At 59.6% G+C, this 57671-nt stretch carries 53 protein-coding genes and 1 tRNA gene (1 of these 54 running past the window's edge); 22 read left to right on the top strand and 32 right to left on the bottom strand.

All coding sequences use genetic code 11. The features are described from left to right. Window positions 1-475 carry the 3' portion of a M48 family metallopeptidase gene (locus Q669_RS07765; protein WP_022991844.1) on the top strand. Its footprint begins 245 nt before the window's first position, so 475 of the gene's 720 nt are visible here — the last part of the coding sequence; its start codon lies beyond the left edge, outside the window; its stop codon occupies window positions 473-475. Between the two features lie 67 nt (window positions 476-542). Here Q669_RS07765 and Q669_RS07760 read toward each other — a convergent pair whose 3' ends face one another. From Q669_RS07760 to Q669_RS07750, 3 genes are all read right to left on the bottom strand, one after another. After that, complete coding sequence (locus tag Q669_RS07760; RefSeq protein ID WP_022991843.1) at window positions 543-761, bottom strand: helix-turn-helix transcriptional regulator; 219 nt, start codon at window positions 759-761, stop codon at window positions 543-545. Window positions 762-872: 111 nt separating this feature from the next. Beyond that, complete coding sequence (locus tag Q669_RS07755; protein WP_022991842.1) at window positions 873-2177, bottom strand: tyrosine-type recombinase/integrase; 1305 nt, start codon at window positions 2175-2177, stop codon at window positions 873-875. A 174-nt stretch (window positions 2178-2351) separates the two neighbouring features. Next, window positions 2352-2425, bottom strand: a tRNA-Gly gene (locus Q669_RS07750). Between the two features lie 72 nt (window positions 2426-2497). On the opposite strand from Q669_RS07750, the gene Q669_RS07745 reads away from it, so the two are divergent. The 3 genes from Q669_RS07745 (at window position 2498) to Q669_RS07735 (ending at window position 5381) form a co-directional block, all read left to right on the top strand. After that, complete coding sequence (locus tag Q669_RS07745; protein WP_022991841.1) at window positions 2498-4210, top strand: potassium/proton antiporter; 1713 nt, start codon at window positions 2498-2500, stop codon at window positions 4208-4210. 119 nt (window positions 4211-4329) lie between these two features. After that, a complete protein-coding gene (locus tag Q669_RS07740) occupies window positions 4330-4887 on the top strand; it encodes a L,D-transpeptidase family protein (protein ID WP_022991840.1) in 558 nt (185 codons plus the stop codon). Window positions 4888-5099: 212 nt separating this feature from the next. Beyond that, on the top strand, window positions 5100-5381 hold the full coding sequence (locus Q669_RS07735) for an Lpp/OprI family alanine-zipper lipoprotein (protein WP_011783700.1): 282 nt from the start codon (window positions 5100-5102) through the stop codon (window positions 5379-5381). Window positions 5382-5447: 66 nt separating this feature from the next. Here the strand turns inward: Q669_RS07735 and Q669_RS07730 are convergent, their stop codons facing one another. The 8 genes from Q669_RS07730 to Q669_RS07695 form a co-directional block, all read right to left on the bottom strand. After that, window positions 5448-6239 carry a slipin family protein gene (locus tag Q669_RS07730; protein WP_014420098.1) on the bottom strand — a complete coding sequence of 264 codons (792 nt, stop codon included), beginning with the start codon at window positions 6237-6239 and terminating at the stop codon, window positions 5448-5450. Window positions 6240-6266: 27 nt separating this feature from the next. Continuing rightward, complete coding sequence (locus Q669_RS07725) at window positions 6267-7733, bottom strand: NfeD family protein (RefSeq protein WP_036149182.1); 1467 nt, start codon at window positions 7731-7733, stop codon at window positions 6267-6269. A gap of 21 nt (window positions 7734-7754) precedes the next feature. Then, entirely contained in the window at window positions 7755-8507 is a 753-nt protein-coding gene (locus tag Q669_RS07720; protein WP_022991838.1) for an SDR family oxidoreductase, read from the bottom strand. 24 nt (window positions 8508-8531) lie between these two features. Further along, window positions 8532-9581, bottom strand: a complete 1050-nt coding sequence (locus Q669_RS07715; RefSeq protein ID WP_022991837.1) for a L,D-transpeptidase family protein — start codon at window positions 9579-9581, stop codon at window positions 8532-8534. Between the two features lie 52 nt (window positions 9582-9633). After that, entirely contained in the window at window positions 9634-10203 is a 570-nt protein-coding gene (locus tag Q669_RS07710; protein ID WP_011783695.1) for a TMEM165/GDT1 family protein, read from the bottom strand. Between the two features lie 229 nt (window positions 10204-10432). Further along, window positions 10433-11824: a DHA2 family efflux MFS transporter permease subunit gene (locus tag Q669_RS07705; RefSeq protein ID WP_022991836.1), complete on the bottom strand. Its 1392-nt coding sequence runs from the start codon at window positions 11822-11824 to the stop codon at window positions 10433-10435. 3 nt (window positions 11825-11827) lie between these two features. Continuing rightward, window positions 11828-12253: a MarR family transcriptional regulator gene (locus Q669_RS07700; protein ID WP_011783693.1), complete on the bottom strand. Its 426-nt coding sequence runs from the start codon at window positions 12251-12253 to the stop codon at window positions 11828-11830. Between the two features lie 162 nt (window positions 12254-12415). Then, window positions 12416-13699 carry an MFS transporter gene (locus Q669_RS07695; RefSeq protein ID WP_022991835.1) on the bottom strand — a complete coding sequence of 428 codons (1284 nt, stop codon included), beginning with the start codon at window positions 13697-13699 and terminating at the stop codon, window positions 12416-12418. Between the two features lie 245 nt (window positions 13700-13944). Here Q669_RS07695 and Q669_RS07690 point away from each other — a divergent pair, with 245 nt between their 5' ends. The 4 genes from Q669_RS07690 (at window position 13945) to Q669_RS07675 (ending at window position 18772) form a co-directional block, all read left to right on the top strand. Then, a complete protein-coding gene (locus tag Q669_RS07690) occupies window positions 13945-14847 on the top strand; it encodes a helix-turn-helix transcriptional regulator (protein WP_036149189.1) in 903 nt (300 codons plus the stop codon). Window positions 14848-14856: 9 nt separating this feature from the next. Next, window positions 14857-16617 (top strand): ExeM/NucH family extracellular endonuclease, encoded by a 1761-nt coding sequence (locus Q669_RS07685; RefSeq protein WP_022991833.1) that lies wholly within the window; start codon window positions 14857-14859, stop codon window positions 16615-16617. Between the two features lie 129 nt (window positions 16618-16746). Then, window positions 16747-17604 (top strand): alpha/beta fold hydrolase, encoded by an 858-nt coding sequence (locus Q669_RS07680; RefSeq protein WP_370258380.1) that lies wholly within the window; start codon window positions 16747-16749, stop codon window positions 17602-17604. 124 nt (window positions 17605-17728) lie between these two features. After that, window positions 17729-18772, top strand: coding sequence for an AraC family transcriptional regulator (locus Q669_RS07675; RefSeq protein WP_022991831.1), 1044 nt, complete (start codon window positions 17729-17731; stop codon window positions 18770-18772). A gap of 1 nt (window position 18773) precedes the next feature. Here Q669_RS07675 and queE read toward each other — a convergent pair whose 3' ends face one another. Together queE and queC are read right to left on the bottom strand one after the other, a co-directional pair. Next, a complete protein-coding gene (queE, locus tag Q669_RS07670) occupies window positions 18774-19430 on the bottom strand; it encodes a 7-carboxy-7-deazaguanine synthase (RefSeq protein ID WP_022991830.1) in 657 nt (218 codons plus the stop codon). Continuing rightward, window positions 19430-20095, bottom strand: coding sequence for a 7-cyano-7-deazaguanine synthase QueC (queC, locus tag Q669_RS07665; protein ID WP_022991829.1), 666 nt, complete (start codon window positions 20093-20095; stop codon window positions 19430-19432). The genes queE and queC overlap by 1 nt, the downstream gene beginning before the upstream one ends. A gap of 152 nt (window positions 20096-20247) precedes the next feature. Here queC and Q669_RS07660 point away from each other — a divergent pair, with 152 nt between their 5' ends. Beyond that, a complete protein-coding gene (locus Q669_RS07660; RefSeq protein ID WP_022991828.1) occupies window positions 20248-20760 on the top strand; it encodes a hypothetical protein in 513 nt (170 codons plus the stop codon). Here the strand turns inward: Q669_RS07660 and Q669_RS07655 are convergent. Then, entirely contained in the window at window positions 20729-20965 is a 237-nt protein-coding gene (locus tag Q669_RS07655) for a hypothetical protein (RefSeq protein WP_014420082.1), read from the bottom strand. The two genes, Q669_RS07660 and Q669_RS07655, sit on opposite strands and share 32 nt — an antisense overlap. A 551-nt stretch (window positions 20966-21516) precedes the next feature. Between Q669_RS07655 and Q669_RS07650 the strand changes: the two genes are divergently transcribed. After that, on the top strand, window positions 21517-21789 hold the full coding sequence (locus Q669_RS07650) for a hypothetical protein (RefSeq protein ID WP_031209774.1): 273 nt from the start codon (window positions 21517-21519) through the stop codon (window positions 21787-21789). Window positions 21790-21823: 34 nt separating this feature from the next. On the opposite strand, the gene Q669_RS07645 is transcribed toward Q669_RS07650, so the two are convergent. From Q669_RS07645 to Q669_RS07635, 3 genes are read right to left on the bottom strand one after another with little or no spacing between them, the layout of a single operon-like run. Next, on the bottom strand, window positions 21824-22237 hold the full coding sequence (locus Q669_RS07645; protein ID WP_011783682.1) for a response regulator: 414 nt from the start codon (window positions 22235-22237) through the stop codon (window positions 21824-21826). 26 nt (window positions 22238-22263) lie between these two features. Beyond that, window positions 22264-22809, bottom strand: coding sequence for a hypothetical protein (locus Q669_RS07640; RefSeq protein WP_022991825.1), 546 nt, complete (start codon window positions 22807-22809; stop codon window positions 22264-22266). Then, window positions 22799-26347: a 7TM diverse intracellular signaling domain-containing protein gene (locus Q669_RS07635; protein ID WP_022991824.1), complete on the bottom strand. Its 3549-nt coding sequence runs from the start codon at window positions 26345-26347 to the stop codon at window positions 22799-22801. The genes Q669_RS07640 and Q669_RS07635 overlap by 11 nt, the downstream gene beginning before the upstream one ends. 101 nt (window positions 26348-26448) lie before the next feature. Here Q669_RS07635 and Q669_RS07630 point away from each other — a divergent pair, with 101 nt between their 5' ends. Beyond that, window positions 26449-27540 carry a hypothetical protein gene (locus Q669_RS07630; protein WP_022991823.1) on the top strand — a complete coding sequence of 364 codons (1092 nt, stop codon included), beginning with the start codon at window positions 26449-26451 and terminating at the stop codon, window positions 27538-27540. 26 nt (window positions 27541-27566) lie between these two features. On the opposite strand, the gene Q669_RS07625 is transcribed toward Q669_RS07630, so the two are convergent. The 3 genes from Q669_RS07625 to Q669_RS07615 all read right to left on the bottom strand — a co-directional run bounded on the left by Q669_RS07625 (window position 27567) and on the right by Q669_RS07615 (window position 30538). Then, the gene (locus tag Q669_RS07625; RefSeq protein WP_022991822.1) at window positions 27567-27794 is read right to left on the bottom strand and encodes a hypothetical protein; all 228 of its coding nucleotides are present in this window, start codon (window positions 27792-27794) and stop codon (window positions 27567-27569) included. A 162-nt stretch (window positions 27795-27956) separates the two neighbouring features. Then, entirely contained in the window at window positions 27957-29243 is a 1287-nt protein-coding gene (locus tag Q669_RS07620; protein ID WP_022991821.1) for an EstA family serine hydrolase, read from the bottom strand. Window positions 29244-29314: 71 nt separating this feature from the next. Then, on the bottom strand, window positions 29315-30538 hold the full coding sequence (locus Q669_RS07615; protein WP_022991820.1) for a sensor domain-containing diguanylate cyclase: 1224 nt from the start codon (window positions 30536-30538) through the stop codon (window positions 29315-29317). 135 nt (window positions 30539-30673) lie between these two features. Here Q669_RS07615 and Q669_RS07610 point away from each other — a divergent pair, with 135 nt between their 5' ends. From Q669_RS07610 to Q669_RS07590, 5 genes are read left to right on the top strand one after another with little or no spacing between them, the layout of a single operon-like run. Next, window positions 30674-31054 (top strand): c-type cytochrome, encoded by a 381-nt coding sequence (locus tag Q669_RS07610; protein ID WP_022991819.1) that lies wholly within the window; start codon window positions 30674-30676, stop codon window positions 31052-31054. A 2-nt stretch (window positions 31055-31056) separates the two neighbouring features. Next, window positions 31057-32466 carry a D-arabinono-1,4-lactone oxidase gene (locus Q669_RS07605; RefSeq protein WP_022991818.1) on the top strand — a complete coding sequence of 470 codons (1410 nt, stop codon included), beginning with the start codon at window positions 31057-31059 and terminating at the stop codon, window positions 32464-32466. Window positions 32467-32468: 2 nt separating this feature from the next. Then, entirely contained in the window at window positions 32469-33773 is a 1305-nt protein-coding gene (locus tag Q669_RS07600; RefSeq protein WP_022991817.1) for a DSD1 family PLP-dependent enzyme, read from the top strand. Window positions 33774-33833: 60 nt separating this feature from the next. Next, on the top strand, window positions 33834-34304 hold the full coding sequence (gene ybaK, locus Q669_RS07595; RefSeq protein WP_022991816.1) for a Cys-tRNA(Pro) deacylase: 471 nt from the start codon (window positions 33834-33836) through the stop codon (window positions 34302-34304). A 4-nt stretch (window positions 34305-34308) separates the two neighbouring features. Next, on the top strand, window positions 34309-35502 hold the full coding sequence (locus Q669_RS07590; RefSeq protein WP_022991815.1) for a cation:proton antiporter: 1194 nt from the start codon (window positions 34309-34311) through the stop codon (window positions 35500-35502). Between the two features lie 75 nt (window positions 35503-35577). Here Q669_RS07590 and Q669_RS07585 read toward each other — a convergent pair whose 3' ends face one another. The 9 genes from Q669_RS07585 to Q669_RS07545 all read right to left on the bottom strand — a co-directional run bounded on the left by Q669_RS07585 (window position 35578) and on the right by Q669_RS07545 (window position 48887). Then, a complete protein-coding gene (locus Q669_RS07585; protein WP_011783670.1) occupies window positions 35578-37821 on the bottom strand; it encodes an NADP-dependent isocitrate dehydrogenase in 2244 nt (747 codons plus the stop codon). Window positions 37822-38286: 465 nt separating this feature from the next. Then, window positions 38287-40275 (bottom strand): acetoacetate--CoA ligase, encoded by a 1989-nt coding sequence (locus Q669_RS07580; RefSeq protein ID WP_022991814.1) that lies wholly within the window; start codon window positions 40273-40275, stop codon window positions 38287-38289. A 16-nt stretch (window positions 40276-40291) separates the two neighbouring features. Then, window positions 40292-41071, bottom strand: a complete 780-nt coding sequence (locus tag Q669_RS07575; RefSeq protein WP_022991813.1) for a 3-hydroxybutyrate dehydrogenase — start codon at window positions 41069-41071, stop codon at window positions 40292-40294. A gap of 56 nt (window positions 41072-41127) precedes the next feature. Beyond that, window positions 41128-42498, bottom strand: coding sequence for a TRAP transporter large permease (locus Q669_RS07570; RefSeq protein WP_022991812.1), 1371 nt, complete (start codon window positions 42496-42498; stop codon window positions 41128-41130). 17 nt (window positions 42499-42515) lie between these two features. After that, complete coding sequence (locus Q669_RS07565; RefSeq protein WP_014420064.1) at window positions 42516-43133, bottom strand: TRAP transporter small permease subunit; 618 nt, start codon at window positions 43131-43133, stop codon at window positions 42516-42518. 78 nt (window positions 43134-43211) lie between these two features. Beyond that, window positions 43212-44297, bottom strand: coding sequence for a TRAP transporter substrate-binding protein (locus tag Q669_RS07560; protein ID WP_014420063.1), 1086 nt, complete (start codon window positions 44295-44297; stop codon window positions 43212-43214). A 322-nt stretch (window positions 44298-44619) separates the two neighbouring features. Further along, complete coding sequence (locus tag Q669_RS07555; RefSeq protein ID WP_022991811.1) at window positions 44620-46032, bottom strand: sigma-54 interaction domain-containing protein; 1413 nt, start codon at window positions 46030-46032, stop codon at window positions 44620-44622. A gap of 136 nt (window positions 46033-46168) precedes the next feature. Further along, window positions 46169-48271 carry a 3-hydroxybutyrate oligomer hydrolase family protein gene (locus tag Q669_RS07550; protein WP_022991810.1) on the bottom strand — a complete coding sequence of 701 codons (2103 nt, stop codon included), beginning with the start codon at window positions 48269-48271 and terminating at the stop codon, window positions 46169-46171. Window positions 48272-48524: 253 nt separating this feature from the next. Then, a complete protein-coding gene (locus tag Q669_RS07545; protein WP_022991809.1) occupies window positions 48525-48887 on the bottom strand; it encodes a DUF6164 family protein in 363 nt (120 codons plus the stop codon). A gap of 87 nt (window positions 48888-48974) precedes the next feature. On the opposite strand from Q669_RS07545, the gene Q669_RS07540 reads away from it, so the two are divergent. Genes Q669_RS07540 through Q669_RS07525 form a run of 4 tightly spaced genes read left to right on the top strand, consistent with a single transcriptional unit; the run spans window position 48975 to window position 53474 of the window. Next, a complete protein-coding gene (locus Q669_RS07540; RefSeq protein WP_022991808.1) occupies window positions 48975-50387 on the top strand; it encodes a DUF2868 domain-containing protein in 1413 nt (470 codons plus the stop codon). Next, complete coding sequence (locus Q669_RS07535) at window positions 50384-51814, top strand: GTPase/DUF3482 domain-containing protein (RefSeq protein ID WP_022991807.1); 1431 nt, start codon at window positions 50384-50386, stop codon at window positions 51812-51814. Before Q669_RS07540 ends, Q669_RS07535 begins: the two co-directional genes overlap by 4 nt. 50 nt (window positions 51815-51864) lie before the next feature. Further along, entirely contained in the window at window positions 51865-52260 is a 396-nt protein-coding gene (locus tag Q669_RS07530) for an ectoine synthase (protein WP_022991806.1), read from the top strand. An 11-nt stretch (window positions 52261-52271) separates the two neighbouring features. Beyond that, window positions 52272-53474 (top strand): CynX/NimT family MFS transporter, encoded by a 1203-nt coding sequence (locus tag Q669_RS07525; RefSeq protein ID WP_022991805.1) that lies wholly within the window; start codon window positions 52272-52274, stop codon window positions 53472-53474. A 30-nt stretch (window positions 53475-53504) separates the two neighbouring features. Here Q669_RS07525 and Q669_RS07520 read toward each other — a convergent pair whose 3' ends face one another. Together Q669_RS07520 and Q669_RS07515 are read right to left on the bottom strand one after the other, a co-directional pair. After that, on the bottom strand, window positions 53505-54680 hold the full coding sequence (locus Q669_RS07520) for a type III PLP-dependent enzyme (protein WP_011783657.1): 1176 nt from the start codon (window positions 54678-54680) through the stop codon (window positions 53505-53507). 169 nt (window positions 54681-54849) lie between these two features. Further along, window positions 54850-55668 carry an ATP-grasp domain-containing protein gene (locus Q669_RS07515; protein ID WP_011783656.1) on the bottom strand — a complete coding sequence of 273 codons (819 nt, stop codon included), beginning with the start codon at window positions 55666-55668 and terminating at the stop codon, window positions 54850-54852. Between the two features lie 153 nt (window positions 55669-55821). Between Q669_RS07515 and Q669_RS07510 the strand changes: the two genes are divergently transcribed. Together Q669_RS07510 and Q669_RS07505 are read left to right on the top strand one after the other, a co-directional pair. Next, complete coding sequence (locus Q669_RS07510; protein WP_022991803.1) at window positions 55822-56187, top strand: DUF6746 family protein; 366 nt, start codon at window positions 55822-55824, stop codon at window positions 56185-56187. A 54-nt stretch (window positions 56188-56241) separates the two neighbouring features. Further along, window positions 56242-57120, top strand: a complete 879-nt coding sequence (locus tag Q669_RS07505; protein WP_022991802.1) for a translation initiation factor eIF-2B — start codon at window positions 56242-56244, stop codon at window positions 57118-57120. On the opposite strand, the gene Q669_RS07500 is transcribed toward Q669_RS07505, so the two are convergent. Beyond that, on the bottom strand, window positions 57074-57671 hold a 598-nt coding region (locus Q669_RS07500; protein WP_036149178.1), incomplete at its 5' end, for an ATP-dependent helicase C-terminal domain-containing protein. The genes Q669_RS07505 and Q669_RS07500 overlap by 47 nt on opposite strands.

The following is a 57671-nucleotide window of genomic DNA, read 5'->3' as shown; positions in this document are numbered from 1 at the left end:
TGGCGAAGCCTTCAGCTATCTGGGGCGCAACTACCGGCTGAAGGTAGAAACAGGCAACTTCGCGCCTGTGAAGCTATTGAACGGGCGCTTGGTGGTCACCGTCCCCAACGGCACCGAACAACCCCACATGGTCCGCAACTCCCTTGTGCGCTGGTACAAACGGCAAGCAGAACAGAAGCTGACCGAGAAAGTTAACCGCTTCGCGCCCGTGGTTGGTGTGGAGCCTGCCGGAGTGGGAATCCGAACCTTCAAATCTCGCTGGGGTAGCTGCACCGCCAAGGGCAAGCTGGAATTTAACTGGCAGATCATGATGGCACCTAACCGGATGGTGGATTACGTGGTGGTTCACGAACTCTGCCACCTGATACGCCATGACCATTCCCCGGAGTTCTGGCGGGAGATGGCGCGGGTCATGCCGGATTACCCTAAACGCAGGGATTGGTTACGAACTCATGCGGCCAAGCTCCTGATGTAGCATTTGCCTGTCGAACTTCGACACTGATACAACCCAAGAGAGGTGTGACTATCCAAAGCGAACTCAATCAACGCTTTTCATCCCGAGCTGTAATCCGGTCAATCAGCCAGCAACGAACCTCCTCATACACATAAAAGGCTGGAGCCTGCTGAGAACTGCCATCCTTGATCGGCCTAGGAAAGGTGGGATCACGCTTCTTCAGCTCATAGAACCCACTGCTGGAGAGATCGAGCATTTCCATCAAGGTTTTCTGGCGGATAAGGATTTTCTGGATTTTCTTGGCCATAGGTGCCGCTCCTGAATTTGTTAAGAACGACACCTATACTATTGCCGGATTCGGTGGCCGTGTGGCGTCTAATTTCAATAAATTTGAAATAAGACCCGGGTGAGCCGATTTTCAAGCAGCAACCTGTTGGCCGGGTTCGACCGGCCGATACCGGATCATTGCCTCGACAACACGCTGCTCAAATTTCTTTTTCTGCTTTTCAGTCAACCCTTTCCTTAGCGCGTCCAGATAATCGGCATACCATTGCATCATCACCCGGCGGGCCTCCAGATACGCGGCTTGGTTATAGACACCGGCAACACCCGGCATCTTGTGAGAGAGCTGGGCTTCAATGTGGTAATGGTGCCAGCCATGCTCATGCAGAAGGGTAGAAGCGGTGTGCCGCGAACCGTGGCCGGTCAATCGCCCCTTATAACCGATGCCCCGTAGCATCTTGTTAATCGAATCTGTGGGCATGGTCGGATTCTTTGGCCCGATACTTGGAAACAGGTACCGGGACCGACCGGTCATTTCTTTGAGTTTTTTCAGCAAAGCCACGAGTTGAACCGGAAGGGGAACAATGTGCTGAGTCCTGTTTTTCATATTCCCCTCGGGCACAACCCACAACGCCAGATCCAGATTTACATGCGTCCACTCCGCCTTGACGACCATCCCAGGACGAGATGCTGTGAAAAGCGTCATTTTCATAGCAATCACGGTCTGTATCCGGGAGGTGGAGGATTCCACGGCTCTCAGAAAATCTGGCAGCTCAGGCTCTAATAAATGAGGGAAAGGAGTTTTTCCACCTCTTCGCTTGGCGATATACCTTAGTTCAGACGCGGGATTGGTCTCGCAGATTCCGCGCCCGATGGCGTAACGGAAGATCTGGTTCAGCGCCTGACGAACCTTCTTGCTTTTATCGAAGCTCTGGCTGAGCTCGATCTTGTGCTGCAGGTCGGCACACTGTTTTGGCGTAATCTGCTTGATCGGAATGTTTCCAAGTTCAGGCAGGATGTCATTGTCCAGATATCCACGCATCTGTTTGGCAGTACTTTTGGCATAACCATCATCGAGTTTCTTGTTGTACCAGTATTCACAAGACTCCGAGAAGGGATGTTCAATTAACGCCTTTTTGGCTGCTTCCTCAGCACGGCGAACTTCCCGAGGGTCCTTCCCGTCCGATACCTGTGCCTGAATGAGATCGGCCTGTTTTCGGGCAAACTTGGCGCTAACAGCCGGGTAACCACCAACACCCAGCCAGCTCCACTTACCATCAGGCCTTTTAAATCTGACCTCCCAGCGCTTAGAGCCATTAGCAGCCACGGTAAAATGCAGCTGGTTCGGCCCATCTTTGACCCTGTAGAGTTTCTCATCAGGCTCCAGGCTCCGCAGGACTGTCTCAGCCAGCGGGGTTCGCTTGATTTCTTTGCGCTTCATTCCGGTTTCCGTTTGTATAGCTTAGTTCGCCATTGAAACTACCATACAAGCCGCTATACACAACGGGCCCCGAGGTACAAGGATATACACGGGCGTATAAAGACATTAAGCTTACTTAAGCGATTGAAAAAACGGAGTTTTAAGGAGGTATCAGGATGTGTGCGGGTATCGGTTTGGAGCGGGCGATGGGAATCGAACCCACGTCGTAGGCTTGGGAAGCCTCTGCTCTACCATTGAGCTACGCCCGCCTGCATAATGATTGCCACAGCAATATAAGCCCGGGCCCTGCGTTCGGGCAAGCCCCTTTGGTCTGGAGTCTGATGGATCCCACACTTACCCTGATCGGCGCCTTGATGCTGGTGATCAGCATCGTTCTCAGCCCGCTTTCCAGCCGAGTCGGCATGCCCGTGCTGCTGATCTTCCTGGTCGTGGGCATGATGATGGGGGAGGACGGCCCGGGTGGCATCGAATTCGACAACTTCGAGCTGGCCTTCCTGATCGCCAATCTGGCGCTGGGTGTGATTCTGCTGGATGGCGGCATGCGTACCCGGGTGGAAACGTTCCGGGTGGGACTGCGGCCGGCGCTGGTGCTGGCCACCCTCGGCGTTGGCCTGACCGCCGGTGGCGCCGCACTGGTTGCCTGGTGGGTGTTCGACCTGCACTGGCTGATGGCGTTGCTGGTCGGCGCCATCATTTCCTCCACTGATGCTGCCGCCGTATTCTCACTGCTCCAGGGCCGGGGCCTGCATCTGAACGAGCGGGTCAGCGCCACGCTGGAAATCGAGTCCGGCAGTAACGACCCCATGGCCATTTTCCTGACTCTGCTGCTGGTTACCCTGATTGGCAGTTACAAAGAGGGGGCATTGGCCAAAGGCCTGATGATGCTGGTACAGCAGTTCGGCATCGGCACTGTGGCCGGCCTCCTTGGTGGCTTTGCCGTGGTTCAGCTGGTCAACCGGATACGACTGACCCCGTCGCTTTACCCGTTGTTGGTAGCCGCTGCCGGCATCGCCGTGTTCTCCGCCACCAATGCCATCGGCGGCAGTGGTTTTCTGGCGATTTACCTCACCGGGGTGGTGATTGGTAACCGGCATGTTCGGATGATGCCGATGATTCTTCAGGTGCATGATGGTCTGGCCTGGCTGGCGCAGCTTTGCCTGTTCCTGATGCTGGGCCTGCTGGTTAATCCATCGGATCTGGTGCCGCTGGCCGGTGGCGGTCTGATTCTGGCACTGGCGCTGATTTTCGTGATCCGGCCGGCCACCGTGCTACTCACGCTTTGGCCTTTCGCGTTCAATCGGCGGGAGTTGGGGTTTATCAGTTGGGTGGGCCTGCGTGGCGCAGTGCCGATCGTGCTCGCCCTGTTTCCGATTATTGCAGACCTCCCGGATGCCCAGCTGGTATTCCATGCCGCCTTCTTTATTGTGCTGGTATCGCTGCTGGTACAGGGCACCACCATGGCACCACTGGCGCGCAAACTGAAACTGGAGGTGCCTGCAGGGGAAGATCCGTACCGCAGGCTACCTCTGGATGTGCCTGCCGCAGGTGATCACGAACTGATGCTGTTTCCGCTGCGCGGCAAGAATTGGGAAAGCCCCCGGGCCCTCGGCCAGCTCAGGCTACCCGACAATACCGCCGTTGCCGGTATCTTCCGGGATCGCAAATGCCTGCAACCGACCCGGGAACTGGAAGTTGCCTCAGGCGATGTGGTGGCCATGTTTGCCACTCCAGCCTTGCTGCCGGATCTTGGCAAGGCCCTTAGCGGCAGGCAGGCGCCGAAGCATCTGGCAGAACGGGCATTCTTTGGGGATTTTGTGCTCAATGGCGATGCCCTGCTGGGGGATGTTGAACAGGTGTACGGCATCGAATTTGACGAGCTGCCGCCCGAACTCTCCCTGGCTGAGTGTTTTGCCAGGCGTACCAAGGGCCACCCGGTGGTTGGTGACAAGGTTGTGCTGGGGCCCGTTACCCTGGTCGCCAGGGCCACCGACGCTGACCGGGTGACCAAAGTAGGCATGAAAATGGATTCCTGAATGGGATCCCGGTCAAGAAAAGCCAAACTCTGTAACAGAACCCCTTATCACCCCGTTACCAGGCTATGGTATAAACGGCATGAACAAAGTTTAACCATTTACCGATTTGTGCGAGTTTCATGATTGTTCGAGTTCTACTGACCATCGCCCTGATTGCCTCCCCTCTGCTGGCGTCAGCCTCTGAGCTTCTGGCCCGGGCCGACACCCGCATGATGCCGAGCCCACCGGAACCGGCGTTAATGGAAGGCCTGCTGGAGATTACCCAGGTACTGGTCAACAAAGGAGAACGTCGCCTTTACCTGCTCAGCGGTGATGAAACCGTACGCCAGTACCGGATCTCCCTCGGCGACAATCCCGTCGGCCACAAGCTGTACGAGGGGGATGAACGCACACCCGAGGGTGACTATGTACTGGACTGGCGCAATGCCAGCAGCGACTTCTATAAATCCATCCACATTTCCTACCCCAGCCCCCGCGACCGGGAACTGGCTGAAGCCTGGGGTCTTGATCCCGGCGGCAGCATCATGATCCATGGCCTGCCCAACAATGCCGGCGACATGGCCTTTGCCTACACCGGGCTGGACTGGACCAATGGCTGCATTGCAGTGAGCAACGAAGCCATGGATGAAATCTGGCAACTGGTCCAGAATGGAACCCCCATCCGCATCGTTCCGTGATTCTTTCTGCTTGGTGACAACGCCATGAAAGCCGGATTAAGTTGTTGTCATAAGCTAAGAAAATTTACGTATCCTTAGTTAACATTTTGTCTCTGAGTGTTTTACACTGTTTAACGACTCCGGTAGTCACTGCCTATCGGGCCTAGCAGAAGGGAGCTGTCTGACCGGCTTCCGGATCACAGGAAATAAAACGACCAATAAGGGGATTTACAATGCGTAAACTGACGATCGCCGGGTTTGCACTGGCTACTGCTCTGACTGCAGGTTGTGCCACTACTGAACAAGCTGCTATCGACGAAGCAAATGCAACTGCCAGCTCCGCTGAGCAGACTGCCAACAACGCCCTGAACACAGCTAACAGCGCCGCCAGCAGTGCACGCACTGCCCAGCAGACTGCTGAAGAAGCTCTGGCTGCAGCCCGTGCAGCCCAGAAAGCTGCTGACGAAGCAAACGAGCGCGCCAAGCGTATGCTCGAGCGTGCCAGCCAGAAGTAAGGCTGTCAGCTAGCAAAAAAGGCCGGTTAATCCGGCCTTTTTTTATGTCTGCAGAACCCTTTGGTATTAGGGTTTCGGCTCTTCCTGCCCAGCCTTGTCCGGCCCCTGGTTCTGAATGAAGGTCTTGACCAGATCCATCGGCAACGGGAACACAATGGTCGAGGAGTTGTTGTTGCTCATGTCCGCCAGCGTTTGCAGATAACGCAATTGCATGGCACCGGAGTTCACAGACATCACCTCAGCCGCTTCCACCAGTTTCTTCGACGCCTGAAGCTCGCCTTCAGCGTGAATGACCTTGGCCCGGCGCTCCCGCTCGGCTTCCGCCTGACGGGCGATGGCGCGGATCATGGATTCGTTCAGATCCACATGTTTGATTTCCACATTCGCCACCTTGATACCCCACTCTTCGGTCTGGGCATCGATGATCTCCTGAATGTCGGCGTTCAGCTTGTCCCGTTCGGATAACATCTCGTCCAGGTCGTGCTTGCCCAGAACAGATCGCAGTGTTGTCTGGGCCAACTGGCTGGTAGCGGCACCATAATCTTCAACCCGGATGATGGCTTTTTCCGGATCCACCACCCGGAAGTACAGCACCGCATTTACCCGCACGGTAACGTTGTCTTTGGATATCACGTCCTGGCTCGGGACATCCAGGGTGATCACCCGAAGGTCAACTCGCACAATCTGCTGGATACCGGGAATGACGATGATCAAGCCCGGGCCTTTCACGCCCTGGAACCGACCCAGAAAAAAGACCACGCCACGCTCGTATTCCGGCAGGATCTTGATTGCTGACCCCAGGATCAGCAGCAGCACCACCGTCGGTGCAATATAGGGAATAATGTCACCGAGATTCATACGGCCTCCTTGATTTGCCGTTGATGTTTAATCTGTGCGCTCTGCCGGTTCGTCGGTGCCGGGCTCCACTAGCAGGGTCAGGCCGTCCATACCATTTACCCGCACTTGCGATCGGGCGGCAATGGCCTCCTGACTCCGGGCGTTCCAGCGTTCGCCGCTGACCCGTACATGGCCCGCGAAGGCATCATACGTGGGGACAAAATCATCCAGTGCCACACCGTGTTCGTGGACCAGCTGCTCACTACCCGAGACCGGGTGGCGCCGCCGAAGGCCGATGAACCGGGTAACCGTCCAGAGAATAAAGCCCCCAGCCACCACCGCCGTGCCACCAATCGTCGGCAGCGAAATGTCCTGATGGCTGCCGTCCATCAAAATGACCGAGCCGGTGACAAACGCCACAATGCCACCGATGCCGAGGATGCCGAAACTGGGCACGAACGCCTCGCCGACAATGAACGCCAGCCCCAACAGGATCAGCGCCAGGCCCGCGTAATTCACCGACAATACCTGGAAGGCGAACAGGGCCAGAATCAGACTGATTGCGCCAATCACCCCAGGCACTACGGCGCCGGGATTGGCCAGTTCGAAAAGAATGCCGTAAAAGCCGATGATCATCAGGAAATAGGCCACATTCGGGTCAGTAATCACCGACAGCAGTTTGGTGCGCCAGTCCGGCTCGGCCCGCACCAATTCCAGTTGCGAGGTTTCCAGCACCCGATCACCGGCGGCCAAGCGCACAGTGCGACCATCAATCTCGCTTAACAACGCCCGGAGGTTTGGTACCACCACGTCCACCACGTTACGCTCCAAGGCTTCGGTAGCCCCGAGATTGACCGCCTCCCGAACCGCCTCTTCCGCCCAGTCGGCATTACGGCCATGGCGCTCGGCCAAGCCGCGGATGTAGCTCACGGCATCTTCCAGTACCTTGCGCTCCATAGCAGTGTCGCCACGACGTTTGTCGGCCGATTCGCTCTGGTCGGTGTCCTCCGAAGATTCTTCAGGGGCGGATTCAGAAGGGGACTCAGGTTTTGTGGAGCCGGGCAGGCCAACCATTTGCACGGGTGTGGCTGAGCCAAGGTTGGTGGCCGGAGCCATGGCGGCAATGTGGCTGCCGTAGAGGATATAGGTACCGGCACTGGCCGCCCGGGCACCCTGGGGTGAAACGTAGGTCGCCACCGGCACATCGGAAGCGAGAATGGTCTTGATGATTTCCCGCATGGAATCCATCAAACCGCCCGGGGTGTCCATTTCAATCACCACCAGGCCGGCGCTTTCCCGCTCCGCCCGGCGAATACCGCGGGTCACATAATCCATGGTGGCCGGGCCAATCGCACCTTCAACCGAAAGCACCAGGGCCTGACGGGGCGATTCCTGTTGCGCAAAGACTTTCAGGGAAAGACTGAACAGGGCCAGCAAGGCTCCGGCTACAAACACCAGCGCCCAGAGCTTTACTCTGGGGGTGAGTGTCGATGTCCTGAAGTGGCTTGCACGCATCTCAACCTCCCACGGGAGTGATCAGAACAGCTTTGCCAGAACCGACTCCGGTAACCGCCTGAGCACAAAACCGATCGGGGCCCAGGGCCAGGCGGGCACAAAATGCTCGGCTTTTCCGGCTTCTATGGCTTTCACCATAGCACGACAGCCGGTTTGTGCGTCGACGATGAACGGTGTGTTTTTCACCTTCTCATTGATTTCAGTGCGAATATAGCCCGGATACAGGGTAGTCACACGGATCGGGGACCGGCGTTTTTTCAACTCGATGCGCAGTCCTTCACAGAGTGCTGCCAACCCGGCCTTGGTGGCGGCATAGGTGGTAACGTTGCCCGGCATACCGCGCACTGCCGTTACCGATGATACGGCCACCAGGTGGCCCTGGTTCTGTTCCCTGAAAATTTCCATCGCCGCTTCAATCTGGGCGAGGGCGGCGACAAAGTTGGTTTCTGCGGTCTGCCGGTTAGCATCAAAGCGCCCGGTTCCGAGTGGCTGGCCCTTACCGATACCGGCATTCACAATAATCCGGTCCAGTGCTCCAAAGTGCGCCTGAAAAGCCCGGAACACCTCCTGCACCTGAACATGATCATTCACGTCGAGTGCCATCACCTGAATCCGGATACCCGGATACTGCTGTTCAAGCTCCGCTTTCAGCACCTCGAGCCGCTCAGTTCTTCGGGCGCAGAGCGCCAGGTTATCTCCGCGGGCGGCAAACTCTCGGGCCATGCCCTCGCCAAGGCCAGAACTGGCGCCGGTGATCAGAATGCTCCTGCTCATTGCGGTGTTCCTTTACCAGGGGGACTAGAAATACAGGGTCTGTTCCGGCTTGCCCTGTTTCTCGGATTCTGCCGGTTCAACCGAATCCTCGGATGCCATCCGGGTCAGCTTCTCGCCGATCATGGTGGGCAGACCATCGGCCTGATCCACCGCCAGCTCAATGGAACGGCGGCGAAGATCCACATCCGGATGCTGCTGGCGGAAGCTCTCTACTTTTTCAAATACCTGAGCCCACAGGCGCTCCCGGTCGCGGGCCGAATAGTCCTCATGGGGCCGATGCACTTCCAGCCACACCTCACCACCGGACATGCCGATCTTGACCGGCTCACGAATCACCTGTACCGGCGTGCCTTTCTCCACCTGATAGACAAACCGTGAAATATCTTCGTTGTACATGCGGAAACAGCCGTGACTGACCGGCATACCAACACCGAACTGTTTGTTGGTGCCGTGAATGAGGTAGCCTTTCTCACTCAGCATCAGGGCATGAGTACCCAGGGGATTGCCCGGGCCGGGCGGGATCATTTTCGGCAGATAGTCTCCCGACGCCTCATATTCGGCACGAATGCTCGCTGGCGGGTACCAGGCCGGGGACTCCAGTGGCATGGTTACTTTGGCATTGGTCAGCGGCGACGGGTTTTCCTCAGTGCCCACACCAACCGGGTACACCTGCACCCCGCCATCCGGTGTGAAGTAATACAGCCGGTATTCAGCCAGATTAATCACGATGCCCTCGCGCTCAACATCGGGCAACACATACATGCGGGGCAGAGTGATCATGGTGCCTTCGCCCGGCAGCCAGGGATCAATACCGGGATTGGCCTTCACCAACTCCAGGTACCCCAGGGCCAACTTGTTACCAATGCCGGCAAAGGTGTCCTCATAGACGGTATTGAACACCTGCAGCTCTCCCGCCAGGTCACCGTCGGGCTGAAAGGTAGGAACCCGCGGGGAGCGGTCCGGCGCCCGTTCTGATGCCTCCGGCCCGTTTGTGTCCCGGGCGGCCTGCACTGAGGAAAACGGCCACAGCAGACTGACACCAATGACAACAAGCAACCAGCTTTTCCACCGCATAAGATTGGGTTCCCGTAACAACATTTCTCACACTCAATGACCGGCGTCCGGCTCAGGAGTTCATTACCGTGGCCCAGACCGTCACCACGGCCAAGGCCACAAACAGAATACTCGCACTGATTCGCGCCATGGCCAGCGGCAGGCGTTCCATCAGCCAGCGACCCGCCATGATAACCGGCACATTGGCCAACAGCATACCCACCGTTGTACCCATGATAACCCAGAACGTGTCGGTATACCGTGCGGCCAGGACCACCGTGGCAATCTGGGTTTTATCACCAATTTCCGCCAGGAAGAACATGATGGTCGTGGCCATGAAGGCACCCATACCCAGGAATTTCGAGTCCTCCGAATCATCCTTGTCTGGAATCAACAGCCACAGGGCAATGGCAACAAAGCTGACGGCCAGGATCCAGGGCAGCCAGGCCTCCGGAATCCATTGCGCAACCCAGGCGCCCAGCCAGGCGGACAGGGCATGGTTAAGCACGGTAGCAATCAGAATCCCGAGGATGATAGGGGTACGTTTGGCGTATCTGGCAACCAGAAAGAGAGACAACAGCTGGGTTTTATCGCCAATTTCAGCGATGGCAACGGCAAGCGTCGAAGCGAGAAAAGCATCCATTCAGCAGAACCTCAGGGCGGAGACAATTCAGACATGAGACAGCCCACCTTCCGCCCATTGGAGGTGATCTGCCTCAGGTCTTGCCAATTCCTGTTCAGGAACACGATGGCCATGCAGATTGAGCTGCAAGTATGTTGACCACCGTCTGCCCGGATCACCGGTGCAGAGGCTACTCCCCCGAAGGTGCGGCCATAGTAATGAATAGCGGCAAACAAGGCAACTCCCGGCCTCAGGCCCGCATTTTCCAGATCGGCACCGCCGCCAGCGCCACGCATACCGCAACCAGCCACCAGGCCGAGGCAAAGGCTGAAACGGTTGGCAGCCCGCCTTCGTGTTCGCCGAACTCAATGGTGAGGGCAACGATATTCACCCCGAGCGCACCCCCCAGCTGACGGGCGAAATTGATCGTACTGGAACCTGCACCCAGCTGTTCCGGCGCGAGCGGGTTCAGAGCGCCCGTCGACAGCGCCGGCAACATAAAGCCTATACCGATTCGGCCCACAACTGCCCACAATGCCAGCCAGACAAACCCGACCAGCGCCCCGGTGACGGCGAACAACACAGCCGAGCAGGCAAACATGGCAATACCAAACAGCACCAGCCCCCGGGCACTGCGTTTGTCGGCAAGCCTGCCAGCCACGGGGAACACCATCCCCAGCACAATACCTGCCGGTAACATCAGCACGCCCGCCTCCGTGGCCGAGAAGCCCAGGGAAGTCTGTACGAATAGGGGGATCAGGTAAGTGGAACCGAACAGCGCCAGGCCCAGTGCCATGGCGCCCAGGGTTGCATACAGAAAAACCGGCTCCCGCAGCAACGCCAGCCGGATAAGCGGATGGGCTGTGCGGCGTTCACGTACGATAAATCCAGTAATCAGACTCGCAGCCAACGCGCCCTGCCAGGCAATACGCACAGAGTCGCCGGGCCAGTCCTGCAGACGGTTAAGCGTTTCCAGGGTGACCGCAACCGCAGCACCCAGCAGAACCATACCGGACAGATCGAACATGTAGGGAGCCGGACGGGACCGTGGTGACGGCAGAAAGCGCAAGGCCATCCACACACCCAGCAGGGTGACCGGAGCCGGAGCAAACATGACCCAGCGCCAGTGGAACTGATCCACCAGAAAACCACCGAGGACCGGACCCAGAGCCGGCGCAAGAATCACACCCATACCATAGATGCCCATGGCGCGGCCGCGCTGGTCAGCCGGAAAAATCCGGAACACCAGATACATGCCCATGGGCTGCATCAACCCGGCCATGGCCCCTTGCCCAATCCGGGCGGCAATCAACAATTCCGGCGTGGGCGCGAAGCCACCGGCAAGGGAAATCAGCGTGAACATGGCCATGGCGGCACTGAGGGTCTTGCGGACACCGAAGCGGTCCAGCAGCCACGCCGAAGCCAGCATGGTGGTGGTCATGGCGGCAATGAAACCGGTCGCCAGCCAGTGAACCTGGCCCTGGCGGATACCGAACTCCACCATGATATCGTGCAGGGCAACGTTGACCACCGTGGCACTGAGCACCGTGGCCATGGTGCCGAGCACCACGGTAAGCACCGCCAGCCAGCGCCAGCGGTCACCATATCGGGCCCGCAGGCCCTCTACGGATTGATCAGCCAAGGCTCACTTCTGCTTCTCGGCGTTTTCCATGATCTTGTGGAAAACCTTGAGCGATGCCTCAATGTCTTTGTCGGAAATGCCGTCAAGCATCTCCTCGCGGAGCGTGGCCGCTCGCTCTGACAACTCATCCATGAACTCGACACCGGCCTTGGTCAGGTGAAGGCGACGGGCGCGACGATCGTTGGGGCATGGGCGGCGCTCAATCAGCCCCTGTTGCTCGAGGCTGTCCAGCAAACGTACCAGGGTCGGGTTTTCAATGGCCATCAGGCTGGCCAGTTCACGCTGGGTCAGGCCTTCACCACCTTGCTGCAGATACACCATGGTGCTCCAACGCGCCTGGGTAACACCCAGATCTTTCAGGCGTTCATCGAGCATTTTGCGCCAGCGGCGGGTTACCCGGGCAACGGCAAACGGAAACTGATCTCTCATGGTTCATTACTCCTGATGGTGATCCGGCATGGGACAAGCAAACGCCACCCCGAAAACCGACAAAAGACTTACCTTATTGGAAATTCACCAATAGTAAGCTAACCATTGAAATAAAAACAGATGTGAAGACAAAAATATAATTGGGGAAAACCGAAAGCTGCGTCAACCGGCCTGACGCAGCTCCTCCTGCATTTCTTCCACTTCCGGTGACTCGTGAAACTCGGTGTTCCGGGGATCCATCTCGGTCAGCACCGGTGAGGTTTCCGGCATGGCCGGAACGAAATGCTCCTGCTCTTCCACCGGAACATCTTCGGTGTGGCTGATGCGGTAGCTGGTAATCACCGCCAACACCAGAAGGAAACCGGCATTGCCATAGAACAGACCGGCCGGACCCAACAGGCTGATCAGCTCTGCCATGGCAATGGGGCCGATGACACTGCCAATACCGTAACTCAGCAGCAAGGTCGCACTGGCCGAGACTATCCGGTTGCTGTCCATACGGTCGTTGGTGATCGCCACGGCAATCGGATAGATAGTGGCCGACAGGCCGGTGAACAGCCCTACCAAAAGCGTGAGTAAGGCCAGGTTGCCGGCGCCAAGCACCGCCACACCGCCCGCGGAAGCCGACGCGGCCACCGCCACCCAGAACATGACCCTGCGCCGGTCAAAACGGTCGCACAGCCGTCCCAGCGGCCAGGCCAGAAGCATGGCCGCCACAATCGCGCTGGCCATAAAGGTAGAGGTGCGCGCCACATCCAGGCCAACCAGCGTGGCGTAAACCGGCCCAAGGGCATAGAAGCCACCGATCATCACCCCACAGATCAGCGCCCCGGCAACGCCCGAAAACGATTCGCGCGCCAGCTTGAACACCGACATGCGGCTGGCCTGTTCAATAACCGGCGCCTCCATCCGGGTCAAAGACAACGGAATCAATGCCAGCGTCAGCAACATGGCCGCCAGCGAGAACGGCAGGAAGTTGGCCGGGTCACCGACATTGACAATCAACTGGCCGCCGGCAGCCGAAAGATAGAAGACAATCTGATAGACCGCGAAGAGTGCGCCGCGATTGGCGTTGGTGGCCCGACTGGAAAACCAGCTCTCAATGACCACCAGCACCCCGGCAATGCTGAAGCCGGACAGCACCCGCAGCACGGCCCAGAACACCATGGAAATAGCCATCGGATACATCAGGGCGGTGACCGCCGCCATGGCTGCGAACACCGCAAAGGCCCGGATATGGCCCACCCGGCCAATAATCTTGTGCACATACAGGGTGCCAAGCACAAACCCGATGGAGTAGCACACCAGCACCCAGCCGATCACGTCTGGCGAGACCTCTTCAATACTCAGGCGAATGCCCAACAGGGTCATCAGAAAGGCGTTGCCACTGACCAGAAGGACAATACTGAGAATCAGCGCTGATAAAGACGCAACCATTCGGGTCATCGGAACTCTGCCTGTCACGATTACAGTGGGTAACAAAAAGAAAAGATAGCAACATTATAGGTTGTCTGCTGGCGAGCATTTAACCAACCTCTTCATGGCCGCGCCACTAGGGAGTTGCCGAGACCCGGAACCCGCACTGGCAGGCCATTTGACAATGTTTTACATTAATGGGTCGTAACAGACCCGATTGGCGGGAGCAGGTAACATATTTGCCATGCAATCTACTGGACCGTGAGCGCCTGGTTATGAAGAAAACGGACTGGCCCATTCGTTGGGATTTACTGCTTCGCTATCGCCTGATCGAGATTATCGCCCTGTGGGAGGGTCGGCTGACCACCAACCATATCTGTCACAGCTTTGGTATCGGTCGACAGCAGGCTTCCAAGGACATCAATACTTATCTTCGTGAACTGGCTCCGGGCAACCTGGTCTACGACCGGCATCTGAAAGGCTATGTCCCGTCTGCCAATTTCAAGCCGGTGGTTACCCGGGGCGCCGTCTCCGAGTATCAGGATCTTCTGGCCCGTCAGCAGAACCTGAGCGATACTTTCTCCGATCTCGAGCTGGGCCTGCCCGGCAACGCCGTCATCCCCGAGGCCGCCCGCCATATAGACCCGGAAGTCATGCGGGCCGTGGTGACCGCTACCCGTTATCATCGCCAGCTGAAGGCGAGCTACGTGTCACTGAGTCGCCCGGAAGCCGCCGAAAGTGTGCTGGAACCCCACGCCCTGGTCTGTTCCGGCAACAGCTGGCACGTTCGGGCCTGGTGCAGCGCCAACCGGGAATTCCGGGATTTTGCCCTGAGTCGCTTCCACGGCCGTATTGAAGCCCTGCGTCAGAAAGCCCGGCACAACGCCCAGCAGGATGACGACTGGCAGCGGCAGGTGACACTGGAGATCACCCCGGACCAGCGCCTGACCGAAGCCCAGCAGAAGATCATCGCCCGCGACTACGGCATGACCAATGGCCTGCTGCACATCGAAACCCGAGCAGCCCTGGCACCCTATGTGCTGTCCCGACTGGGCATCACCTACGAAAACAGCCACCCAGACCCATTGGTTCAGCAGCTCGAACTGGCCAACCCGGACCAGCTCGGTTTTGGCAGCAAACGCGAACGGGCACTCAAGGCGGTGGCCGGTCTCTGCTAGACTGGCCCCGTGACCAGACCGCTCCAGACCTTTACTGCCCTTTTTTACCTGGGGCTCGTGTTATCGGCGACGCCACTCCAGGCGCATGCCGATAACCGCTGTGGAGCTTCCGCCACGCCCATCCATCAGGTACAGGGCAGCGGCAACCAATCCCCACTGATCGGCCAAACCGTGACCGTAGAAGGCATTCTTGTACTGGATGCCCGAAAACCTGGCGGCTTTTCCGGATTCTACCTGCAGCAGGCCGATCACCAGACCGATGACAATCCAGCCACCTCAGAAGCACTGTTTGTCTATACCCGCAAAGCCGCTGGCACCGTGGGTCAGCGGGTGCGGGTTACCGGCACCGTCAAGGAGTTTCACGGCCTGACCGAACTGGCACCGGTGCACAGCCTTTCAGTCTGCGGCCAGGCACCCCTGCCAGCGCCGATCAACGTATCGCTACCCTGGTCGCAACCACCCGAAAGCCTGGAAAACATGCGGGTGCGTTTCGACGAGCCCCTGACGGTCATCGATAATTACAACCTGGCCAGGTACGGCGAGCTGGCATTGGCGGCCAGCGATCAGGTGATTGCCACAGAACAGTTAGCGCCAGGTCCGGCTGCCCGCACACTGGAACAGCAAAACCTGGCGCAACGGATAACCCTGGACGACGGCCTGGGCAAGCAAAACCCGACGCCGGTGCCCTGGCTCTCAGAACGCGATACCGTTCGGGCCGGCGATATCGTGTCAGAACTGGAGGGCGTACTGGATTACCGCTTTGGCCAGTGGCGGGTTCAACCGGGCGCTGTACCACGTTTCCAGGCCCGTAACCCCAGACCACAAGCGCCGACCAAATCAACGGACAGTATCCGGATCATGACCCTGAACCTGCAGAACTACTTCAATGGCGACGGGCAGGGCAAGGGCTTTCCCACGCCACGGGGCGCATCATCGCTCGAGCAGTTTCAGACCCAGAACCGTAAACTCGCCCGAACCATCCAGGACGCGCACCCTGACATCCTTGCCGTGACCGAACTGGAAAATGACGGCTACGGCCCAGACAGTGCGGCGGCTGGCCTGGCCCGGACGCTCGGCGCTGATTGGGCAGTCGTACAGACGCCGGGCCGGGACGGCAACGATGCCATCCGCACTGCCTTGCTCTATCGGGAATCCCGGGTCCGCCCTACTGGCCCGGCTTACAGGCCCGGACCAGGCGAACTTCCAGGCGCGTCCCGCCCGCCACTCGCCCAGGCATTCCGTGCCCGGGGAAGCGAGCTGACGTTCTGGGTGGTGGTACCACATCTGAAATCAAAATCCTGCCGGCATGCAGCGGCCCGAGAGCAGGATCAGGGCGACGGGCAGGGCTGCTACAACCGGCAGCGGACCCTCAGCGCCAACGCTATCGTGATCTGGCTCCAGGCGCTGGCCGGAGATCCCGAAACCACACCCGTACTGATTACTGGCGATCTCAACAGCTATGCCCGCGAGGCGCCGGTCGAACGGTTCCAGGAAGCCGGTTTCACCAGCCTGGTACACCAGTATTACCCTTGCCTGCCAATGCAGTGCGAGCACTATACCTACCGGTACCAAGGCCAGAAAGGTACCCTTGATTACGCTCTTGCCAGCCCGGCACTGATGCCTTGGATTGAGCAGGCGCAAACCTGGAACATCAACGCTGATGAGCCCCGGGCGCTGAGCTACCGTCAGACCCCGGATCAGTCGGGCCCGTGGCGATCGTCTGACCACAATCCCGTGCTGACCGATCTGAACCTCACTCCCACCCGCTGACTTGCTGCACCGCCTCCGGAGTCCGGCAGCCGGGCAATAGCGCACGGCCCGCGCCGCGTTAAACTGACAAGGCATTCACAGTAATGAGGTATGCCCGTGGCATCGATCCCTGTACCCGATCTCTGGCCCATGGCCCGAACCGGACAACGCTGGCTGCTCAGAGCCAAACGCCGGGAAGCCGGTGTGGACGGTCATCGCATGATTTTTCTGGAACGCGGCCGGCCCGGCCCGGGGCGTCCGACCCTGGTGCTTATCCATGGCTTTGCCTCCATGAAGGAGAACTGGGCGCTCTGGATGCAGAAGCTGCCTTCGGACTGGCATCTGCTGATTCCGGACCTGCCGGGGCTGGGCGAAAGCCAGTATCAGCCCGCGGCCAGCTATCGCTACGAACGCCAGGCAGAGCGGCTGAGGGATTGGCTGTCTGAATACCCGGGCGACAACCTGCATCTGGCGGGCAGTTCCATGGGCGGTGCCATTGCCGCAATCCTCGCCCATAAGCTGGACCGGCCACCCCGCTCGGTCACACTGCTCAACAGCGCCGGCATCCCGGAACACCCGGATGTGGATATCAACGCGCCCTTCAAGTCTGATCGCGATGCCATTCTTATTCCTGGCGACTGGGCCGGCGTTTACCGCATGTTCAACAGCGTCGGGAATGGCAAGCCCACGGTACCCGGACTGGCCATGACCGGTCTGCTGGGGCCTGACCTGCTCAAACGGCAAGCGTCGCTGCGGCACATTTTCAACGATATGCTGGCCGATGCCCTGGCGCCCGCGCGATTTCTTGGCCCAGACACTCCACCCCTGCAAGTGCAATGGGGTGATCGCGACGTGATCACACCAACCCGTTGCGTAGACTGGTTTCGTACCGCCACACCCAATGCTGAAGTTCACGTGTTCCCGGGTGTCGGCCACCTGCCCATGCTGGAACGCCCGGGCCAATCCGCCAGGGTGTTGCAGGAGTTTGTTCAACGACAGGTGAGATAAAGCAATTGGCCTCTCTGGCCCATTGACCCGTCAGCGAAGTCATGGGGCTCAACCGTGCAAAGCGCCATAATCGGTTCCAACGAGCTCCCTTACATAACAACAACACACGCTGACGAGGAACATCATGCGCGCCTCTGTTTCCAATTCTCAGGATCTGGGCATGCCGGCCATCTACCTGCATACCCTGGCCGAGCTGCTTCATACCATTGGTGTTGATGAACGGGACCTGATTCTGAGAGTCGGGCTGGATCCCACCCGGCTCAATTCCACCGAACTTCGGGTCAGCCAGGCCCAGGCCAGCGAGTTTGTGACCCGGGCCATCATTGAAAGTGGTGAGCCGGGGCTTGGTATCCTGCTGGCAAGGGAACTCAAGCTGCCCCTGCACGGTGCACTGGGTACCGCTGTCATGAGCAGCCGCACGCTGGCCGAGGCTCTGGAGCTGATGACCCGCTATCTCACCTTGCGGGCACCGCATCTGAAGGTAGAGAAGCGAGTCGCAGGCAGCAATGTCTGGTACGCGGTCAAATGCGATATCGAGCTGGGCCCATTGCAGGGATTCGTTCTGGATGCTGTGCTGTTCGGCTGCGTTTCCATGGGGGCACAACTCACTGGCAGCCCGGTGCCCGGAACGCAGGTTTTGCGCCGCGGCCCGGAACCCAATCACTTTCACCGGTTCCGACGCTCCATCGGGGTGCCGGTGGACTATGGTGCCAGTGAAGATGCCCTGGTGATTCCTGCCAGCCAGCTCAATCTGCCGGTGCAGTTCAGTAACGATCAGTTGGCGGTCAGTTCGCGGGAACAATGCGAAACGGCACTGAAACAGCTAAAAGAAGATGCCGGGTTTGCCTGCCGTGTTCGACGGGTGATCGAAACCAGCCACCCGTTTCCGCCAAAACTGGCCCGGGTGGCCTCCACCCTGTATGTTTCAGAGCGCACCCTGAAACGCCGGCTGCAGGAAGAAGAAGCCAGCTTCCAGGCCCTGGTGGACCAGGTGCGCCTGGAGCGCGCGCGGGATCTGCTGGCCAGCACCACCATGAATCTGAGCCAGATTGCCGACAGCCTGGGCTATGCCGACGCCGCCAATTTTACCCGGGCGTTCAAACGCTGGACGGGGCTGAGCCCCAGCCACTTTCGCAACCGGGAACTGCAGACCGCGGAAACCGCCTGACTCAGTCGATGCCCAGAATCTTGTGCATCTGCAAGGTTAACCGCCATTGCGGATGCGCCAGGCAGTAGTCCGTGGCTTTGCGGGTATTGCTTTGCTTGATGGCATCCGGCCCACCCTCCGGCACAGACGGTGAGGCCATGGGTGACAGGAAGTAATGCCTCGCCCGGATGTGCAGAAATCGCTCCGGTGGCGCCAGCGGCTGCGGGTAGACCAGCTTCAGCTCATCACACTCGGCAATGACCACCTCGGCATCGGCTTTCGGGCTGACACACAGCCAGTCGATACCTTCGGGCGCAGGCAATGTGCCATTGGTTTCCACCCCAACCTCAAACCCGGCCCGGTGAAAGGCCCTGATCAAAGGCTCATCCAGTTGCAGCAGAGGCTCACCACCGGTACAGACCACATAGGGCCGGCCAGGAGCATCGGGCCACAGTGACCGGATATGGGCGGCCAGGGTCTCCGGGGTGTCGAAGCGGCCGCCATTCTGGCCATCGGTACCGACAAAATCTGTGTCGCAGAAATTGCACACCGCATTCGCCCGGTCTTTCTCACGCCCCGTCCAGAGATTGCATTTGCTGAACCGGCAGAACACCGCCGCGCGTCCAGCCTGGGCGCCCTCACCCTGGAGAGTGTAAAAGGCTTCCTTGACGCGGTACATCAGGCAAGACGCTCGTAGGTCAGTGGATCGGTGACGCCGTTGGCGGCAAAGGCCTCCAGCCGCTCGACGCAGGAACCACAACGTCCGCACGCCTTGTCGCGGCCGTTGTAGCAGGTCCAGGTCTGGCTGTAATCGAGGCCCAGCTTGAGCCCTTCAGCCAGGATCTGGCCCTTGTCCATGGCCATAAAGGGTGCCTCAATGCCCACGGGCTCGTAGTTGGCCACCCGGCACACAGCATCCATTTTTTCAACAAACTCCGGCCGGCAATCCGGGTAAATGGCGTGGTCCCCGCCATGGGCTCCATACCAGACCGCGCCCGCCCCGGTAGTCACCGCATACCCGGTCGCCAGCGATAACAGGATCATGTTGCGATTGGGCACAACCGTGGCTTTCATGGTGTCTTCTTCATAATGGCCTTCAGGCACTTCGATGTCGGACGTCAGAGAAGAGCCGGACATCACCTCACTCATGGCACGGATATCAATCACTTTGTGGGGGATACCTTCAGCCCGGCAAACATCGGCGGCCACATCCAGTTCCCGCACGTGGCGCTGGCCATAGTTGAAGGACAGGGCATGTACCTTGAGCCCCCTGGCGCGGGCCAGGTGCAACAGTGTGAAAGAATCCATACCACCGGAATAGATAACGACAACGGAGTCAGTCATGAGGGGTCAGCACCAGTTTTTCAGAAGGGTGTGTCATCGGGCTTTTACAAAGCGTGGCCATATTGTAACAGTGACAAACCGAGTTGGGTTCGCGTCCTGGCAAGATCAGGGGTAAACTCGAAAGAAAACGACAAAGCACCAGCACCGATTCAATGAGCTCAGACTTCAGCCCGGCCTTTATTGACTTTGAGGCGTCCAGCCTCGACCTGATCGCCAGCTACCCGATTGAGGTAGGCATCTGCATGCCCGACGGGGCACTGCACAGCTGGCTGATTCAGCCCCATGTGCTCTGGCAGGACTGGTCTGAAAGCGCGGAAACCATTCACGGAATATCACGGCAACGGCTGTTGCAGGAAGGCATGCCGGTTAGCGAGGTGGCTCAGCAATTAAACAAGTTGTTGCCGGAGCAGGTATTCTGTGACGCCTGGACCTTCGACAGCTTCTGGCTACACAGGCTATTCCGGGCTGCCGGTGAGGTTCCGGCGTTTCAACTGGAATCCATTTCCATGCTGCTCGACCCGGGCCAGGTACGCCACTGGTCAGGCATCCGCCAGCAGGTGATTGCCGAACTCGGGCTGCCCGTGCATCGGGCAGCCAACGATGCACTCATCCTGCACAAAACCTGGGAACGGGTTATTTGCCGGGGCGAAGCCGCAGTGCAATAACTTCCAGGCCATCTCGGATGGTATGAAGTGTCCAGTAGGTGGCCAGTGCCATCAGCGCGGCACCAGTAACCGTAAAGGACAGGTTCTCACCCACCACTTGCCCCTGCGCCATCACCAGATAAACGGCAACCGCTACAATCAGGGCAATCTCGACAATAAAATCAGAACGGAACTTGTTACGGGCAGGTCCGGGTTCTTCGGGCATTTTCTTCGGTTTCAACCTCTGGATATCAATTGGATAACTGGATGTATTGAGTGGTTGAATTATCGCCAAAGCCGCCATAAATGGCTGTACGAAGTAGTGGCTACGAACTTACCGAGATGGCAAAAAAAACGCAGCCCATCGGGCTGCGTAGAAAGGAGAGATCCATTCGATACCTGCCAGGCAGGTACCGCGGATTGCACAACGTAAAAACACGTGACAGGGAGAAGTATGAGGATTTCCCGCCGGTGCGTCTGTACGGGTTTGCCGAATGAGCTGGGCTATTGCAAACCGTCCAATTGCCTATACACTGATGACTGAACCGAATCCACAGAGCCGATATGACCAGGATGATTTCAAAGCACACCGTATACTCAGCCGCCGGTTGCCAGATTGGGCAGGCCGTGCGTGCCATGGTGAAAGACAGCTAACGGCTTTCGGTCAGTCCCGGGAGCCGTTGCGGCAACCGGGGCAGCTTCTCCGCCAGACCCCGGTTGCCTGTGAGGCTCCGGGGTTTTCTGTTTTTGCAGCCGCAAAACGACAAGGAGAACATCATGAGAAGACATCCGACATCACGTGCAGCGAACCAGCCCATGGCCAATCGTCAGGCTCCGATCAAGCGCCCGGAGAAGCTGCCGCTGCTGGATGCAATCTGCAAGAAACTCAATCAACGAGTCAACCTGGATGACGAGCAGCGGGTGCTGGGTCTGTACGAGCGGGGCTGGATTTTCAAAGGCGTACTCAGCAATCTGGACGGCGCCGAAGCCCGATATGTCCGGGCTCTTGCGACCCGCTACAACTCCTGGATTGCCCGCCAGGTAGCCTGATCAGACGTGCCGCCAAAGCCGCAGGCTGAACCGGTCAATGATGCCGGTTCAGCCCATCCATCATCGACAGATCACCGCCATGGACCATGGCGTAGTTGTTCACCACATCGTAAATCTTTTCCTGGGAGTAGGGCTTCACCACATAGCCATTCGCGCCGGCACTGATGGCACGTTGAATACTCTCAATGGAATCGTCTGCGGTGACCAGCACAATATGCTGGTTCTCCCGAACCTGTTTGAAACGGGTCATCAGTTCGTGACCGTTACCATCCGGCAGTCCCAGATCCAGCAGAATGATCTGGAACTCACTGGCCTCGAACGCCGCCCTGGCAGAGGCAGCATCCGCACATTCAGACACGCTGGTAGCACCGGCTTTGTAAAGCATGTCGACCAGACGCTCCCGCATCACCGGCTCATCTTCGACCACCAGTACTCTGAGATCACTCATTACACTCTCCTGTTCTGTGCCCTGGCTCAGTAGGTATCGTTGCCGGTTCGGCGCGGCAAGTCCAGAGGTGCGGGCCCGGGGCGGACATCAACCGGTTCATCACCGGCGGGCCCGCCATGGTCACCGACGGACGGTGGCGCGGTCACCCGGGTGAGAATATTGGCAATGCTGACTGCCGTTGTATAGAGGGAAATGGAGACAATCAGCAGTACCGGCTGCACAAAGGCCACAAAGCCCGGAATCTCCGAGTTCCCGGTCATACTCAGGATCAGGATGATGGCCGGCCCAAGGACCACGAACAGCGTCAGGGCAATAAAAAACACAATCCGCTCTTTGTAGCGCCCCAGATCGCGATTGGTCACCAACCCCAGCACAAACTTGCCGATAGCCAGGCCGGCCAGAATCGCCGCAGCAATACTCAGGTCGGGCCGCATCAGGGACTGGTACAGGTTGCCATCCCAGAGCCGCTGCATGGCAATGACAAGAAACGGAAACAGTACGAACAGTATGTCGGCGTATGTGCCATACATCATGCTCAGGGAATAATGTTCCTGTTTTTGGTTATCGCTCATTGGCCTGTTCCTTTGTGGTTTTCGACGACCTCTGGTGACCCTCAAGGGCCCGGTCAATCATGGCGTTCAGGATGGTCAGTTCCTGTCGAATCATCCCCCTCTCTCCGGGGCTTGAGCGTACACATCGCTCAAGTATCCCTGCCTGTTCTGTCATCAACGGATAGCCCATGGCACCGGCGGTGCCCTTGATCTGATGGCTCTCGGACTGCAATTGCTGCAACTGTCCCTGGGCCAGCGCGGCTTCCATGCGCCGCTTTCGCTCAGCCAGGCTATCGAGGAAACGGTTCACCAGCGGACCAATGTCATCGTCAACCGCCTCGCCGACCCATTGTTCCACCGGCAGATAGCGATCCAGCAGGGCCTGCAGGTGGGCATGGTCAATGGGCTTGTTCAGCACCCCGTCGCACCCGGCCTCCAGCAAGGCTTCATTCTCTGCCTGATCACCGGCGGTAAAGGCAATGATCGGGCGCCGGAAACCCGCCTGACGCAAAAGCCGGGTGGCCGCAACGCCGTCCATGCCGGGCATGTGGCGATCCATAAGCACCAGTTTCACGGTTTCCGACAGGGCCCGGCGAACCGCCTCTTCCCCATTGGTCACCAGCAAGGGCTCTGCGCCGGTGCGGCGGAGCATCCGCTCCACCAGCCCACGGTTATCATCGTTGTCTTCGGCCACCAGCACCTTGCCGCTGTATCGGTGACCGGAACCCACCGCCGTTTCCGCCGACAACGCCAGGTAACGGGCCAATACCTCGTAAAAGCGCTGCTTGTCGATGGGTTTGGCCAGGTGATCATTGCATCCCGCCAGACGATATTCGGCGATATCCTCGGCCATAACATTGGCCGTAAGCGCAACCACCGGGGTGTTAACACCTGCTTCCCGCAACGCCAGGGTGGCATCCCGGCCATTCATCACCGGCATCTGGATGTCCATCAGAATCAGATCGAAGTGCTCGCGGGTGGCGCGTTCCAGGGCTTCCGCGCCATTACTGACATGCACCAGCTCGGCACCGGTGCGCCCCACCAGCAACGACACCAGCCGACGGTTTACATCGTTATCCTCGGCACAGAGGATGCGGCCCGACAACCGGGGCGCCATGACCATGGCAATGGCCCGGCGCCGCTGGCTGAACTCGGAGGCATCCCGCAGGAAGTGAACCTGCGTGAGTTCACCGGTGCTGATGCACACTTCAAATTCACTGCCTTCACCGTAGGTGCTGGACACCCGGATATCACCGCCCAGCAGTTCCGCCAGCCTCCGGGATATACTGAGGCCGAGCCCCGTGCCGCCATACTGGCGGGAAATTGCGGTGCTGCCCTGGGCAAAGGGATCAAACAGACGGTCCAGCTGTTCCGGCTTCATGCCAATCCCGGTATCTACCACTCGGGCGTATAGCTTCTCGGCGTCGCGGTCACAGCGAACAATCAGGGAGATAGACCCATTTTCCGTGAACTTCAGGGCATTTCCACACAAATTAATGATAATTTGTCGGTAACGGGTTGGGTCGGTCCGGATCTTCTCGGGCAGGGGATAATCGCAGATGATACTGAAATCCAGGCCCTTTTCCCGGGCCCTGGGGGCGAAGAAGGCACGGATTTCATCCAGCAACTCCGGCAGATTGACCGGCACCACATCAACATCCAGCTTGTTGGCGTCGATCTTTGAGTGGTCGAGGATATCGTTCACCAGCTCCAGCAGGTGCCGCCCGCTGCGAACCACCGTTTCAGCGCTGCTGCGTTTCTCGGTTTCGTTCAGATCCGGGTCCAGCAGGGTTTCGCCATAACCGATGATGGCCGCCAGCGGGGTCCGGATTTCATGACTCATATTGGCCAGGAACTGGCTCTTGGCCTGAGCGGAATTCCGGGCCAGCTCTTTTTCAAGCCGCTCCTGCTCCCGCTCCCGCTCGATCTGCAGGCGCTGATGGCTTTCTGTGGCGTCAATACAGGTGCCTTCGAGATGCATGGGCAGGCCCTCAGCATCATACACCGTGTGCAGGGAGATAGTGGCCCAGCGCTCCTCGCCCTGACGGGTCAGGTAACGGGCCTCAATCCCCTTGACCGTGCCCCGGGCTTCCAGTTGCTCGACCACCAGGCGCCGCAACCGCTCGTCGGCAATGCAGGTTTCCAGCACATCCGGGTCTCGCACCAGCAGCTCACGGCTGCTGCTGTAGCCCAGCAACTCTGCCATGGCCGGGTTGGCGGTCACAAACCGACGTTCCGGTGACATCTGGAACACGCCTTCAATGGCGTTATCAAACAGCGACTGGTAACGCCTCAGGTTTGCCAGAGCGCGCTGGTTCCAGGCCAGGGCCTCGCCCTGAACCTGCTTGATTCGGTCAGCCAGGGCAAAGGAAAACAGAATGATCTGGGCCGTCAGGCCGAACTGTGGCGAATAGCTGGTAAAGGTATTCAGCGGCAGGTAACCCATCACCGTCAGCGCATAGATACCAAACCCGATCAGGGCCAGGGTCCAGGCAAAGAAATAGGAGCGTGCTGCCGGGTTGTAATAGCGCCAGGACAGATAACTGACCACAATCAGAATGATACTGAGCAGAATCGAGCCGACCACAATCCATTCCATGGCCACCGAATAGGGCATGAAAAACGACAAACCAAAGGTGGTGACGACAGAGGTCAGACATAACCGGAGTACATGATCCAGATCGGGCGAGCGTTGCCGGGTTTCCAGCAGCGAACGGGCCATCAACAGGCCAAAGAACCAGGTCAGGATAATCTGGAAATGGAGGTATTCCTTGTTGAGCAAGGCTGGCCGGCTATCCAGCAACTGAACCCCGTGCACCTGTTCGGTACCGATGAATACCGCCGCACATACCAGGTAGAGCACGTAGTAGATGTTGCTGCGCTCCCGCACCGATACCGCCACAAACAGGTTGTAAGCCAGGATAGCCAGGATGGCACCCAGCAGCAGCCCGCGTACGGCTTCGTCGATGGAGACCTTTTCTATGTAACTGTCCGGGTGCCAGAGGGTAATCGGCAGGCGGAAGGTGTTGGTGTTGGTAATGCGCAGGAAAACCGTGGTGACGGTGTCTGGCGACAATCTGAGCCGGAAGGTCGGGTTTGGCACGGCCAGATCACGGTCGTCCCAGCTGTCCAGATACCCGGTCTGGCGCTGTTCCACCAGTTGCCCATCCCGAACCAGATACAACCGAACATCGTCCACCAGTGGCAGCGCCAACTCCAGTATCCAGTCCGAGCGGGAGGTCAAACGGCGGGTGCTCAGGTCAAAGCGAGTCCAGTAGGCGGAGCCGGTATAACCGAAGTTGAGTACGCCACCATGATGACGGGTCAACCTGTCCTCGCCTGCGGCGCGAACCTCATCAATCGTCAGTGACTGCTCAGGATCTTCCAGGTACCAGAGGCACTCGCCCAGATCCGGAATGCTACCGGTGTTGTGATCCAGCATGATCTGCCCATCCCGGCAGGCATTCTGGGCCTTCGCCACAGATGGCAAAACCAGAACGGCCAGAAACAGGAGCAGAACCACCGTCCGCACCGGGATATGGGCAAACCGTTGCTGCAAAATGTGATCTCCGCGCGGGTAGCTGCGTGCTTTATCGTTTATTGTCAGCACTCGTCACTTTAGCCGTTCACACGCTTTTTCGCACCCCGGGGTCACCTGAAATGAGACATTCCTGCCTTTTTGCTGCTGTTTCACTCACGTTACTGACACTCAGCGGGTGTCGGGTCGACAGTGGCGGCGATTCCTCGTCGACGTTAAATCCGGCCAGTAATGTTGATCTCACCTTCAGCACCTTCGACCTGGCGGATACAGACCGTGCCCCGAATACTCTGAGCAAAACCCGCTTTGCTGACTTCTATCCCGGTATCGAGCCGAACGGCGCGGACCAGACCGCGGAGTACCAGGCAACGGCTGCCGACATCCGTCGCCATATCGACCGGTTTATCGGTGCCGAGCCCACCAGCGACGGAAAAAGCTACCGCAAGGTCCGTAACCCTCTCGATCTGATGAATCAGGTGATCAGCGTAGGGCGCGTTGATAATTTTGATGAAGGGCGGGGCTATATCCGCAGGCGCATTGAAGCCGATGAATCAGGAACCTATAACTCCAGGGCCAACCAGGCCTCCATCCGATTTACCGATCAGGCTGCAACCCTTGAAAACCAACCTCTGAATGCCCGGGAATGGCGATATCAGACCCTGGACTGGCGTTACCAGGCTGGCAGCGAAACCGGGCATGTTTATCGAACTATCCAGCACGTTGCCCGCAGCGTTGACGCCGAAGACCGGGATAAACAACCACAACTGCTGAGCGTTCTCGCAGGCTCGAGGTTCAGTGCAGCCTCATTCAGCGCCATTGACTACAACCAGCCGGAATACGCAACAGCAGACTACGTGTCACGGGATTACGGCGGCATCGAACTGCGCCAGGAATTCATCGGAACTACCCAGAAAGATACCTTGTATATTAAAAGCCCGGAGCACGCGGTCATCGATTTCAGTCGACACGGCTTCAATATGGAGGACGACAGCCCGGACTGTCTCCGCATTGAACTGGATTACGGCATGAGCACGGTCCATCTGTTCGTCTCCAACGACGAACCGGCAAGAATTCCGGATCCGGAGGAAGATCCAGCCGATTACGAGAACGCCGATGACATTCCAACCGTCAGCAATCCGGCAAACTGTGCCAATCAGCCGGAAACGGAATTCCTGATGTCCTGGAATGCAGAATCAACACCTGACCGACAGTAGCAATCGTCTCTGCAGAACCGGGCCGGTTACAGGTCCCAGTTCTGCAGAAAGCCCTTTTTTCGGCAGATCATCCGTTCGTATGTGGAAATCATGATGGCCGCGTGGGGGGCTTTGGTCAGGCGCAGGGTTTCAATACGACGCTCCAGGCGCTGCACCTCATCGCAGATCTGCTGCTGCACGTGGGAACGAACACTGTCGTGCTGATCAAGCTTGACGCTACGCTGCTCAGGCGGGGGAAATTGCGGCTTTTCCATAGTTAACCTCGTCCAATGAGTGTGGAAAACATCCTTATTGATTGATGCCAAGTGTGCCGAACTGTCAGACAAAGTGCAATTACAATGAACAAGCTTTCACTTTTTTTGACAGATTCTGGCGTCAGGCCTTGAGCGCCAAGGCCTGGCGCCTTAATGAAACGCTCAGGCTGCCACCAGTCTCCGCTGGTTTTCCGGCAACACCGGGAACTGTTTGCAGACAGTGTAGACGAAACGGGCCAGGGCTGGTAAGTGATGGCCCACAATCGGAAAACCGGTGTTCAACAAGCTGACGGAAATGTCCCGGGCCGGGTCCGCCCAGCAAAGTTTATTGATCAGCCCGACATGGCCAAACGCATAACGGCTTTGCTGGCCCCAAAGGCCAACAGGATTGCTGCCCAGCATCATGCCGGCACTGAATCGCATGGGCACCAGCATGGTCCTGTCCATCTGCAGTGAGCCAAATTGCTGGATGGCACGGCGAACCGTGAGTTCGCTGCAGATGCGCTTGCCATCCCAACTGCCACCATTGAGCATCATCTGAAAGAAGCGCCCCATTTCTTCGGCCGTGCCACACAGATTTCCGGCGGGGATCACCGCCTCCTGGAAGCGGGGGTCGTTGGTGACTTTCTCCACCGTCCGGATATCACCGCCCAAGGCGCGGTTCACCACCCAGGACACCGGAAACCGGGGTGTCGGCCCGGTCGCATAATTGCTGGCCAGCTCGTGCAGGTGTTCGGGAGCAATGCCATAGGTAAACCATTTCATACCCATGGGCCGGCGCAGGTAACGATCCAGGTAGCTTTCGATAGTGTCGCCGGTCACCTTTTCCAGCACCCGCTGCAACACAAATCCACCGGTAATGGCATGGTAGGCCACCTTGGCGCCGTCCACTTCGACTGGCTTTGCGGCGCACAGAAGCCGCCAGATTTCGTCGCGGTCCCAAAGCACGTCGATCGGCGTTTCCCGGGGTATCGCGGGGATACCGCCCCGGTGGGAGAGAATCTGATGCACGGTAATCGTGCGCTTGCCGTTACGCGCAAATTCCGGGCAATAGTAGGACACCGGGTCCATCAGGTTGACCAGCCCCTGCTCGGACAACATATGCATCAGTAACGCGGTGACTGCTTTGGAGGCGGAAAAGAAACAGATCGGGGTGTCGGTGGTCATGGGAATGCGCGGCAACGAGGCCGGATCGTGAGGACCATTACCCCGGGCGTGTCCGATCGACCGGTGCAATACCTGCTCACCCCGATAACGCAGTGACAACTGAATACCGGGATGCACGCCCGTTCTGTACAGGGCCTCAACACTACGCCAGACGGCTTCGGCGGCGTTACCGTCGAGCCCGACCCGATCCGGATGTTCACCGGCGGAGTCGCAAAATGTCACCTGGGTAAGGTCCCGAGGTACATTACAGGTATGCAGGGCACGGCGGGCGAGTGAATGCATGATAAACGCCTTATCAGTCTTGTTATTGGTGGGTGCTCCAGAGGTTTTTCGACCGGGGCCGGAAAACGTGACTATCTGAAACCATTATGGACTGGCTGAACCGCCTGTGCCATGGCGATACAGTTCCGACCCTGTTTTTTGGCCCGATACATCGCCTTGTCGGCGGCAGCGCAAAGTGCATCCAGGGTATCGCCATGGTCAGGAAAGACCGCCACGCCAATACTGATGGTCAATCGAATGTTGTGGCCGGATTCCAGGGCCACCGGCTGATTGCAGACACGCTGGCGCAAACGCTCAGCCGTTTCCTCAGCTTCGGCAACGTCCATTTCCGGCAGAATAAGGACAAACTCCTCGCCCCCGAAACGGCCCAGGGTATCAACGCTGCGAACGCTGTCCTCGAGCAGACTGCTGATGGAACAGAGCACGGAATCCCCTGCAGCGTGGCCCCAGGTATCGTTGATTTCCTTGAAGTGGTCAAAGTCGATCCACAATAACGCGAGGGGACGGTTGTACCGACGCGCCCGCTCCAGCTCTTCAATCAGCACCCGTGAGCACTCCCGGCGGTTGAGCACGCCGGTCAGTGAGTCCCGCGTCGCCAGTGCTTCGAGCTCGTTTTCCAGCTGCTTTCGGTCGGAAATATCCAGAATAATGCCCTCAAGCACCATGGTGCCGTCATCATCCAGCACACCGCAGCCCCGCTCCCAGACCCATATCTTCCGGCCGTCCTTGCGGGTAATGGCGTACTCGACGGAAAAGGACTCATCTTTGCGGACCGCCGCTTCCACTTCCTGCGCGACCTGTCCGGCATCTTCCTCATCCATAAGGGCCGCGTAGCTGGTGGTTCGATTACGAATCAGCTCATCAGGTTGATACCCCGTGAGATCGGCACACCCGGCCGATACGAACAACATGGTCCAGTCTTCGTCGGGCAGGCAACGGTAGGCCATACCCGGCAGGTTATCCATCAGCACCGTCAGCTGTCGTTCACGGCGGCGGAGGGCGCGGCGCTGGTCGGCTTGCAGGGACAGCAGCAGGCGATCCTTGTGGAGCTGGCGCAGAATCACCGTGAACAGCACCAGGCTGGTCACCACGACAAACAGAAATCCTTTCCACGTCTGTACCAACGACAACATGCGGGGATCCGGAAACCAGAGCTCGGCAATGCGATCCGAGAAGGCAATCCAGATAAGCCCGGCCATCAGATACACCAGAGTTGCCCACAGCGCCCGTCTCAGCGGACTGTAGCTTCCCTTCAGTCGGGTCAACCCCGGATAATCCGGCCGTTCTGACTCCATGCGAATTTCCTTGTTGCCTCTAGATTCCTATACAAAAAGTAGACAGTTACAGGTCATGAGTCGAGAAGGATTTGCAGTTTCAGTCGGGATCAATGACACTAAACGTGACACATAATCGCGTTATGGATAACAAGAATGAGATTGCACCAGCATCTGCCTCGGGCCGTTGTGGCCACCATTACCCTCGGCCTGGCTGCCTGTAATGGCGGTCACAGCCCATCCGCTGCCGTTCAGGCCCATGCCGCCAACAGCAGCCCGGCGAGCCCGGAACTGGCCGCGGTTTACCAGCGATCCTGCCAGACCTGTCACGCCCGCGGCACCTCGGATGCCCCCTTGACTGGCCACGGCGAGGCCTGGCAGCCAAGGCTGGCCAAAGGCATGGAAAGCCTCGTGGATAACGTGGTCTCTGGCATCGGTGGCATGCCACCCTACGGGCTCTGTATGGACTGCAACGCAGAGCAGTTCCGCCAGTTGATTCGCTTTATGGCCACACCCGCCGAAACGGAGGAGCACTGACGATGCAACGGCGCCATTTCCTGCAGTTACTGGTCAGCACTGCCATCGCCAGCCATCTGACCGGTGCCAACGCCAGTGAGCGCGCCTTGCCGGCTGCGGGCGAGCCATCACAAAGCCCTTTGCCCTGGCGAAACTGGTCCGGCTCCCAGACCTGCCTGCCCGAAAACCGGATTGCTCCGGCCAACATTGACGAGCTCCGGCATCTGCTGCAGAACCCTGACCATGCGGGGACTACCATACGGCCCGTGGGGTCCGGGCACTCATTCTCGGCCCTGGTACCCACCGACGGCATTCTGGTCTCATTGGCGCGCATGATCGGTGTTCTGAGCCACGATGATCAGCAGTGCCAGGCCCGCATCGCTGCCGGAACCCTGCTGGGGCAGGTAGGCCGGCCGCTGGACGCCATCAACCAGGCATTGTTCAACATGCCGGACATTGATCAACAGGCATTGGGCGGGCTGTTAGCCACCGCGACCCACGGCACCGGCGCCGGGTTGATGAGCCTGTCCGGCTATGTCGAAGCCCTCACGCTGATGACCGCCGGGGGCGAACTGCTGGAATGCAGCCGGCAACAGCACCCGGAGATTTTCCACGCCGCCCGGGTTGGCCTCGGCTGCCTGGGCATTGTGACCGACGTGACCCTGCAGAACACCCGACCTTACCGGTTGCGCAAGACCACCGAGTGGCTGCCACTGGACGACATTCTGGATGCTGCCGATGCCCGCGCCGACCAGCATCGCAACTACGAGTTCTATTACATTCCTTTTTCCGGCATGGGTTTTACCAGCCAGCATGATCTGACCGACGAACCGGTATCGGCCACCACCCAGCTGGACCAGAACGACGGCGCCCGGGATCTTCAACGGGCGCGGGACTACCTGGCCTGGTCGCCCCGGTTACGCCGTCTGATTCTGGGCGGCTATATCCGCTCCCTCGACAAAGAAGTGAAAGTGGCCGCGTCCTGGCAGAACTACACCAGCGACCGCAATGTCCGTTTCAATGAAATGGAATACCATTTGCCGCGGGAAAACTGGCAGGCGGCCTTCCGGGAGATTGTGTCTGTAGTGGAAGCACAGTTTCCCGAGGTGTTCTTTCCTTTCGAGGTTCGCTTTGTGAAGGCCGACGATGCCTGGCTCAGCCCGTTTTACCAGCGCGATTCCGTCTCCATTGCGGTACACCGATTCTTCGAGGAAGACTATCAACCCATGTTCGCGGCGCTGGAGCCGATTTTGCTGCCGCACGGCGGCCGGCCCCACTGGGGCAAGCTCAACACCCTCAAGTCCGGCGATTTCAGGGCCCTGTATCCCAGGTGGCAGGATTTTCTGGAGGTGCGGCGCAGCCTGGACCCGGGCGGGCGGTTTCTCAATCCTTACCTGGCCAGCCTGTTCGAGACGGCCGGGGAGAAAACGTAACCATGGCCCACAGTGATGCCTTTGTTCGACAACGCCGCCGGCTTCTGCTCGGCGCCACCGCCCTGGGTGCCGCCGGCTCCCTGGCCTGGCTGCGACCAGAAGCCCGCCGGGACGGACATAACCCCTATTTCCGGGCCCTGGACGTTGCCCTTACTGAAGCCGGCCAGGCAACCCCCACGCTGGTGCTGGATCAGGCCAGGCTGGAGCACAACCTGTCGGCCCTGAACAGCCACCTGAACGGCGAATACCATTACCGCATTGTGGTCAAATCACTGCCGTCACTGCCGCTTCTGCAACGAATCATGGCGGCCACCGGCAGCAACCGGCTGATGGTTTTCCACCAACCCTTTCTCAACACCGTGGCCGAGGCCCTGCCTCAGGCGGATGTGCTGATGGGCAAGCCGCTTCCGGTGGCCGCCGTTGACCGTTTCTACCAGCAGCTCACATTCAGTACCAGCGGCTTCCGGCCAGAACAGCAACTGCAATGGTTGGTGGATTCCCGGCAGCGGCTTGAGGCCTATGAAGGTTTCGCCCGGGCACAACAACGCCGGCTGCGGATTAACCTGGAGATCGATGTTGGCCTGCATCGTGGCGGGTTTACCGACACCGGTGACCTGGCTCGGGTCCTCACCATGATTGAACGCTCGCCCTGGCTCAGTTTCAGCGGGTTCATGGGCTACGAACCTCATATCATGAAAGCACCGGGGCCAGCGGCCTGGCTGCGGGACCGGGCCATGGCGCGGTATCAGGATTACGTGTCCACCGCCGAGCAACACCTGGGACGCTCACTGACAGACCTGACACTTAACACCGGGGGGTCCACCACCTATCAGCTCTATCGCGGGCTGTCCGGCGAGCTGCCCGTGAATGAGCTCTCCGCCGGTTCCGGCCTGGTAATGCCCGCGGATTTCGACCTGCCAACACTGGCTGAGCACCGGCCCGCGGTGTTCATTGCCACGCCGGTCCTGAAGCTGCTGGAAACCACCCGGATTCCAGGTGCACCCGGGCTGGGCCGGCTGCAGGCGCTGTGGAACCCCAACCGGGCCCGCACGGCCTTCATCTACGGCGGCTACTGGCCGGCAACGCCGGTGTCACCGGCAGGATTAACCGATAATCCGGTTTATGGCCGATCCAGTAATCAGGAAATGCTGAATTTCGCCGATGGGCTCGACCTGTCAGAGGGCGACCGGGTATTCCTTCGGCCGCACCAGAGCGAATCGGTATTCCTGCAATTCGGCGATCTGGCCGTCTTTGATCCGGTCAGGGGAGGCATTACCGAACGCTGGCCGGTGTTCCGGGAAGGATGAACTCGTTGGCGGCACATGCTTTAATCGGTGCTACGTTCGATCCAACCGACAGGAACCGTCATGACCCCCGCAATCAACGCCGCCAAACAAGCCCGGGTGAACTACACCATCCACGAGTACGAGCACGATCCGGCTGCGGAAAGTTATGGCGAGGAAGCGGCGGAAAAAATCGGTGCAAACCCGGCCCAGGTGTTCAAGACCCTGGTGGTCAGCCTGGATGGCAAGGATCTGGCGGTGGGCATCGTACCGGTCACCGCCATGCTCGGGCTGAAACAGATTGCCAAGGCTGCCGGTGCCAAGAAAGCACTCATGGCCGACAAACAGCTGGTGCAGCGCACCACCGGCTATGTCCTGGGTGGGGTCAGTCCCCTGGGCCAGAAAAAACCTCTGAAAACCTTCATCGACCAGTCTGCCGAGGACTTCGAAACGATCTTTGTCAGTGCCGGCAAACGGGGCCTGGAAATCGAACTGGCACCCGCCGATCTGGCCCGACTGACCCAGGCCCGGTTCGCTCTGCTGCAACAGGAGTAAGGGGGTGAATCACTCCAGCGACCTGATCCTTATCGGTAGCACCCTGCTGCTGGCACTCGCTGCGCACGCCGTGGGCCAGAAGGTACACGTGCCCCGGGTGACCCTGCTGCTGTTGCTGGGCGCCCTGGCTGGACCAGATTTGCTTGACCTGCTGCCGGATAACGCAGACCAGAGCTTCAGCCTGATTACCCAGTTAACCCTGGCGATGGTGGGTTTTCTGCTGGGAGAACGAATGTCGGCGCGGGATCTCAGGCAGGGAAAAGAAGCGCTGATTGTCAGCCTGGCCGTCACGTTGCTGACCGCCGTGGCGGTCATCCTGGCGGTCTGGGCCGTCACCGGCAACCTGCCGGCGGCTCTGCTGCTGGGCGGCATTGCCACCGCCACGGCACCGGCAGCGACCCTGGATGTCCTGCGCGAAGCGGGCGCCAACGGCCCGCTCACCCGGCTGGTGTTTCAGGTGGTCGCCATCGACGATGCCTGGGGCGCCATTCTGTTCAGTGTTCTGTTGGTGGCGGCCGGTCTGTTGCTGGGCAACGGCGACCTGAGCGGCCCCACGGCCATGTTGCACGGGCTCTGGGAAGTGGCAGGCTCGGTGCTGCTGGGTATGGTACTGGGGTTTCCCATGGTCTGGCTGACCGGGCGGCTACGGCCGGGTGAACCCATGCTGCTGGAATCCGCCGGGTTTGTCTTTGTCGCGGCGGGGCTGGCCAGCTGGTTTGGCCTGTCGTACCTGCTGACCTGCATGACCCTGGGCATTGTGGTGGCGAACCGAGCCCGACATCACGTTCGGCCGTTCCGTTCCATCGAGGGCATTTCCGAGCCCTTCCTGGCACTGTTTTTCTTTATGGCCGGGTACCAGCTCGACTGGCTGGCGCTCCCCACCCTCGGTGCGCTTGGCCTGGCCTATGTAATGGCCCGCATTGGCGGCCGACTGGCCGGTGGTTACCTGGGCGGCCTGCTCGCCGGCTCCGCCCCGGAAACCCGGCAGCGTATCGGCGCCTGCCTGATGCCCCAGGCCGGCGTTGCCCTTGGCCTCGCCCTGGTGGCCACCGAGCGGCTGCCGGAGCTTGGCTACATTCTGCCGCTGGTGATTGGCGCTACGGTGCTATTCGAGTTAATCGGCCCGCCGATGACGCTGCTTCAGCTACGCAAGGCCGGTGAAACCGGACAGGGCTACCAGGAAGAGCCAGACGAATAAAAAACCCGGTGAGCCTCAAGCGCACCGGGTTTCGGGGATTCATGCCGGGCCAATGGCCCGGCTGAAACACTGGCCTTACTTCACGGAATCCCGAGCCTCGGCCAGGATCTTGTTGAACGTGGCGCTCGGCTGCATGACCTCGCACACCTTCTCCATGGGCGGGTGGTAGTAACCACCGATATCGGCCGGATGGCCCTGCACCACGGTCATTTCTTCCAGGATCTTGTCCTTGTTCTCCTCCAACTGGGCAGACAGCTTGGTGAAGAATTCTTTCAGTTCCTTGTCTTCATCCTGTTTGGAGAGCTCTTCCGCCCAGTAGCGGGCCAGGTGGAAGTGGGAACCACGGTTGTCCAGCTCGCCGGTTACCCGCGACGGAGACTGGTTGTTTTCCAGCAGTCGCTCGGTGGCCTTGTCCATGGTCTGGCCGAGCAGGCGGGCACGCTCGTTGTTCTGCTTCTCGCCCAGCTCGTCCAGAGACACCGCGGTGGCCAGGAACTCACCCAGGGAATCCCAGCGCAGGTGGTTTTCCTGAATCAGCTGCTGTACGTGCTTGGGCGCGGAACCGCCGGCACCGGTCTCATACAGACCACCGCCGTTCAGCAGCGGCACGATGGACAGCATCTTGGCGCTGGTGCCCAGCTCCAGGATCGGGAACAGGTCGGTCAGGTAGTCACGCAGCACGTTGCCGGTGACAGAGATGGTGTCCAGGCCGCGAATCAGACGCTCCATGGTCCAGCGAATGGCGCGAACCGGAGACATGATGCGAATGTCCAGACCTTCGGTGTCCAGTTCAGCCAGGTAGGTTTTGACCTTCTTGATCAGCTGGGCATCGTGGGCACGCTCATCGTCCAGCCAGAATACCGCCGGCATGCCGCTGGAGCGGGAACGGTTAACCGCCAGCTTGACCCAGTCGCGGATCGGCAGATCCTTGGTCTGGCAGGCACGCCAGATATCGCCTTCCTCAACCTTGTGCTCGGTCAGGACAGTGCCGTCTTCGGCCACAACGCGCACGACACCGTCTTCCTTCATTTCGAAGGTCTTGTCGTGAGAGCCGTACTCTTCGGCTTTCTGCGCCATCAGGCCCACGTTCGGAACGGTACCCATGGTGGTGGGGTCAAACGCGCCGTGGGTCTTACAGAAGTTGATCACTTCCTGGTAGATGGTGGCGTAGGTGGACTCCGGCATCACCGCCTTGGTGTCCTTCAGCTTGCCATCACGGGCCCACATCTTGCCGGAGTTACGGATCATCGCCGGCATGGAGGCGTCGACAATGACATCGCTCGGCACGTGCAGGTTGGTGATCCCTTTAACAGAATCGACCATGGCGATTTCCGGACGGTGCTCGTAGCACGCGTGCAGGTCTTCCTGAATCTGCTCCTGCTTCGATTCCGGCAGTTGCTTGATCTTCTCGATCACGGACGACAGGCCGTTGTTCGGGTTAACACCGATTTCCTGGAACAGCTCACCGTACTTGTCGAACAGCTCCTTGTAGAAAACCTTCACCGCGTGACCGAACACGATCGGGTGGGAGATTTTCATCATGGTGGCTTTCACGTGCAGGGAGAACATCACGCCGGTGTTCTCACAGTCGGCAATGGCGTCTTCGAAGAACTTCACCAGCGCCTTCTTGCTCATGAACATACCGTCGAGCACTTCGCCTTCCTGCAGCGGCAGGTCGGATTTCAGAACGGTCTGTTCGCCCTTTTTGTTCTCGAACACGATGCGGGCGTTGGTGGCCTTGTCCAGGGTCACGGACTGCTCGCTGGAGTAAAAGTCGCCACCGCGCATGTGCGCCACGTGGGTACGCGAGGCCGGGCTCCATTCGCCCATGGTGTGCGGGTACTTACGTGCGAAGGCCTTGACCGCGGCCGGCGCGCGACGATCGGAGTTACCTTCACGCAGTACCGGGTTAACGGCACTGCCCAGCACCTTGCTGTAACGGGCGTGAATTTCTTTCTCTTCGTCGGTCTCCGGGTGCTCCTTGTACTCGGGCACCTTGTAGCCTTGCTCGTTCAGTTCTTTGATCGCGGCACGCAGCTGGGGAATGGAGGCGGAGATGTTCGGCAGTTTGATGATGTTGGCGTCCGGATCCTTGGTGTACTCACCCAATTCAGCCAGGGCATCCGGAACCCGCTGGTCTTCCTCAAGGTAGTCCGGGAAGCCTGCCAGAATACGCGCCGCGAGAGAGATGTCGCTGGTTTCGAAGTCGATGCCAGCCGGCTTGGCGAAGGTTTCCAGGATGGGAAGCAGTGACCGGGTGGCGAGGGCGGGGGCCTCGTCGGTCAACGTGTAGACAATCTTGGCTTTGGATGATGTCATTTTCGTCCTCAGGCTATTGGGTGGGTTCAGGACGGTCATGGCGCGGTCGGGCGTCTTGTGAACGTCCGGTCGGGCCAGTGACTGATTCGGAACTTTTGATAGACCTACTAAGATAGCATTTTTTACAAAATTTTGGTTACGATCTTAGTATAAGAACGGACTTAAAATGCCTGATCTTCCGTGACAGGACGATGAAATGGCGGGAATTTACGAAACTTTCTAACATTTATCAGGTAAGGGGTAAGCGTGACAGGGGGAGAGCTTTCCAAAACACGCTGTGAATACCTCCCTGTACGCTCTGCTCCGCCATCCATGGCTCCGCAAGGTTTTGGAAAGCTCTCCCCCTGCCACGCCCAAACGCTGTACGGGTAGTCCAATTTCATCGTCGCAGAGTTCGCAAATATGGGCTGTTTTGTCGACAAAACAGCCCATATCGGCACACTTCACATTCCCCTTTATCCAGAATCAGTCGGGCAACAACCCTGCTTGCGCCAAACGTTCCCGAATCCGGTCCAGCGCTTCCGGGTTATCCAGTGCATCCCGGTTGTCGGCTTTCCTGGAGCCGTTGATCAGCCGGGCCACCGCGAGTTCCACTTTTTTGCCGCTACGGGTGTAGGGAATGTCCGGCACCTCGACAATGTGTTTGGGCACATGTCGGGGGCTGGCGCCTTCGCGGATTCGGGTTTTCAGGGTTTTGACCAGGTCGTCGGTGACAGTCTGGCCTTCGGCCGGAACCACGAACAGCACCACTTCCACGTCGCCGTCGATCTGGCGTCCGACCACGAGGCTGTCTTTAACCGCGTCAACGGTTTCCACCTGACGATAGATTTCGGCGGTGCCGATGCGCACGCCGCCGGGGTTGAGGGTGGCGTCGGAGCGGCCGTAGATGATGGCGCCGCCATGTTCGGTGAATTCGATGAAGTCGCCGTGGGCCCAGACGCCGGGGAAGGTATTGAAGTAGGCATCACGATAGCGTTCACCGTCTGGATCCTGCCAGAAGCTGACCGGCATTGAGGGCAACGGCTGGCGGCAGACCAGTTCGCCCCGGCCTTCGCTGACCGGCTGGCCGTCGTCGCCGTAGGCGACCGCGTCCACGCCCAGGAAGCGGCACTGGATTTCACCTCTTCGCACCGGTAACAGTGGTGTTGATCCCACAAAGCAGCCGCAGATGTCGGTGCCGCCGGCGATGGAGCCCAGCAATACGTTGGGAGCACCGTCGGTATAGATCCAGTCGTAGTCTTCCGGCAACAGCGGGGAGCCGGTGGAGAACACCACGCGCAGGTGGCTCTGGTCCAGGTTTTTCGCCGGTTGCAGTTCAGCTTTGCGGCAGCCGGCGATGAAACGGGCGCTGGTGCCGTAGTGGGTGACCCGTTCTTTCGCTACGGTTTCCCACAGGAAATTCAGACTCGGGTAACCCGGGGAGCCGTCGACGGTGATTACGGCGGCGCCGGTCATCAGGGCAGAGGCCTGCCAGTTCCACATCATCCAGCCGCAGGTGGTGAAGTACAGGAAGCGGTCTTCCGGGCCAACATCACCATGGAGCATCAGTTCCTTGGCGTGGTTAACCAGCAAGCCGGCAGTACCGTGCACGATGCACTTGGGTTTGCCGGTGGTGCCCGAGGAATAGAGGATGTACACCGGGTGATCCGGATCGACCGGGGTGAACGAGGGAGCCTCGCCTTCACCGGCTTTCAGGGCCTCATCCCAGGTGGTAACCAGTTCGCCGGAGATCGGTGCTTCATCGGGCAGTTGGGCAATGCTGACCACCACCTTCAGGGAGGGCAGGCCCGCGATCAGCTCGGCGAAGTCGGCCTGGCGCGCGAACACTTTGCCGCCATAACCGTAGCCGTTGACCACAATGAGGGCTGAGGGCTCGATCTGGCCGAAGCGGTCGTTGATGGCGCCGATGCCGAAGTCCGGTGATGCGGAGCTCCAGATCGCGCCCAGGCTGGTAGCCGCCAGCATGCCCACCAGGGCTTCATAGCCATTGGTGACCACACCCGCCACCCGGTCGCCCTTGGCAATGCCCTTGCTGCGCAGGAAGGCTTCCAGAGCACCGGCGTCGGCTTTCAGTTCGGCGTAGGTCTTGCGCAGTACCGGGCGGGTTTCACAGTAGGCCACCACCGCTTCTCTATCAGCATGGTCGCCGTCCGCCAGCCGCAGCAGGTTGGCGGCAAAATTCAGTTTCATGCCCGGGAACCATTCCGCACCGGGCATTTCCCGGTTGCCAAGCACCTGTTTGGCCGGTGTCTCGCAGACCAGGCCGCAGTAGTCCCAGACCTTCTGCCAGAAGGTGTCCAGTTCGGTAATCGACCACTGGTGCAGGGCGTGGTAATCATCAAAGGGGCCAAAGCCCTGTTGCTCCAGCCAGGCCTTGAACTGGCCCATGCGGGAACGGGTGAGGGTGTCCTGGTCCGGGGTCCAGACAACCGGTGATTGTTCTGTGTTGCTCATCCGTCTCTCCAGAAAATTACTGCATATGCCAGCCGTGGCTGACCACGATCGACTGGCCGGTCAGGGCAGCGGACGGGAAGGCTGCCAGATGCACCGCCAGTTCTGATACGTCTTCCAGGGTGGTGAACTTCCCGTCCACGGTGTTCTTGAGCATGACCTTGCTGATCACTTCTTCTTCGGAAATGCCCAGCTCTTTGGCCTGCTCCGGTATCTGCTTGTCCACCAGCGGTGTGCGCACAAAGCCGGGGCAGATAATGTTGCTGCGCACCCCGTGCTCCGCACCTTCTTTCGCCACCGCCCGGCACAGGCCCAGCATGCCGTGCTTGGCGGCGACATAGGGTGCTTTCAGGGGCGAAGCTTCCACCGAGTGTACCGAGCCCATATAGAGCATAGTACCCCCACCTTGGGCGTACATCTGGCGCAGGGCCGCCCGGGTCACCAGGAAGGCGCCGTCCAGGTGCACGTTCATCACCTTGCTCCAGTCGGCATAGGCCAGCTTGTGCACCGGGTCGATATGCTGGATACCGGCATTGGCCAGGGCGACATCGAGCCTGCCCCAGTGTTGAACGATGGTAGCCACGCCCTGGTCAACCGCCTGTTCGTCGGTGACATCCATGGCCAGGGCCAGGGCCGTGCCGCCGGCCTGTTCAATGGCTGCCACGGTGTCGGCGGCGCTTTCGAGGGTCAGGTCTGCCACCGCCACCCGGGCCCCTTCGCGGGCGTAATGTTCAGCAATGGCGCGGCCAATGCCCCGGCCGGCGCCGGTAATCAGGGCAACTTGATTGTGAAGACGCATGGTCACAGTCTCCTTTCAGGGTTGGAATTGTTATTGGAATCCGCAAGGAGGGCCGGTCAGCCCCCTCCGTATACCTCGTTGGGCAGCCAGGTGGCCAGCGGCTCGAACCAGAACACCAGGGCCAGCGCCAGCAACTGCAGAGCAATAAACGGAAGTACGCCCAGATAGATATGCCGTGTGGTGATGCCCGGCGGGCACACGCCCTTGATATAGAACAGTGAGAAACCCACCGGTGGCGTCAGGAACGAGGTCTGCAGGCAGATGGCGAACATGATGGCAAACCACACCGGCTCCACGCCCATCTTGAACAGCACCGGCGCCACCAGCGGCAGAATGATCAGGGTGATTTCCACCCAGTCCAGGAAGAAACCGAGCAGGAAGGTGATGAACAGCACCGTCAGCAGGACCCCGGTGGTACCGAAAGGCAGCCCGGTAATGGCGCTTTCAATCACCTCGTCACCACCCAGGCCACGCAGCACCGAGGCAAACACCGTGGCACCGATAAAGATGCCGAAGATGAAGGCCGAGGTGCGGCTGGTCTGGTACAGGGATTCTTTCAGGGTGGCCATGTCCAGGCGCTTGCTGACAAAGGCCATCAACATGGCGCCACCGGCACCCACGGCCGAGGCTTCTGTGGTAGTGGCAATGCCGAAGAAAATCGAGCCCAATACGGCAATGATCAGGGCCATCGGTGGCAGCACCGCCTTCAGCACATCCAGCCAGGCCCGAGCATCCAGCGGCTCCCGGTTCTTCGGCGCAGGCGCCAGGTCTTTTTTCAGGAACGACGCTATCAGAATGTACAGGATGTACATGGCCCCGAGCATGATGCCCGGAATCAGCGCCCCCATGAACAGTTTGCCAACCGAGGCATCTGAGGTACCCAGGCGATCCGCCATCAGCACCAGCATGATACTGGGTGGCACCAGGATACCCAGGGTACCCACGGAACAGGCCGTGCCCACGGCCAGGGATTTGTTGTAGTTGGCCTGCATCATCGGCCCCAGGGACAACATGCCCAGCAAGACCACGGAGGCCCCGACAATACCGGTGGAGGCGGCCAGCAGCACGCCGACAATCACCACGGTGATGGCATAACCGCCACGCAGCGGGCCAAGCACCCGCACCAGGCTGTGCATCAGTTTCTCGGCAATGCCGGAGCGGTCCAGCATGATGCCCATGAAAATGAACATCGGCAGCGCCACCATCAATTCATTGGCGACAATGCCGTAGATTCTGGCATCCAGCACCCCCATGGTGCCTTGCCAGGTAAACCAGAGCGGGGAGTCGAAATACTCCACCATCACGTGTCCGACAATGGCGAACACAAGACCAATACCCGCCAGTGACCAGGCTACCGGGAACCCCAGCAGCAGGAGCACCATGAAGCTGGCGAACATGGCGATAACAAGAATCGCTTCTACACCCATGACGTCTGCCTCGTGATTCAGGGATTGGGATGGCCGGTAGACCGGCGATCGTCTTCAGGGGGCGTTACGGCCCGGGGGAACCCGAACAGGAACGTGGCGCAACGCAGGAACCGGGAGAACAGCGCGATCATCACGAAGATCAGTCCCAGCGGCAGCATGCTTTTGAAAATGAACCGGTACGGCAGACCACTCGGGGCCTGGGAACGCTCGCTGTAGGTCCAGGCTTTCCAGGCGTAGGGCACCAGCACTTCCACCATTAGGTAGATCACCGGCAGCGCAAGCAGGGCAATGCCCAGCAATTCAATGACGGCCTGGGCCCGGGGCGGGAACTTTTCTTTCAGCACGTCGACCCGCACGTGGTCGTCACGCACCACGGCGTAGCCCAGGGTCAGCATGGTGGCAGTGCCGAACAGGTGCCAGGACAGCTCTTCCAGTGCAATGGAACCCTGAGACAGCACGTATCGTGAAAACACGTTGATAAGCACCACCACCAGTACACCGATCCACAGCCAGGAAGCAAAACGGCCGACCGCCACCACCAGGCGATCCAGGCGCCAGGCCAGGGCGTTGGTGGGCAGAAAATCCTCGCCCGGTGCCGGGGACTGCTCACCCCCGGAGACATTGGTATCAGTCACAACAACCTCGAATAGTCCGGATGCAGAGAGGGAATGCAGGCGGTATCAACGCCGCCTGCCATGATCATCATCCGCTGATCAGTCGTACTGGTAGAAATCCCGGGGCAGGTAGCCCTTGGAGTGCCAGATTGAGTGATGTTCCATGAACTCACGCTGGCTGGTGAGAACGCGCTTGAACATTTCGTCCTTGGCGGCGATTTCGTCCAGCACCTCGTTGGTGACCTTCTGCAGCTCCCGCAGGACAGGCTCCGGCAGGGTCTGGGCGGTTACGCCTTCTTTCTCATAGTCACGCAGGGCGGTTGGCTGGGCCCACTCGCTCTCGGCAAACCCCTTGAGAGTGGCCGACTCACAGCCCATTTCGATGAGGGCACGGGTTTGCGGCTCCAGCTTGTCCCAGGTGTCCTTGTTGACCAGCAGGTGCGAGGTGGTCAGGGTCTGGTGCCAGCCAGGCATGATGTAGTTCTTGATGATCTGATCCAGGCCCAGCATCTTGTCGATGGCCGGCTGGGAGAACTCGGTGGCATCAATGGTCTTGCGCTCCAGGGCCTGGTAGATCTCGCCACCCGGCACCATGGTTACCGATGCGCCCAGCTTCTCCAGGACCTTGCCGCCAATGCCGGCAAAGCGGATCTTCAGGCCGTCAAAGTCGTCCATGCCCTCGATGGGCTGCGCGAACCAGCCAGCGCCTTCCGGGCCGATGATGGAACACAGCATCGGGTGGATGTTGCGCTCCGCGTAGATTTCTTCCAGCAGCTCGCGGCCATCGCCCTCGTAGTACCAGGCCAGATACGCCGGTGGCTCCATGTTGAAGGGTGCGCCGGAATACAGCGGCAACGAAGCAATGGTGCCCTGGTCATAGCCGACCCAGGTGTAACCGGCGGGGTATTTGCCACTGCCAACGGCGTCCATGATTTCGAACGGCGGCACCAGTTCGCCCGGCTCGTAATAACGCAGCTGGATATCGCCACCGGAGATATTCTTGAGATTCTCGGTAAGGTGCTTGACCGGTGTGGTCAGACCCACGAGATGGGATGGAAACGCCAGAGGAACCTGCCAGCGAACCTTCTCTGCGGCCACGGCGTCCGCACTGGCCAGACCACCGGTGATAACCGCGGCGGCGGTAATGCCATAGGTCAGTTTTGAAAGCTTATGCTTGATCGACATGAAATGGATCCTTTTTGTTGTTGTCGTACAGCCACCGGTTCTTGCCGGCGGGCTACGTCTGAAATTGATCAGACAACGCAGGAAACCATAGCTGACTTTGGGTCGGGTCCAACGAGTTTGCGCCAGCTTTGTTTTCTTGCGTTGTTCTGACGTCCTGCAAACAGGCTATAGCAGACACCGTGCCACAGCCGATAATGCCTTTTATTTCATGCAGATAGATATTTCAGGCAGTTCTGGAGTCAAGGCAGCTGTCCGGAAATCCGGACACTCATCGACAATGGTCGTAGGTGATTGTACGGGTAACGGGACAGCCGTCCGGAAATCAGGACAATCTGGCCAACTTCTCGTAGAGCACGGAACGGGAAATCCCCAACAGCCGGGCAGCCTTGGTCCGGTTGCCACGGCAGGTCACCAGGGCCTCTTCAATGGCCTGGGCTTCAGCCTCAGCCACAATGCGGGCCAGCGGACGCACAGAGCGAGCGGGCACCGGCGAGACCAGACGCTGGCCAGCACGGGGCAGCACTTTAAAGATCGCGTCCGCATCCAGTAAATCGCCATCCTCACTCATGGTCAGGGCCCGCTCCAGCACGTTGCGCAATTCCCGGATGTTGCCCGGCCAGTCGTAACTGCCCAGCGCCGCGACGCCGGCATCGGTAATCTCGCCACGCATGTCCTGACCCTCGCAGATTTCACCCAGCAGGGCTTCGCAGAGCACACCCAGATCGGCCAATCGGTCCCGCAGGGGTGGGATATTGATCTCCAGCACATTCAGCCGGTAATAAAGATCCGAGCGGAAGCTGCCTTCCGCAATCATGGCCTCCAGGTTGCGACTGGTGGCCGCAATCACTCTCACATCCACCGTCGTCACCGTGTTCGAACCCAGGGCCTCGATCTCGCCCTCCTGCAATGCCCGCAACAGCTTGGCCTGCAGGGGCAGCGGCATATCCCCCACCTCATCCAGAAACAGCGTACCGCCGTTGGCCAGTTGGAACTTGCCCTCCCGGGTACGACGGTCGGCACCGGTGTAAGCGCCCGGGGCGACACCGAAGAATTCCGCCTCCAGCAGGTTTTCCGGCACCGCCGCCACGTTCACACCAACAAACGGCTTGTCCGCCCGGGGCGACACCGCATGGATAGCCTGGGCCAGCACCTCTTTGCCGGTGCCGGTTTCCCCCAGCAGCAGTACCGGCATGTCCCGGCCTGCCGCCAGTCGCGCCCGGCGCTTCACCTCAAGGGCCGCCGGACTGCCACCGACAAAATCGCCCAGACTGTAGCGGGTGCCCCGGCTTTTCTTCGCCAGTGCCTTGCGGGCCGCCGCCAGATCCCGGTGCAGGCGCCGGTATTTGGACACCAGCGGCGTCAGCGGTTGCAGATCATCATAGAGCACGAAGGCCACGGCACCGACAATGCCGCCCTGATCGTCGTAATACGGCAGTCGGGTGACCACCAGTTGCTGCTTGTTGTGTTCCATGATGTCCAACAGCAGGGGCTTCCCGGTTTCCACCACCTCAGGCATCCGGGTCTGCGGAATCACCTTGCGCACCGGTTTGCCAATGGCGTGGGAAGGGTCCACCAGGCCCAGCAGCTGGGAATAGCTGCTGTTGATCCAGGTGATGTTGGTCTCACGGTCAACAGCGATGGCACCGGCACTGGCCTCCTCAAACATCGGGAACAGGGCTTCGATCAGGTCACGGGTCAGGCCGCTCTTGTTCTTGTTGGTAAACAACTCGCTCATAGTCCGCGTGCTCACGGGTGGGGATGGTTTCATGGGCAATCCTTGGGCGTCCGGATTTCCGGACGCCGTCACGGGAGTATAGGAAGCCCCCGGTGCGGGGGCAAACCTCCAAAGGTGGCATTTCAACCGTCGGTAATCAGTCCGGGATCTGCAACTGGTTACCGGTGAAGACAATCCGGTCCGCTTCCGCCGGTTCGGATTGAATGGGCGGCAGGTTCGCCAGGGTCAGGGGCGTGGTCAGGCTGCCCCGGGGCACCGTGCGCACCACCTGACTGGGCGGCAGCGGCTGCTTCTCGACGAGATGGGCCCACACCAGATCCAGTGCCTGGAAGTAGTAGTGATGCAACGGCACATAGCGGTCACCGATGCCCGGAAAGCCGTTGAGCACGTCCAGGTGATGGGCGTTGAGTATTTCGTAATAGCGCAGGTTGCTGTGGCGGCCTTCCACTGCCTGGTTCAGGCCGACATAGGGCCGGGAGGTGTGGTTGATGGGCAGGATGGCATCGGCCCGCCCGGTGACAAACACCGTCGGCTTGCGCTGCAGGTCTCCGCTGGCCCGCACCGCTGAAATGCCACGGCTAATGGCTTCATGCAGCTCGGCCCGATCGCCCTCGAGGGGCTCGCCGGTCACCACATCCCTGCCTTCGGCAAGACTTCTCAGGCACAACAGGGCATCCAGCCCGTAATCCACCTGGCTGGAACTGGGCGAAGCGCTAACGGCAAGGTTCGTGGGCTGGCCCTCAGCGTCGTCGTAGACCAGGTTGACACCAGCCGAGGGCGGAATGCCGTTACTCGCTGCAAACAGCGCCGCCTCGGCCGCAGGCATCAGTGGCACCACTGCCCCGGCACTGCCGGTCGCCGCCAGGCTCAGGCCACACACTCTGTCTTCAACACCCGCGCGGCCGTATGCATTGGCGTAGGTCATGGCAATGCTCTGGGCGACCGCCAGGCCAAAATGCACCGGCGCCAGCAGGTTCTGCTCCGGCTGCACCCCGAAGTCCTCGTTCAGGATCCGTTGCGCATCGAGGGCCCAGTCATCCTGAGTAGCGCCCGACACCAGCCCCTTATTGAACAGGGAGTGGCAGATGCTCTGGCCAGTCACCGGCGGGTTGAACACGCCGTTCAGGGGGGCGAGATCGCGGATGCCGGGGGCCTGGTTGGCACAACCCTGGTACACCGCCAGCGCGGTGGTGTAATCCAGCAGGCTGCGGCTGTGTTCCGTCAGTGCAGGGCCATTGCCCTGACGAATGCTGAAACTCCGGTCCACAAGGGGATTCACATTGGGCTCAGACACCGCCACACCATCAATCAGACCTTTCTCATCCTGTTCCGCCGCCCGCACCGAGGCTCCGCCGCCGTTGGAAACACTGGAGGCAATCACCAGGGTGTTCCTCGGGTTGATAGTTCGGAGATTTTCACCATTACCCAGTTCCCGGCCATGGAGTGTGTTCAGCACATAGAAGCCGAACTCAATGGATTGCAACACATGCCGGCCCCAGTCTGCCTCCGGGTTCTGTTTGGAATGGGCGTGTTTCCAGGCGAAGCGATCCGGCCACTGGCTATTGAAATCATCCCGGCTCTGAGCGTCCAGATCTGCCCGGAACAAGGCTTCTTCAGGTTCCATGGTGAGTGTTCCGTTCACGGACTGGGCGGTGTTTGTGGCGAGGTTATGGGCGCCGGTACCGGTGCCTTTATCGGTATAAACCACTGCGCAGCCCTTTTTCAGGCCCCACTCCCCGGCGGTGCCAATGGCGCCGTAGATCCCGCGGGAACCCGAGGAGGGCGCGGTTACCATGCACGGAAAATCCGGATCAAAGCTGTCGGGCACCTGGGCCATTACCGTCACCGGCACAGTGGCGCCCGGCACCTGCATCAGGGCAATGAATTCCTGGCCCGGAATTCGGCCACTGGCGTTACCCACGGCCGGGCCAAACAGGCTGCCATAACCTCCGCCGGGTGCGGTATCCACCAGCGCCCGGTAATTGTTGTAGATGGCCAGCCGGCGCAACTCTGCCGGTGTCGGATTCAGGGCATCGACAAACGCCGGTGGTGTGGCACTGGCCAGACCCTCCGGCCCCAGGCCAGCGGTAAGAAGATCATCGGTATTGCCATCGTAAGCAAACTGCTGGACATCGCTCACCAGGAAATCAGGCAAGGAGTTGAACACCTCGTCCTTCTTGCAGGCAGTGAGCGTTACCGTGGCAGCACCTATCAGGGTGCAGAGCATCATTCGTTTCATGGTCGGTCCTTGTTTGTTGTTGTTGAATCGGCCCCATGGGCGCCACGGCCCATGCGGATCCTGTGCCAACCGGACAAGACCATGAATATATTTAGAAAAATGAAAAATTACTGGCACTTGAGAGGGGGCTATTCCGGAATTCCGGACAGCGGTTGCGCGTGCAATGGCATGGCACGCGCGCAGCATCGCCGCTGGCCGCAGACTGTCCGGCAGACCGAACACTGTCTGAAAAACCAGACAACGGGCAGCGAAACTAGCCTATTCGGACAAAGGGCAGCAAGCTGATTGCCGCAATTGCAGCGATGGCCAGGCAGGCCGCCAGAGTCCGCAGCGGATAGCGTCGAAACATGGAGCCGATACCACCGATTTCGCCGCGGGCCAGGCCTTGCTCATAGGCCTGGCGCTGCCTCTCGAAACGCTGGCGCTGATACTCATCCAGCAACGCCTTCGCGCGGGCCGCCTCCTCCGCATCGTGAACCCAGAAGCCGCCCATGCTGATGCCCCAGCGGCTGGGCGGGGTCTCGTAGTAGCGCACCCCATGCTCCTCAAACAGAGCCCGGATCTCGTCGGCCTCGTCGTCGGGTACATGGCGCAGATTCATCAGGTGATGGGGCATGGCGCGTCCATTGGCTGGTATCAGGATCGTAATTGCCTATATGCTAACAGCAAAGCACCCACGACCGAACTTGCATCAGGACACTGAATGAGCCCGAACCCCCTTCGTCTGCTGCTGGATTTTGACGACCGCATCCAGCGGGACAGGGATCAGCCCCCCGCCTTTCTCCACCGCCGGGATCGGCGCTTTGCTCTGGACTGCGAACAGCAGGGAATAAAGCCCAGCCCTTCGCGCTGGCTGGCACACATGGATCGACTGTCCGGCCCCGGCGGCACCATGACGGCTGGCCGTCGGGAACTGAAACTCTGGCGCCGGGCAACCAGCGGCTTCACAGGTGCCGGTTGCCTGATGGGCATCGTGACCATGCTGGGTCTACTGTTCTATGACAGCGGCCAGCGCATCAACATCACCGTGATTCTGACCTTTGTGCTGTTCCAGTTGCTGCTGGCACTGGCCACCACGGTACAGGCCATAGTCGGCTGGCAACCCTGGCGCTGGTTGCTGAAACGTCTGCACCTGGACCACGCCAGCCCGACCCGGGCCCGGCTCCAGCCACTACTGATGGCGCGGGCGGCCCACGCCGGCGGCGTTGCTTTTGGTCTTGCCGGCCTGGCCACGCTGCTGATCATGGTGGTGGTCCAGGACCTGGCCTTTGGCTGGAGCACCACTCTGGATACCGCCGCTTCCGGCTACCACCATTTGGTCAGCGCCCTGGCGGCGCCCTGGTCCTGGTTGTGGCCTTCCGCCGTGCCATCCCTGGAGCTGGTGGAAGTAACCCGGTTCTTTCGCGCCGCTACTGTCACAACCGGAGTCGAGCCTTCACGCTGGGGCCAGTGGTGGCCCTTCGTGGTTATGTTATGGCTGACCTGGACGGTGATACCGCGCGTGCTGTTGCTGGTTCTCAGCCAAAGCCTGCTACGCCGTCGTGCCACTCGGCTGCTGGCCGGCCATCCCGGCATGAAGGCTCTGTTATACCGGATGGAAACCGCCACCCTGGATACCGGTAGCAGCCACAACGATGCTGCCGACCTGCCAGACACCCGCACCCGGGCCCAGCCAGACCAACTGCCGGACACCCCGCTGATGATCTGCTGGGCCGGTGCCGGCGAACCGGAGTTGCCCCAACGCCTGCAGGCACCGGATTGCCGAATTTTCCGGGCCGGAGGCCGGGCCAGTCTGGCCCAGGATGAAGACGTACTGGCACAAGTAAGCGTCCATCTGGCCGGCCAGGAACATCCGGCAGTCATTGTCGTCACCCGCAGTTGGGAGCCGCCCACCGGCGAGCTGCACGATTTTCTGGAGACCGCCCGGGAGCGCTGGCCCTCGAATAGCCGGGTAACCCTGCTTCCGCTGGCAAGCGATCCGAACCAGCCACCGCAGGCCCACCTGGTTCAGCCCTGGCTTCGGTTTACAGAACGCCTGGCTCCGGGCTTTGCTTCGGTGGCCTTGCCACCGACCAGCGAGCCCAACCCCTATCTGGCCGGGAGGGCACAGCCATGACCAAAGCTCCGGTATTCGCCGTGGTCGGCCACCCTAACAAGGGCAAATCCAGTGTCGTCGCCACCCTGTCCCAGAACGATGCCATCGCCATTGCCCTGGAACCCGGTACCACCCGGGCCCGGCAGGATTATCCGCTGACCGTTGACGGCCGGAAACTCTACACCCTGGTGGATACCCCGGGCTTCCAGCGCCCAAGGCGTGTGTTGCAGTGGCTGGAAGCCCACAGCATTTCCGCCTCGGATCACCCGGAAACCGTGCGGGCTTTTGTGCTCCAGCACCGGGGCGACGACCGGTTTGTCGATGAATGTGAGTTGCTGGCACCGATCGTGGAAGGCGCCGGGATCATCTACGTGGTGGATGGCTCGGTTCCCTACAGTGCCGAGCACGAGGCGGAGATGACCATTCTGCGCTGGACCGGGCGTCCGAGCCTGGCGCTGATCAACAGTATCGGTGAGGACGATTACAGTAACACCTGGCAGGCCGCACTGGGCCAGTTCTTTCAGGTTGTCCGCAAGTTCGACGCTGTTCGCGCCCCGTTTGAGCAACATCTGAGCCTGTTACGGGCTTTCGGCCAGCTGGAACCGGACTGGGAAGCACCGCTGGAACGGGCCACCCGGTTCCTGTCCGAACAGCGCCGCCAGCGCCGGCTCCAGGCGGCGGGCCTGTTTGCCAGAGCCCTGGAAGACCTGATGTCCTACCAGGAACGACGCACACTAACGCTCAACCAGATCGCCGAAACCAGCGATGCCAGCCTCGCCGAGACCCTGCGGGATCGCTGGTACCGGCACCAACGCCAGCGGGAACAGACCCTCAGGATCGACATCGAGCACCTGTACCAGCATCAGCGCATCCGGCGCCAGGAAGCGGAACTGCAGTGGCACAGCCAGCACGATCTGTTTTCCGAGGACACCCGCAAACACTGGGCGGTAAGCAAGCGCTATCTGGCCACCGCGGGCTTTGGCGCCGGAGCGGTGAGTGGTGCCGGCATTGATGCCGTAACGTTTGGCTCGTCGCTGGGCACTGGCGCCCTGCTCGGGGGGCTGATTGGCGCTGCCGGCAGTTACTTCTATGGCGATCGCCTGGTTTTGCCGGCACTGAGCATCGGGCCCATGAAGGACGGCCTGAAAACCGCCAGCTTCGGGCCTGTACAGGACAGCCAGTTCGGCTATGTTGTGTTAGGGCGGGCGGTGGATCACTGGTGGCATATCAGCCAGCGGAACCACGCCGGGCGAGACCTGCTGGAGTTGGAACCGGCCGACCACCACTGGCTGGACCAGCTCGACAAAACCAGTCGACGGGAAATCCAGAAAGCCTTTGATCGGTGCCGGAAACAGCGGCCTTTGGCCCATCAGCAGCGGGAACATTTTGCCGCCGCCATCGAGCGCGCCATGGCCGCTTACGACGACTGGCGGTTGAATCGAGCCTGAGCCGCATGTTTATACTGTATGGCTATTCCATCACAAAATGAGGAATGCGAATGAAAATCGTACGAGTGCAAGACATTATCGGTACCGAGCGTGAAGTCAGCGACAAGCAGTGGACCAGCCGCCGCCTGTTGCTGAAGAAGGATGGCATGGGCTTCTCCTTCCACGAAACCATTATCAAGGCCGGTTCCGAGCACACCTTCTGGTACAAGCACCACCTGGAAGCGGTTTACTGCGTGGCGGGTAACGGCCGCATCAAGGATCTCGCCACCGGCGAAGTGCACGAAATCACCGATGGCACTCTGTACGCCCTCGACAAGCACGACCGTCACACCCTGTACGGCGGCACTGAAGACATGCGCCTGATCTGCGCCTTCAACCCGCCGGTGACCGGCCGGGAAGTGCACGACGAAGACGGTGCTTACCTGCCGGATACCAGCGAAGACTGATTCGCTCCGCCGTGGCATTTCAAACCGCCGCGACCACACCGCCACCGCCAGCCCGATTGCTGCCGGTGGCGGTGTTGCTTTGGCTGGCCGGTGTTTACCTGCGTATACCTGTGCTGGTGGCCCCGCCGCTGGCGCCCTTCATTGGTGATGAGCTGGCCCTGACCCAGGCATTGACCGGCGCCCTGACCACACTGCCCATCCTGATGCTGGCCATTGGCGCCATGCCTGGTTCACTGGCCATCTCCCGCATTGGCCCTAGAAACACCCTGGCGCTGGCCATGGTGATCATGGTGATCGGCTCAGCCGGCCGTGGTCTGGTACCGGACACCTTCACCCTGATGATAGCCAGCGCCGTCATGGGCCTGGGTGTGGCGATGATGCAACCGGCACTGCCAGCCCTGCTGCCGCGCTGGCTGGAACCCCACCACATTGCCCTGGGCTCGGCCATATACATGAACGGCATGCTCATGGGCGAATTCATCGGTGCCGGTATTACCCTGCCGGTTCTCATGCCTTTGCTGGACAACAGCTGGCGCGCCACCATGCTGGCCTGGTCGCTGCCGGCACTGCTGGTGGCCGCCGCCCTGTTTCTGCCCAAACGGGACCTGGCCCGGCCCGCACGCAAAGCCGCCTGGCTGCCCGACTGGAAAAACCCGCTCACCTTGCGCCTGGGCCTGCTGCTGGGGCTTTCCGGCTCCATGTTCTTCGGCCTCAACGCCTACATGGGTAACCTGCTGGAACAACAGGGGCGTATCGGCATGCTGTCCGAGGCCCTGTTCTGGTACAACATCGCCCAAGTCTTTGCGTCCCTGGTGATGCTGAAAATGGCACGGGCCTGGGTCGGCCGCCGTACCTTCATTGTCGTCATGGCAGTTCTCAGCATTGCCGGTACCGCCGGCACTCTGGTGCTCGAAGGCTGGTGGTTCATTGCCAGCGCCACGCTGATGAGTTTCGTGGCCGGCATTCTGCTGATCCTGCTAGTGGCGCTGCCGCCATTACTGGTGAACTCCGCCGAAACCGGACGGCTGTCTGCCGGCACCTTCCTGGTGGGCTATACCATGGCCTTCTCGGTACCCATGCTCGGCGGCCTGCTCGCCGACTGGACCGGCGACACCCGTCATGCAGTGATGACCATGGTGGCCTACAGCCTGCTGGTGTTGCCTCTGGCGTTTACCCTGGACCTGAAACGAAAAAAGGATCAGCCCGAAAGCTGATCCTTCCTGAAATACTGCACTAACTCACGGTCAGATATAGTAGTCCTTCAACGGAGGAAACCCGTTGAATTCAATGGCGCTGTAGGTGGTGGTATAGGCCCCGGTCGACAGCCAGTACATCCGGTCTCCGATCGCCAGATTCAGCGGCAGCGGGTACTTGTGATGCTCGTACATGATATCGGCACTGTCACAGGTCGGCCCGGCGATCACACAATCCTCACCTTCACCGCTCTTCTCGGTCCAGATCGGAAACTTGATGGACTCGTCCAGGGTCTCGATCAGCCCGGAAAACTTGCCGACATCGGTGAACACCCAGCGGTGCAGGGCAGTGCGGGATTTCCGTGAAATCAACACCACCTCACTCACCAACACACCGGCATTGGAAATCAGCGATCGCCCCGGCTCGATGATGATCTCGGGCAGGTCGTCACCAAAGTCCTCGTGCAGGAAACGGGCAATCTCCTCCGCATACACCCCCAGTTCATTGGTCCGTGTAATGTAGTTGGCCGGGAAACCACCGCCCATGTTGATCATCTTCAGCTCAATGCCGTCTTCTTCCTTAAGGCGCTCGAAAATCACCTTTACCTTGTTCAGGGCGGCGTCCCAGGCACCGATTTCGCGCTGCTGGGAACCGACGTGGAACGACACACCATAGGGCACCAGGCCCAGATCACGAGCCAGGATCAGCAGATCCATGGCCATATCGGTCTGGCAGCCAAACTTGCGGGACAACGGCCAGTCGGCGGTCAGGGTGCCTTCAGTCAGAATACGCACATACACTTTTGAGCCCGGGGCAGCCTTGGCAATGTTGCGCAGGTCTGCCTCGGAATCCGTGGCATACAGGCGCACACCCTTTTCGTAAAAGGTGCGAATGTCTTTCGCCTTCTTGATGGTGTTGCCGTAACTGATGCGGTCGCCGGTCACACCCAGGGCCATCACCTTGTCCAGTTCATACACCGAAGCGATATCAAAATTCGCGCCTTTGTCCCGCAGCATGTTCAGAATCTGCGGGGCCGGGTTGGCCTTCACCGCATAATAGACCTTGGCGTAAGGAAACCCTTCCACCAGCTCTTCGTACTGACGGTCAATGGTCTGGGTGTCGATCACCACAAACGGGGTTTCCTTGCCGTCGGCAAAGTCCTTGATCCGCTTGAAAGTCTCGGCACTGTAGTAGTCGGCGATATCGGCGTTAGGCGTCTGGATCATGGGTGGTGTGTCCCTCCACAGGGTAAACGGGCATAAAAAAGGGTAGCACAGACTGGCTGTGTTACCCGTGAATGGCGCGATCATCGGGCCTTTTTCCGATCACCGCAAATGCGCATATATACCCATAAATCCGGCGACCGAAACCGGACCTATGGCACAGCATTTTGTGTCACACCGCTACTGGCCACAACGGCGTTGGCTCAGTGGGGCCATCCGGGTCCTGGGGCCGGCTCTGGCGCTGCAGATAATCCAGTATGGCGTCTTTCAGGTCACTGCCCTGACCCAGGCCCTGATTGCCGAACAGACGGTTGAATTCCAGCACATAGGGATAGCCTTCCACCAGGGCGATATCAAAACCGGCATGGTCTACTTCCAGTTCCCGGGCCAGGCGCAGGGCCAGATCGGTAGCCGCCGCTGGCACATCGCCAGTCACAATCTGGCCACCCCTGGCGACGTTGTTGTAGAACCCCTGCTCCGCCTGGGTACGCCAGTAGGCGGTCACCACTCGATCACCCACCACAACCACCCGCACATCCCGGTCAATCGGAAGGTATTCCTGCACGTAGAGAACATCTGTGCGATCACAATACTTAAGCCAGTCGGCCCGGGACTCGATCAACCACACACCTTCGCCCATGCTGGCCTTGGGTAGTTTGGCCACGAAAGGCAGGGCCATGGTGTCCCACAGCATGTCACGTTCCTGTGGACCATTGGCTTCAATCAAGGTCCAGGGTGTGTGTTCCGGCGCCACGGCCTGAAAGGCGCGGGTCATTTCCACTTTATCGTGACCAATGCGATAACTGGCGATACTGGGGAACACCCGGCACTTCAAGCCATGCACCAGGGCGTTGATCTGCCAGTATTCCGGGAACAGCACCCAGTCCGCCTCCTGCAGCAGCGGCTTGTGGCGAAGGAAATGCTCGGGCTTCAGTACAGTGGTGTCGGGAAAGCCAAGGGTACGGAACACGTTGAATGAGACAAGGTGCATGGTGACAGCCGCACAGAGTGAAAATTGGCTGCATTTTATCCAGCTTTGGAACCCTGGCAAGGGTTATTTTATGCGTAAATTGACCGATCTCATGGTCACAGTTAATGATACTGACAATAATTCGCATTAGTTATCACTAATGAGAAACTGACCATGACAAAACACCTGATGCTGGCCGCTGCCAGCCTGCTGTTCACCCTTCCGGCCTTCGCCGATGATGAGTACGATCACTACAAAGGCGAACCCTCGAAAACCCTGGAACAGGCGGTGGCCAATTTCTCCGAGTACAACAACCGGCTTGAGCAGGTGTTGGCCGGTGATCTGACACCAGAGGCGATGAACGAAGTCCATCAGCTCACCTACACTCTGGAAAATGCCCTGGGCAAACTGGACCATGAGCTGGAAGACATTGCCGAGCGGCTGGAGAAAGTACACAAGGCTTCCGAGCACGCAGCCCCGGATACCGTGAAAGAGCAAGGCGCGGTGTATCTGGAAAAGAGCCGGTCCATCATCCGGTAACGGCCACGGGCTGCTAAGCTCCGGTTATTACTCGCTGACTAACCGGAGCCAGCCATGGGCACCCCCGAACCCGATTTCCCGGCCCGCAAGATTGTCGAAACCGTACGTACCGATAACCAATCCGGTGCCGCCCAGCTGGCAACCAGAGCACTGACGCTGTTGCGCCAATGGCTGGCCGCGGGTGAAGTATCCCCGGATACTCTCAAAAAACTGCTTAACGATCTTGCCGGAGCCCGTCCCAGCATGGTGCCGCTGGCCAATGCCATTGAACGGGTGCGTCAGAGCCTAATAGGCAGCCAGGACGGTGCTTCTGCGGCTGAACAGGCGCTGCCAGTGGTGGACTCGGTTCTCGAGCAGATTGCCTCCGCCAACCAACGTGTGGCGGAAATCGCCACGACACGGATTCCGGAGCGGGCCAGAATTTTCACTCACAGCCGTAGCTCCCAGGTACTGGCAGTGTTCCGTTTACTGGTACAGCAGGGCCGCAACTTCTCGGTAATCTGTACCCAGGGTAGTCCCGGTAACGAGGGCTTTACCCTGGCCCGTGAACTGGATGAACTGGGCGTGCCGGTGACGGTGATCACCGATGCCCAGATGGGGCTGTTCGTTCCGAAGGCGGACTTAGTGCTGTGCGGCTGTGACACCTGGCTGGCCGATGGCCACTTTCTCAACAAGGCGGGCAGTTATCCGCTGGCCTTGCTGGCCAGGGCCGAGGCAAAACCGCTCTGGGTGCTGGCAGACAGCTTCAAGGACAGCACGGCGCCACACGATGAAGTCACACTGGAAGAAATGGCGGCGAACCAACTCGGTGCACCGGCCGGCCAGCACATTACCGTTCGCAACCTCTATTTTGAGCCTGTTCCGGTGCAGCTGATCAGTGGACGAATCAGCGAGCAGGGCGTTTTTTCGTTCCCTGCTGAGCCTGGGCCGTAAGCGGATCTTCCGGCCAGGGGTGTTTCGGGTAGCGGCCCCGGAGTTCTTTTCGTACCTGTGGATAGGCGTTCTGCCAGAAGCTGGCGAGATCTGCCGTGACGGCCAGCGGGCGCTGGGCCGGGGACAGGAGGTGGGTTACCACGGGCACCCGGCCGCCCGCCACCGTCGGTGTTTCAGTCCAGCCAAACAGGGCCTGCAGCTTGGCAGCTAGCACCGGGCCGTTGTCGGCCGTGTAATCCAGCGTCACCTTCTGGCCGGTGGGGATGGCCAGAGCTTTCGGAGCCAGTTCATCCAGTTCTTGTTGCTGTGGATAATCGAGCAGGCTGTTCAGGGCGGATGTCAGATCAAGCCGGGCCAGATCCGACCACCGCTGCATGCCGGCCATAAACGGCGCCAACCAGCTTTCCACACCGGCCAGCAGGGCAGAATCCGTCACATCCGGCCAGTGACCGGGGAACTGTGTGGCCAGTAACTGCACCCGGGCCTGCCACTGGCGGGCGGCCTCGTTCCAGGGCAGCCGATCCAGTCCTTTGCGACGGACGGCATCCAGC

Origin of the sequence: Marinobacter sp. C1S70, from assembly GCF_000475355.1 — a bacterium.
In the GTDB taxonomy this organism is placed as follows: Bacteria; Pseudomonadota; Gammaproteobacteria; order Pseudomonadales; family Oleiphilaceae; genus Marinobacter; species Marinobacter nauticus.
This window is presented reverse-complemented; position numbering and strand designations above follow the sequence as displayed.

Excerpts from the sequence above, each read along its gene's own strand:
- Q669_RS07760 (WP_022991843.1), bottom strand. The coding sequence starts at position 761 with ATGGCCAAGAAAATCCAGAAAATCCTTATCCGCCAGAAAACCTTGATG.
- Q669_RS07755 (WP_022991842.1), bottom strand. The coding sequence starts at position 2,177 with ATGAAGCGCAAAGAAATCAAGCGAACCCCGCTGGCTGAGACAGTCCTG.
- Q669_RS07745 (WP_022991841.1), top strand. The coding sequence starts at position 2,498 with ATGGATCCCACACTTACCCTGATCGGCGCCTTGATGCTGGTGATCAGC.
- Q669_RS07740 (WP_022991840.1), top strand. The coding sequence starts at position 4,330 with ATGATTGTTCGAGTTCTACTGACCATCGCCCTGATTGCCTCCCCTCTG.
- Q669_RS07735 (WP_011783700.1), top strand. The coding sequence starts at position 5,100 with ATGCGTAAACTGACGATCGCCGGGTTTGCACTGGCTACTGCTCTGACT.
- Q669_RS07730 (WP_014420098.1), bottom strand. The coding sequence starts at position 6,239 with ATGAATCTCGGTGACATTATTCCCTATATTGCACCGACGGTGGTGCTG.
- Q669_RS07725 (WP_036149182.1), bottom strand. The coding sequence starts at position 7,733 with ATGCGTGCAAGCCACTTCAGGACATCGACACTCACCCCCAGAGTAAAG.
- Q669_RS07720 (WP_022991838.1), bottom strand. The coding sequence starts at position 8,507 with ATGAGCAGGAGCATTCTGATCACCGGCGCCAGTTCTGGCCTTGGCGAG.
- Q669_RS07715 (WP_022991837.1), bottom strand. The coding sequence starts at position 9,581 with ATGCGGTGGAAAAGCTGGTTGCTTGTTGTCATTGGTGTCAGTCTGCTG.
- Q669_RS07710 (WP_011783695.1), bottom strand. The coding sequence starts at position 10,203 with ATGGATGCTTTTCTCGCTTCGACGCTTGCCGTTGCCATCGCTGAAATT.
- Q669_RS07700 (WP_011783693.1), bottom strand. The coding sequence starts at position 12,253 with ATGAGAGATCAGTTTCCGTTTGCCGTTGCCCGGGTAACCCGCCGCTGG.
- Q669_RS07695 (WP_022991835.1), bottom strand. The coding sequence starts at position 13,699 with ATGACCCGAATGGTTGCGTCTTTATCAGCGCTGATTCTCAGTATTGTC.
- Q669_RS07690 (WP_036149189.1), top strand. The coding sequence starts at position 13,945 with ATGAAGAAAACGGACTGGCCCATTCGTTGGGATTTACTGCTTCGCTAT.
- Q669_RS07680 (WP_370258380.1), top strand. The coding sequence starts at position 16,747 with ATGGCCCGAACCGGACAACGCTGGCTGCTCAGAGCCAAACGCCGGGAA.
- Q669_RS07675 (WP_022991831.1), top strand. The coding sequence starts at position 17,729 with ATGCGCGCCTCTGTTTCCAATTCTCAGGATCTGGGCATGCCGGCCATC.
- queE (WP_022991830.1), bottom strand. The coding sequence starts at position 19,430 with ATGTACCGCGTCAAGGAAGCCTTTTACACTCTCCAGGGTGAGGGCGCC.
- queC (WP_022991829.1), bottom strand. The coding sequence starts at position 20,095 with ATGACTGACTCCGTTGTCGTTATCTATTCCGGTGGTATGGATTCTTTC.
- Q669_RS07660 (WP_022991828.1), top strand. The coding sequence starts at position 20,248 with ATGAGCTCAGACTTCAGCCCGGCCTTTATTGACTTTGAGGCGTCCAGC.
- Q669_RS07655 (WP_014420082.1), bottom strand. The coding sequence starts at position 20,965 with ATGCCCGAAGAACCCGGACCTGCCCGTAACAAGTTCCGTTCTGATTTT.
- Q669_RS07650 (WP_031209774.1), top strand. The coding sequence starts at position 21,517 with ATGAGAAGACATCCGACATCACGTGCAGCGAACCAGCCCATGGCCAAT.
- Q669_RS07645 (WP_011783682.1), bottom strand. The coding sequence starts at position 22,237 with ATGAGTGATCTCAGAGTACTGGTGGTCGAAGATGAGCCGGTGATGCGG.
- Q669_RS07640 (WP_022991825.1), bottom strand. The coding sequence starts at position 22,809 with ATGAGCGATAACCAAAAACAGGAACATTATTCCCTGAGCATGATGTAT.
- Q669_RS07630 (WP_022991823.1), top strand. The coding sequence starts at position 26,449 with ATGAGACATTCCTGCCTTTTTGCTGCTGTTTCACTCACGTTACTGACA.
- Q669_RS07625 (WP_022991822.1), bottom strand. The coding sequence starts at position 27,794 with ATGGAAAAGCCGCAATTTCCCCCGCCTGAGCAGCGTAGCGTCAAGCTT.
- Q669_RS07620 (WP_022991821.1), bottom strand. The coding sequence starts at position 29,243 with ATGCATTCACTCGCCCGCCGTGCCCTGCATACCTGTAATGTACCTCGG.
- Q669_RS07615 (WP_022991820.1), bottom strand. The coding sequence starts at position 30,538 with ATGGAGTCAGAACGGCCGGATTATCCGGGGTTGACCCGACTGAAGGGA.
- Q669_RS07610 (WP_022991819.1), top strand. The coding sequence starts at position 30,674 with ATGAGATTGCACCAGCATCTGCCTCGGGCCGTTGTGGCCACCATTACC.
- Q669_RS07605 (WP_022991818.1), top strand. The coding sequence starts at position 31,057 with ATGCAACGGCGCCATTTCCTGCAGTTACTGGTCAGCACTGCCATCGCC.
- Q669_RS07600 (WP_022991817.1), top strand. The coding sequence starts at position 32,469 with ATGGCCCACAGTGATGCCTTTGTTCGACAACGCCGCCGGCTTCTGCTC.
- ybaK (WP_022991816.1), top strand. The coding sequence starts at position 33,834 with ATGACCCCCGCAATCAACGCCGCCAAACAAGCCCGGGTGAACTACACC.
- Q669_RS07585 (WP_011783670.1), bottom strand. The coding sequence starts at position 37,821 with ATGACATCATCCAAAGCCAAGATTGTCTACACGTTGACCGACGAGGCC.
- Q669_RS07580 (WP_022991814.1), bottom strand. The coding sequence starts at position 40,275 with ATGAGCAACACAGAACAATCACCGGTTGTCTGGACCCCGGACCAGGAC.
- Q669_RS07575 (WP_022991813.1), bottom strand. The coding sequence starts at position 41,071 with ATGCGTCTTCACAATCAAGTTGCCCTGATTACCGGCGCCGGCCGGGGC.
- Q669_RS07570 (WP_022991812.1), bottom strand. The coding sequence starts at position 42,498 with ATGGGTGTAGAAGCGATTCTTGTTATCGCCATGTTCGCCAGCTTCATG.
- Q669_RS07560 (WP_014420063.1), bottom strand. The coding sequence starts at position 44,297 with ATGTCGATCAAGCATAAGCTTTCAAAACTGACCTATGGCATTACCGCC.
- Q669_RS07555 (WP_022991811.1), bottom strand. The coding sequence starts at position 46,032 with ATGAGCGAGTTGTTTACCAACAAGAACAAGAGCGGCCTGACCCGTGAC.
- Q669_RS07550 (WP_022991810.1), bottom strand. The coding sequence starts at position 48,271 with ATGAAACGAATGATGCTCTGCACCCTGATAGGTGCTGCCACGGTAACG.
- Q669_RS07545 (WP_022991809.1), bottom strand. The coding sequence starts at position 48,887 with ATGCCCCATCACCTGATGAATCTGCGCCATGTACCCGACGACGAGGCC.
- Q669_RS07540 (WP_022991808.1), top strand. The coding sequence starts at position 48,975 with ATGAGCCCGAACCCCCTTCGTCTGCTGCTGGATTTTGACGACCGCATC.
- Q669_RS07535 (WP_022991807.1), top strand. The coding sequence starts at position 50,384 with ATGACCAAAGCTCCGGTATTCGCCGTGGTCGGCCACCCTAACAAGGGC.
- Q669_RS07530 (WP_022991806.1), top strand. The coding sequence starts at position 51,865 with ATGAAAATCGTACGAGTGCAAGACATTATCGGTACCGAGCGTGAAGTC.
- Q669_RS07520 (WP_011783657.1), bottom strand. The coding sequence starts at position 54,680 with ATGATCCAGACGCCTAACGCCGATATCGCCGACTACTACAGTGCCGAG.
- Q669_RS07515 (WP_011783656.1), bottom strand. The coding sequence starts at position 55,668 with ATGCACCTTGTCTCATTCAACGTGTTCCGTACCCTTGGCTTTCCCGAC.
- Q669_RS07510 (WP_022991803.1), top strand. The coding sequence starts at position 55,822 with ATGACAAAACACCTGATGCTGGCCGCTGCCAGCCTGCTGTTCACCCTT.
- Q669_RS07505 (WP_022991802.1), top strand. The coding sequence starts at position 56,242 with ATGGGCACCCCCGAACCCGATTTCCCGGCCCGCAAGATTGTCGAAACC.